At 43.2% G+C, this 57,671-nt stretch carries 53 protein-coding genes and 2 pseudogenes (2 of these 55 running past the window's edge); 21 read left to right on the forward strand and 34 right to left on the reverse strand.

Features of this window, described 5'->3' with window-relative positions:
• Positions 1-599, reverse strand: partial view of a hypothetical protein gene (locus OCV11_RS08765; RefSeq protein WP_261892269.1) — the 5' portion only. The gene continues 439 nt to the left of window position 1, outside the view; the window shows 599 of its 1,038 coding nt (coding positions 1-599); the start codon lies at positions 597-599; the stop codon falls past the left edge of the window.
• Between the two features lie 664 nt (positions 600-1,263).
• Positions 1,264-1,605, reverse strand: coding sequence for a hypothetical protein (locus tag OCV11_RS08770; protein ID WP_261892271.1), 342 nt, complete (start codon positions 1,603-1,605; stop codon positions 1,264-1,266).
• 636 nt (positions 1,606-2,241) lie between these two features.
• Between OCV11_RS08770 and OCV11_RS08775 the strand changes: the two genes are divergently transcribed.
• Positions 2,242-3,072, forward strand: coding sequence for a CPBP family intramembrane glutamic endopeptidase (locus tag OCV11_RS08775; protein WP_261892273.1), 831 nt, complete (start codon positions 2,242-2,244; stop codon positions 3,070-3,072).
• 106 nt (positions 3,073-3,178) lie between these two features.
• On the opposite strand, the gene OCV11_RS08780 is transcribed toward OCV11_RS08775, so the two are convergent.
• The 4 genes from OCV11_RS08780 to OCV11_RS08795 all read right to left on the reverse strand — a co-directional run bounded on the left by OCV11_RS08780 (position 3,179) and on the right by OCV11_RS08795 (position 7,231).
• A complete protein-coding gene (locus OCV11_RS08780) occupies positions 3,179-3,301 on the reverse strand; it encodes a YHYH domain-containing protein (protein WP_156430482.1) in 123 nt (40 codons plus the stop codon).
• A 547-nt stretch (positions 3,302-3,848) separates the two neighbouring features.
• Positions 3,849-4,637, reverse strand: coding sequence for an outer membrane protein (locus OCV11_RS08785; protein WP_261892276.1), 789 nt, complete (start codon positions 4,635-4,637; stop codon positions 3,849-3,851).
• A 301-nt stretch (positions 4,638-4,938) separates the two neighbouring features.
• Positions 4,939-6,024 (reverse strand): DUF2235 domain-containing protein, encoded by a 1,086-nt coding sequence (locus tag OCV11_RS08790; RefSeq protein WP_261892278.1) that lies wholly within the window; start codon positions 6,022-6,024, stop codon positions 4,939-4,941.
• Between the two features lie 94 nt (positions 6,025-6,118).
• A complete protein-coding gene (locus OCV11_RS08795; RefSeq protein ID WP_261892280.1) occupies positions 6,119-7,231 on the reverse strand; it encodes a glycosyl hydrolase family 18 protein in 1,113 nt (370 codons plus the stop codon).
• 518 nt (positions 7,232-7,749) lie between these two features.
• On the opposite strand from OCV11_RS08795, the gene OCV11_RS08800 reads away from it, so the two are divergent.
• Complete coding sequence (locus OCV11_RS08800) at positions 7,750-8,292, forward strand: fascin domain-containing protein (protein ID WP_261892282.1); 543 nt, start codon at positions 7,750-7,752, stop codon at positions 8,290-8,292.
• 324 nt (positions 8,293-8,616) lie between these two features.
• Here the strand turns inward: OCV11_RS08800 and OCV11_RS08805 are convergent, their stop codons facing one another.
• The 4 genes from OCV11_RS08805 to OCV11_RS08820 form a co-directional block, all read right to left on the reverse strand.
• Positions 8,617-9,747, reverse strand: a complete 1,131-nt coding sequence (locus OCV11_RS08805; RefSeq protein ID WP_261892284.1) for an NAD(P)/FAD-dependent oxidoreductase — start codon at positions 9,745-9,747, stop codon at positions 8,617-8,619.
• Between the two features lie 114 nt (positions 9,748-9,861).
• A complete protein-coding gene (locus OCV11_RS08810; RefSeq protein ID WP_261892286.1) occupies positions 9,862-11,256 on the reverse strand; it encodes an FAD/NAD(P)-dependent oxidoreductase in 1,395 nt (464 codons plus the stop codon).
• Positions 11,249-11,554: a (2Fe-2S)-binding protein gene (locus OCV11_RS08815; RefSeq protein ID WP_261892288.1), complete on the reverse strand. Its 306-nt coding sequence runs from the start codon at positions 11,552-11,554 to the stop codon at positions 11,249-11,251. Before OCV11_RS08815 ends, OCV11_RS08810 begins: the two co-directional genes overlap by 8 nt.
• Positions 11,555-11,596: 42 nt before the next feature.
• Complete coding sequence (locus OCV11_RS08820; RefSeq protein ID WP_261892291.1) at positions 11,597-11,998, reverse strand: Rid family hydrolase; 402 nt, start codon at positions 11,996-11,998, stop codon at positions 11,597-11,599.
• A 299-nt stretch (positions 11,999-12,297) separates the two neighbouring features.
• Between OCV11_RS08820 and OCV11_RS08825 the strand changes: the two genes are divergently transcribed.
• Positions 12,298-13,170, forward strand: a complete 873-nt coding sequence (locus tag OCV11_RS08825) for a dimethylarginine dimethylaminohydrolase family protein (RefSeq protein ID WP_261892293.1) — start codon at positions 12,298-12,300, stop codon at positions 13,168-13,170.
• Positions 13,171-13,276: 106 nt separating this feature from the next.
• On the opposite strand, the gene OCV11_RS08830 is transcribed toward OCV11_RS08825, so the two are convergent.
• Together OCV11_RS08830 and OCV11_RS08835 are read right to left on the reverse strand one after the other, a co-directional pair.
• A complete protein-coding gene (locus tag OCV11_RS08830; RefSeq protein WP_261892295.1) occupies positions 13,277-14,827 on the reverse strand; it encodes an amidase in 1,551 nt (516 codons plus the stop codon).
• 304 nt (positions 14,828-15,131) lie between these two features.
• Entirely contained in the window at positions 15,132-16,052 is a 921-nt protein-coding gene (locus OCV11_RS08835) for a 3-hydroxyacyl-CoA dehydrogenase NAD-binding domain-containing protein (protein WP_261892297.1), read from the reverse strand.
• Between the two features lie 616 nt (positions 16,053-16,668).
• Between OCV11_RS08835 and OCV11_RS08840 the strand changes: the two genes are divergently transcribed.
• The 6 genes from OCV11_RS08840 (at position 16,669) to OCV11_RS08865 (ending at position 23,418) form a co-directional block, all read left to right on the forward strand.
• On the forward strand, positions 16,669-18,066 hold the full coding sequence (locus OCV11_RS08840) for a hypothetical protein (RefSeq protein ID WP_261892299.1): 1,398 nt from the start codon (positions 16,669-16,671) through the stop codon (positions 18,064-18,066).
• Positions 18,067-18,392: 326 nt separating this feature from the next.
• On the forward strand, positions 18,393-18,635 hold the full coding sequence (locus OCV11_RS08845; RefSeq protein ID WP_261892301.1) for a hypothetical protein: 243 nt from the start codon (positions 18,393-18,395) through the stop codon (positions 18,633-18,635).
• A gap of 147 nt (positions 18,636-18,782) precedes the next feature.
• Positions 18,783-19,574, forward strand: a complete 792-nt coding sequence (locus OCV11_RS08850; RefSeq protein WP_261892303.1) for a CLCA_X family protein — start codon at positions 18,783-18,785, stop codon at positions 19,572-19,574.
• 185 nt (positions 19,575-19,759) lie between these two features.
• A complete protein-coding gene (locus OCV11_RS08855) occupies positions 19,760-20,734 on the forward strand; it encodes a DUF1852 domain-containing protein (RefSeq protein WP_261892305.1) in 975 nt (324 codons plus the stop codon).
• Positions 20,735-20,765: 31 nt separating this feature from the next.
• On the forward strand, positions 20,766-21,797 hold the full coding sequence (locus tag OCV11_RS08860) for a methionine synthase (protein ID WP_261892307.1): 1,032 nt from the start codon (positions 20,766-20,768) through the stop codon (positions 21,795-21,797).
• Positions 21,798-22,080: 283 nt separating this feature from the next.
• Positions 22,081-23,418 carry a hypothetical protein gene (locus OCV11_RS08865; RefSeq protein ID WP_261892309.1) on the forward strand — a complete coding sequence of 446 codons (1,338 nt, stop codon included), beginning with the start codon at positions 22,081-22,083 and terminating at the stop codon, positions 23,416-23,418.
• A 136-nt stretch (positions 23,419-23,554) separates the two neighbouring features.
• On the opposite strand, the gene OCV11_RS08870 is transcribed toward OCV11_RS08865, so the two are convergent.
• Together OCV11_RS08870 and OCV11_RS08875 are read right to left on the reverse strand one after the other, a co-directional pair.
• Positions 23,555-24,487, reverse strand: coding sequence for an FAD:protein FMN transferase (locus OCV11_RS08870; RefSeq protein ID WP_261892311.1), 933 nt, complete (start codon positions 24,485-24,487; stop codon positions 23,555-23,557).
• A 14-nt stretch (positions 24,488-24,501) separates the two neighbouring features.
• Positions 24,502-25,434: a LysR family transcriptional regulator gene (locus OCV11_RS08875; protein ID WP_261892313.1), complete on the reverse strand. Its 933-nt coding sequence runs from the start codon at positions 25,432-25,434 to the stop codon at positions 24,502-24,504.
• Between the two features lie 150 nt (positions 25,435-25,584).
• Between OCV11_RS08875 and OCV11_RS08880 the strand changes: the two genes are divergently transcribed.
• From OCV11_RS08880 to OCV11_RS08895, 4 genes are all read left to right on the forward strand, one after another.
• Positions 25,585-26,193 carry an NADPH-dependent FMN reductase gene (locus OCV11_RS08880; protein WP_261892315.1) on the forward strand — a complete coding sequence of 203 codons (609 nt, stop codon included), beginning with the start codon at positions 25,585-25,587 and terminating at the stop codon, positions 26,191-26,193.
• A 4-nt stretch (positions 26,194-26,197) separates the two neighbouring features.
• Positions 26,198-28,618, forward strand: coding sequence for a flavocytochrome c (locus OCV11_RS08885; protein ID WP_261892319.1), 2,421 nt, complete (start codon positions 26,198-26,200; stop codon positions 28,616-28,618).
• A gap of 540 nt (positions 28,619-29,158) precedes the next feature.
• The gene (locus OCV11_RS08890) at positions 29,159-29,371 is read left to right on the forward strand and encodes a cold-shock protein (protein ID WP_261892321.1); all 213 of its coding nucleotides are present in this window, start codon (positions 29,159-29,161) and stop codon (positions 29,369-29,371) included.
• A gap of 131 nt (positions 29,372-29,502) precedes the next feature.
• Positions 29,503-29,709, forward strand: coding sequence for a hypothetical protein (locus OCV11_RS08895; RefSeq protein WP_261892323.1), 207 nt, complete (start codon positions 29,503-29,505; stop codon positions 29,707-29,709).
• A 360-nt stretch (positions 29,710-30,069) separates the two neighbouring features.
• On the opposite strand, the gene OCV11_RS08900 is transcribed toward OCV11_RS08895, so the two are convergent.
• Entirely contained in the window at positions 30,070-31,908 is a 1,839-nt protein-coding gene (locus tag OCV11_RS08900; RefSeq protein ID WP_261892324.1) for an RICIN domain-containing protein, read from the reverse strand.
• Positions 31,909-32,449: 541 nt separating this feature from the next.
• On the opposite strand from OCV11_RS08900, the gene OCV11_RS08905 reads away from it, so the two are divergent.
• Positions 32,450-34,042 carry a methyl-accepting chemotaxis protein gene (locus OCV11_RS08905; protein ID WP_261892326.1) on the forward strand — a complete coding sequence of 531 codons (1,593 nt, stop codon included), beginning with the start codon at positions 32,450-32,452 and terminating at the stop codon, positions 34,040-34,042.
• A gap of 89 nt (positions 34,043-34,131) precedes the next feature.
• Here the strand turns inward: OCV11_RS08905 and OCV11_RS08910 are convergent, their stop codons facing one another.
• Positions 34,132-34,578: a hypothetical protein gene (locus OCV11_RS08910; protein ID WP_261892328.1), complete on the reverse strand. Its 447-nt coding sequence runs from the start codon at positions 34,576-34,578 to the stop codon at positions 34,132-34,134.
• Positions 34,579-34,717: 139 nt separating this feature from the next.
• Positions 34,718-35,587: an AraC family transcriptional regulator gene (locus OCV11_RS08915; protein WP_261892330.1), complete on the reverse strand. Its 870-nt coding sequence runs from the start codon at positions 35,585-35,587 to the stop codon at positions 34,718-34,720.
• A 112-nt stretch (positions 35,588-35,699) separates the two neighbouring features.
• Here OCV11_RS08915 and OCV11_RS08920 point away from each other — a divergent pair, with 112 nt between their 5' ends.
• Positions 35,700-36,899, forward strand: a complete 1,200-nt coding sequence (locus OCV11_RS08920) for an aminotransferase-like domain-containing protein (protein ID WP_261896263.1) — start codon at positions 35,700-35,702, stop codon at positions 36,897-36,899.
• A 91-nt stretch (positions 36,900-36,990) separates the two neighbouring features.
• Here the strand turns inward: OCV11_RS08920 and OCV11_RS08925 are convergent, their stop codons facing one another.
• A complete protein-coding gene (locus OCV11_RS08925; protein WP_261892331.1) occupies positions 36,991-37,320 on the reverse strand; it encodes a YggL 50S ribosome-binding family protein in 330 nt (109 codons plus the stop codon).
• Positions 37,313-37,501, reverse strand: a complete 189-nt coding sequence (locus OCV11_RS08930; RefSeq protein ID WP_261892333.1) for a hypothetical protein — start codon at positions 37,499-37,501, stop codon at positions 37,313-37,315. The genes OCV11_RS08925 and OCV11_RS08930 overlap by 8 nt, the downstream gene beginning before the upstream one ends.
• A gap of 586 nt (positions 37,502-38,087) precedes the next feature.
• On the opposite strand from OCV11_RS08930, the gene OCV11_RS08935 reads away from it, so the two are divergent.
• Complete coding sequence (locus OCV11_RS08935; RefSeq protein WP_261892334.1) at positions 38,088-39,968, forward strand: methyl-accepting chemotaxis protein; 1,881 nt, start codon at positions 38,088-38,090, stop codon at positions 39,966-39,968.
• Between the two features lie 569 nt (positions 39,969-40,537).
• Here OCV11_RS08935 and OCV11_RS08940 read toward each other — a convergent pair.
• The 6 genes and pseudogenes from OCV11_RS08940 to OCV11_RS08960 all read right to left on the reverse strand — a co-directional run bounded on the left by OCV11_RS08940 (position 40,538) and on the right by OCV11_RS08960 (position 46,759).
• On the reverse strand, positions 40,538-41,677 hold the full coding sequence (locus tag OCV11_RS08940) for a glycerate kinase (protein WP_261892335.1): 1,140 nt from the start codon (positions 41,675-41,677) through the stop codon (positions 40,538-40,540).
• A 12-nt stretch (positions 41,678-41,689) separates the two neighbouring features.
• On the reverse strand, positions 41,690-42,958 hold the full coding sequence (locus OCV11_RS08945) for a GntP family permease (RefSeq protein WP_261892336.1): 1,269 nt from the start codon (positions 42,956-42,958) through the stop codon (positions 41,690-41,692).
• 137 nt (positions 42,959-43,095) lie between these two features.
• Positions 43,096-43,848: a PucR family transcriptional regulator gene (locus OCV11_RS08950; RefSeq protein WP_373332823.1), complete on the reverse strand. Its 753-nt coding sequence runs from the start codon at positions 43,846-43,848 to the stop codon at positions 43,096-43,098.
• Positions 43,822-44,211 (reverse strand): annotated as a pseudogene (locus OCV11_RS25060) (sugar diacid recognition domain-containing protein); the annotation flags it as partial. The pseudogene OCV11_RS25060 and the gene OCV11_RS08950, both read right to left, overlap by 27 nt.
• A gap of 439 nt (positions 44,212-44,650) precedes the next feature.
• On the reverse strand, positions 44,651-45,631 hold the full coding sequence (trhO, locus tag OCV11_RS08955) for an oxygen-dependent tRNA uridine(34) hydroxylase TrhO (protein ID WP_261892339.1): 981 nt from the start codon (positions 45,629-45,631) through the stop codon (positions 44,651-44,653).
• 276 nt (positions 45,632-45,907) lie between these two features.
• Positions 45,908-46,759 carry a mechanosensitive ion channel family protein gene (locus OCV11_RS08960; protein ID WP_261892341.1) on the reverse strand — a complete coding sequence of 284 codons (852 nt, stop codon included), beginning with the start codon at positions 46,757-46,759 and terminating at the stop codon, positions 45,908-45,910.
• A gap of 363 nt (positions 46,760-47,122) precedes the next feature.
• Between OCV11_RS08960 and OCV11_RS08965 the strand changes: the two genes are divergently transcribed.
• Positions 47,123-48,100 carry an L-lactate dehydrogenase gene (locus OCV11_RS08965; protein WP_261892343.1) on the forward strand — a complete coding sequence of 326 codons (978 nt, stop codon included), beginning with the start codon at positions 47,123-47,125 and terminating at the stop codon, positions 48,098-48,100.
• Positions 48,101-48,275: 175 nt separating this feature from the next.
• Here the strand turns inward: OCV11_RS08965 and OCV11_RS08970 are convergent, their stop codons facing one another.
• Complete coding sequence (locus tag OCV11_RS08970; RefSeq protein ID WP_261892346.1) at positions 48,276-48,608, reverse strand: hypothetical protein; 333 nt, start codon at positions 48,606-48,608, stop codon at positions 48,276-48,278.
• 61 nt (positions 48,609-48,669) lie between these two features.
• Positions 48,670-49,776 carry an adenosylhomocysteinase gene (locus tag OCV11_RS08975; RefSeq protein WP_261892348.1) on the reverse strand — a complete coding sequence of 369 codons (1,107 nt, stop codon included), beginning with the start codon at positions 49,774-49,776 and terminating at the stop codon, positions 48,670-48,672.
• A 97-nt stretch (positions 49,777-49,873) separates the two neighbouring features.
• Here OCV11_RS08975 and OCV11_RS08980 point away from each other — a divergent pair, with 97 nt between their 5' ends.
• Positions 49,874-50,275, forward strand: coding sequence for a LysR substrate-binding domain-containing protein (locus OCV11_RS08980; protein ID WP_261892350.1), 402 nt, complete (start codon positions 49,874-49,876; stop codon positions 50,273-50,275).
• Positions 50,276-50,284: 9 nt separating this feature from the next.
• Here the strand turns inward: OCV11_RS08980 and OCV11_RS08985 are convergent, their stop codons facing one another.
• Positions 50,285-50,464 carry a hypothetical protein gene (locus tag OCV11_RS08985; protein WP_261892352.1) on the reverse strand — a complete coding sequence of 60 codons (180 nt, stop codon included), beginning with the start codon at positions 50,462-50,464 and terminating at the stop codon, positions 50,285-50,287.
• A gap of 603 nt (positions 50,465-51,067) precedes the next feature.
• Here OCV11_RS08985 and OCV11_RS08990 point away from each other — a divergent pair.
• Together OCV11_RS08990 and OCV11_RS08995 are read left to right on the forward strand one after the other, a co-directional pair.
• The gene (locus OCV11_RS08990; protein WP_261892354.1) at positions 51,068-51,283 is read left to right on the forward strand and encodes a CCE_0567 family metalloprotein; all 216 of its coding nucleotides are present in this window, start codon (positions 51,068-51,070) and stop codon (positions 51,281-51,283) included.
• Positions 51,244-51,495, forward strand: coding sequence for a hypothetical protein (locus OCV11_RS08995; RefSeq protein ID WP_261892356.1), 252 nt, complete (start codon positions 51,244-51,246; stop codon positions 51,493-51,495). The genes OCV11_RS08990 and OCV11_RS08995 overlap by 40 nt, the downstream gene beginning before the upstream one ends.
• A 123-nt stretch (positions 51,496-51,618) precedes the next feature.
• On the opposite strand, the gene OCV11_RS24985 is transcribed toward OCV11_RS08995, so the two are convergent.
• The 6 genes and pseudogenes from OCV11_RS24985 to OCV11_RS09035 form a co-directional block, all read right to left on the reverse strand.
• Positions 51,619-52,920 carry a methyl-accepting chemotaxis protein gene (locus OCV11_RS24985; protein WP_315972729.1) on the reverse strand — a complete coding sequence of 434 codons (1,302 nt, stop codon included), beginning with the start codon at positions 52,918-52,920 and terminating at the stop codon, positions 51,619-51,621.
• Positions 52,921-53,137: 217 nt separating this feature from the next.
• Positions 53,138-53,712 (reverse strand): annotated as a pseudogene (locus tag OCV11_RS09010) (hypothetical protein).
• 208 nt (positions 53,713-53,920) lie between these two features.
• A complete protein-coding gene (locus OCV11_RS09020; protein ID WP_261892385.1) occupies positions 53,921-55,336 on the reverse strand; it encodes a glycoside hydrolase family 1 protein in 1,416 nt (471 codons plus the stop codon).
• Positions 55,337-55,586: 250 nt separating this feature from the next.
• Positions 55,587-55,961: a hypothetical protein gene (locus OCV11_RS09025; protein ID WP_261892387.1), complete on the reverse strand. Its 375-nt coding sequence runs from the start codon at positions 55,959-55,961 to the stop codon at positions 55,587-55,589.
• Between the two features lie 243 nt (positions 55,962-56,204).
• A complete protein-coding gene (locus tag OCV11_RS09030; protein WP_261892389.1) occupies positions 56,205-56,531 on the reverse strand; it encodes a hypothetical protein in 327 nt (108 codons plus the stop codon).
• A gap of 35 nt (positions 56,532-56,566) precedes the next feature.
• Positions 56,567-57,370 (reverse strand): nucleotidyltransferase domain-containing protein, encoded by an 804-nt coding sequence (locus OCV11_RS09035; RefSeq protein WP_261892391.1) that lies wholly within the window; start codon positions 57,368-57,370, stop codon positions 56,567-56,569.
• A 126-nt stretch (positions 57,371-57,496) separates the two neighbouring features.
• Between OCV11_RS09035 and OCV11_RS09040 the strand changes: the two genes are divergently transcribed.
• Positions 57,497-57,671 carry the 5' portion of a hypothetical protein gene (locus OCV11_RS09040; RefSeq protein ID WP_261892393.1) on the forward strand. The gene runs 17 nt beyond the window's last position, so the window shows 175 of its 192 coding nt (coding positions 1-175); it begins with the start codon at positions 57,497-57,499; the stop codon falls past the right edge of the window.

A 57,671-nucleotide genomic window follows, 5' to 3' on the forward strand; every position in this document is an offset into this window, starting at 1 on the left:
TCTTTATCACTAGCGCTGAAAGCTACATTTTTTCCATAATATCCAACTAAGCGAGACCCAGTGTAATTACTGCCTGAATACTTACTGCCACTTACTCCGCTTTGGGCTACCCACCCGAAAAGTCCATCGTATTGTAAGCCCGATCTCTTGCCATTACTGAGCGTTCTTCTGCGGATCAATACTTCCCCATCTTGTTTGTAGGACGTACGAGTTGTAGTTCCATTATGGGTTTCGTACAATTTAAAGTCTGGTTTTCCATTAGGGTAGTACTCAACTGTAGATTTGTCTTTTACCCCTCGGGACATGCTTAAGAAATCTAGCGGTGTCAAATACGAAGTTTCTTTCTTAGTGTTGCCTGAGGGATACAACTCTTTTATTGATCTTATATCATCCCCATTATATTGGGTTATTTGGGTAAGTGCCCCATTTTCATCATACGCTTCCACTGTCCGGTGCAGTCCAATACTGGTGTATTTTTCCTTAATAATCCCCGACTCATAATAGTTAGTTCTGACTTCTTCTTTTAATCGGGGAGAGCTCTCGCAGCCCGTTAGTATCACTGCACCCAATATGCATATTGTTAATTTTTTTCTTTTCATTGAAATCTCTATAATACGTTGATCTCTATCATTTACTATTTGAACGATATAGTGAAATCGATAACAAATTAGAAGTTAGTTTAAATACTCTGTACAGTGAGTGGTCATCGATTAGCTCAGAGGTAATCTTCGGAATGTAGATCTGTCATTCGTCTAAGCACAACATTTCCTATATTTTTCTTATAATCAAATTGAAAATGTATCATATCTAAACATATAAACTTTGCAAATAATTACATTAGCTATGATTAGCGAAATAATAACGCACGCAACCATAATAGGTAGCCCACAGTGTCCTAGGCACTTTTAATAGGTCAATCAATGACAAGATTCACATGTCCTAAATTTGGTGCTGACAAACTGTGGAGCAATTCCTACGCGCGAACATCTCAAATTAAGCAGAAAACACACGTATAAAAGGTTGTTTATGACTAATTTAAAGATGTGTCTTTTCTTTGTCGTGTTTGTTAGCAGTGGTACGGATAGTCCATTTGCTTGGCAATCTTAATTCGCGCATCCTTTCCGGCTAGTCTTCAACCAGACTAACTCCCCTCTAGTTTGGCTACATCATCAAACAGGATTAGGCGCAGTTCCGGTATTCGTGTTAAAAATGGCAACGCTAAATACAAAAAAACTTCACCTGATAGCAGGTGGTGTAGCGTATTTATCTACAAGGCGGATATTTAGCCTGAATGAATTTCACCATCAGTATGCCCGCAGGGAAATCTTTGAACTTTTGTTGCGCCGGCTGACGTGCCCAATCGTACATTTCATCAAACTTTTGCCCCAAGTTCAGTTGGTTATATTGATCATGGCAGTATGACTCAATGGCTGCTGAGGACAACCCCGCTTCCACGCCCCAGAAAAATAGCCTGCCAGAATCGGGATCACCCTTGGAGAGATCCACCCACTGCCCGAATGTCACGCCTATCGCCGACGATGAAAATGATGCAGAACATAGTGATAGCAATAGAACAAACTTAACCAATTTTGAATAAATTTTCATAACAACCTTAACAAAACCTATTTAACTCACTTTTATATTTCAATTACCAGATGAGGAATTAGTATTAATATTCTTCAAGGTTATTAAAAGTAAACTAGTTGCATAGCAAGCGTCAATTACATAATTTAAATTCAATCAGTTAAATACAAGGCAAGCAGAAAACACACCAATATGATAAGGCTCTTCGACAGCCCATAAGCCCCCAAATAAATTACCTTCAGCGCCAATTCTTTAGCCTCCCCCCTCTAACTCCCCCCTGGTTTGGCTACATCGTCTAACGGGATTTTATTGCAGGGGGGAGAACGGGTTTTTCGCTTGGGTTGTAAACACCGAGAGTAAATCAGCAAGATAGACTGCGTAATCAAAAGTCAGGATAGGCACGTCATCATGGTGAAAGCCTACAGCTGGGCATTCGAACAACCGTTTCGAGAGCTCTATTACAACCTCACCATCGATTGTCAGGACAGACACCTCAATCAACGGTCAAAGACAACAGACACTAATTTATAAACTCGAAGCAAGATTTCCCTCTTCAAATCCAACCTTGCTGGCTTTTCTTACCAATCAGCGATTTATTTCTGGTTGGAAAAGGGTTATAGATTAAGCACATGAGATAGTTCACCAGCAAATTCGATTATGCCTTTAGATTATTCAGCTTCAATTTGGATTGCCCTCGCCTTGGCGGTCATTTCTGTTTTTGTTCGTAAAAATGGCGTCGCCTTGGGTTTACTGGGTGTTACGTTGGTTTTGGCTGTGATCTTTGAGCGCCTTACGCTATCAACGGGATTGGGGATTGGCGTCATGCTGTTAGGCGCATGGAAACTGGGACACTTCGCGCCGCGCTATGCAGTGCCCAGCGCTATTTTTGTGATTGTTTGCTGTCTCGCCCTGTTTACCCATCACGTTCCCGGATTTCATAACCTGCTTGTGCTCGATAAGGTGGTAACAGGGCCACAAAGCCGACCTTTCACCATGTATTTAAACCTCGATAAACCTTTGGCACTGTTTATTTTGCTATTGGCTTATCCCAAGATTCTTGGTCAACACGCAGCGCCTAACATCAGAGCTATCGCTATCACTGCCATTTCGCTCTTCTGTTTACTGCCGATTGCGGTATGGTTAGGCGCGCTTAAATTTGAATTGTCATTGCCAACGTGGTGGTGGCTCTTTGCCATCAATAACTTGCTGTTTACGTGCGTGGCTGAAGAAGCGTTGTTCCGCGGCTACCTGCAACAGCAACTTTGCAGAAAATTGGGTTTAGTCGCAGGCATTGGTATTGCCAGCATCCTATTTGGACTTGCCCACTTTGCCGGAGGACCACTATTTGTGGTATTCGCGGCCTTAGCCGGCCTCGGCTATGGCTTGATTTTCTATTGGTCACAACGCTTATGGGCAGCCACACTTGCGCACTTTGCTTTTAACTTTCTGCACTTAGTGTTTTTCACCTACCCGATAGCGATCGGTTAATGCGCCGTTTATGAGAAGAATTTGTGTATCACTGAATAATTGCGTTGTCGTTTTGGTCACAGAGCACTAGGGCTAGCGTTATCTGCTAGCCCTGTCGAATTGCAGTTTAATGACAATGATAAGGTTTAGAGCCAGCATGACATCCATTCTTGTCAGTGCCACCAGAATGAGCGATTGCTGGCGAAGACATGATTAAAGCGATAAAGAGTAAACCAAGTGACTTTTTCATAGAGATCCTTTTACCAATTAGTTGTTTGTAGGCGTTATTTTCATCAATAAAAATCCAGTTGCATATTAGCTATAGCGGCACTTGGAATGTATGCGCCAACTTCTTAATAACTTTATTGTCAGCATTGTGCATATAATCACCATTAATATGAAACCAATACAATCATTACTAATGATTATACATTTAACGTAAAACTCGATAGGTACATAACAGCGCGCAAATTCTTTGGCTTCCCCCCTCTGACTCCCCCCTGGTTTGGCTGCCTCGTCAAACGGAATTTTATTGCAGGAGGGAGAAAAGGTTTTTGCGATTGGGGGTATGTTTCGTTGACCAAATTGGCAGTAAAACACGCACTTTAATCTAATTTCTGTACGAACCAACACCCTATTAGCAGGACATACACCTCAAACAATCTGCAACTCAACATGATCTGCAATATCGGTATTTTGGCTAGCGAAATTATAAATACCTGTTGTGAAGCATCACTGCTGAAATACAGTTCAAACATTTAGTAATAAGTCGTGTTGTAAGTTAGTGCAGTGTTTCCTTAAAATCTCCTGACTAAGACTAATCTTACATTGTGACTTATGAAGTCTACTTTATGGTCAATAATTGCTGTATATGAACCATTAGCATTGAATTTCTGTGTTTTATCGACAACATTAGGATAGTAATTAAAAACATAATCGCCACGTAATGACCAATTATCATCAATCCTATACGATAAGCCAATATTGGAAGAAACCCCTAACTCAGTAGAATTATCCGTGTATTTTTCAGGTGATGTTACATGGGCTGACGACCCAGTTTCAGAATACGTCATGCTGTATTTAAATTTGCTCAGCGATGGTCCGACACCAACATTAACCATAAAATCATCAAAAACGTAACCCATTTGCAATCTAATACTGAAAGCATACATACTTTTCACTGTTGTTTTAAAATTATACTCAATTGAAGAAGCAGTATTATAACTAGTTGGACCTAATGTATTAGATTTATCGTAATCATAAATTGTTAAGTCAGCTTCGACACCATATAACCATTGTTCATGTTGCAAGTTATAACCAAGTATTAAAGAACCAGTAGCATCCAATTCATCAAGATTTTTTTGAAGACTTGGATTAACCTGTTGTGGGTCACCATCTGTGAAATAACTATTTGAGTCACCAACAACAATTTTATTTTTTGGGGATACTGCATTATATTGAGCACCTAAACCTACCCCACCGTATAGTCCTTCCCATTGACTGCTCTCTGCTGCATTTGTACAAATGCTAAAGAGTGTAACAGCAACAAAACAAGCCAATTTAGTATAATTTTTTTTCGTTTTCATTTGAGTGCACCTTAACCATAACTAAGTCTATAAAGTTTAGTCGACATTTTAATTTTATGAACGCTATAGCATATAGAATTTCCCCACTGGTTTGGCAGCCTCGTTAAACGGGATTTGGGCTTGAGGGATGTTCAGTTGACTGAATTTGGCAGTAAGTTCATTTGACGTTGGCGCTTCACGCATTGGTTTTGCTCGATAGAGATTGGCGTTTAAACCCAATCATTAATAGCGCTGCTTGGTGGTTAACTGCTGTGCCCTGCTCCATATGAGAGATGCCCTCTCATATGGAAGCGTCTTCAGTTTAGTTTTGCAGGATCTGCGGATAGTTTTCAAAGTTAACCGTCATTAACGGTTGTTCACTTTTGTCGACATACGTTGGATTGTCAGGGGCATACTTCAAACTCTGATCTTGTCGTCTTAATGCAACTGAACTATGAACGTATTGGTCGGTATAGTGCGGATCTAACATAGGGCGTAACACCGGAGTGCCATAGAGCTGCGGCAGCATGACTTCTTTCTTAAAGGCCGCGTAGGAATCGTGAAGCTCTGCGCTAAAGTCGTTTTCATCGATTTGAAAATCTTCGACAAACTCAAGACCAACACCTTGAGCTTTATCTATCATCCACTTCAACGGAATGCGCGATAGCTTGTCGTTATCGGGATATCCGCCGCCAATATCTTGGTGACAGCCAGCAAACCATATCTGTTCCATTTTGGTATTGGGTGAGTGCTTGGTCCAAAGAACGGGTTCAAATGCAAATCGATGTTCATCCACTGCCAGTGCATGGTAGGCATTTAGAACATTTTCATTGAGTTCGGTATCGAAGAATCGGTATATCTCTTTATCGAATTTCTCAGCATCTTTGTTTTCGAGCGGAAAACCAAGCGCTGCGACGGTGTCAAACACACCTAAAAATGTCACGCAGTGGCTGTTTTTCACTGTTTCTACCATCTCAAAGACTTTTTCGCCGACTTTCGATACTTTGTTTCGCTTGGTCAAATAGAAACCATAGGCGATTTCCGCCATTCTTCTGAGGCCGTCTTTGCCTGCTTTTTTGCGGTTAATGATACCGACATAGTTAATCAGAGAAGCTAAGGCTCGAGCCTCATACGCTCCGCGACTAAATCCGAAGATAAATATCTCATCTCCCTGATCATAAACTTCCGCAATCGAGGCATAAGCGTGCGTAATTTTGCTTGAGATATGCAGCCCTGTAGCGTCTTCTACGGCGTCTAAGAATTTGTCTGGATGTGTGGCAATTCCAGTGAAATAGGTAACAACCTGATTGTCATTGTGTTTAATAAGATTATTGAGTTTGTTGATATTGGTATTATTCGCCGGAACATTACTTGTGCCATCTAATAGAATCACTATCTTCTTGCTCATATTCATTCCTTTATTTTTGATGTCATGACACGAAGCCATACCAACATAATTCTGCTATTGGTATGGCAACAAATCATTGGCTCTAATTGACTCGCTACATCGTGCTGCGTTGTTGTTGGTCGCTTTCGATGACTTCATTAAAGCCATTAACTTGCTCACTCATAGTGAGACTTTCGCTGTTCGAACCCATCGCCCATAGGAATACGCCCCCAAAGCCATTCCTCGCTTCCCATTCAGTCCGTTTGATATTTTCTGCCTGTGACTGAACAAAACTACCCTCTGGGCTCCATTGTTTATTGTTGGTCAGTCCCAATACTATTTTGGATTTATCCCCTACTGCCGCAGCGTAATTATTGAGTGCAACGCAATAGTTGAAATTTTTCCCTGCGTCGTAGGCCATAACGTCAAAGAAATTAAATAGGTTTGCTGATTGCTTTAGTAAATCAGTGACTTCCCCATTGTGTTCGGAACGTCCCTCTTCTGTATAGGAACATCCATCGAAAACAGTGTTACTAGAGCACGCCACCGGGTCGGCACCAACATGATAGGTGGTTAAACTCAGCATGGTTTCTGGTGCAGTGAGTTCTCTAATGCGCTGCGTAAGTGCAAGTAAGTTGCTACTTTCTTCAGCGCTAATGCGGCTCGATTTTTCAAAATCAAAATCGAAACCATCGATCTTTACGTATCCCGCCAATTGATAGTTGGCAAAGTTACAACTGCCGTCGCTATTGGTATTTAGGCATTCTCCCGCCAATTCCTGTTGCGTTAGGCCCTTCTTATAAACAGGGAACGATTGAGCACTCAAAGCGACCAGATTTTTTGCCACGATTTCACGCTGTTCAGGGGTTTGAATTAAATCCCAAATCGCTTCATAGGTTTGACCGCCAAAGGCAATCATTACGTGCTTTTGCGGATTCGATAATTTCCATTGGGTCCAAGCCTGATAGCTTGGTGGCAACCAATAAGCATCATATTTGGGAATATCTGCAATAGCGTCGGATGTCACGATGTTGCCACTCGAATCCCACTTACCAAATGCCAATAGCATGACATCCGCTTTGGTCAGATTGATTGTCTCTGGCTCAGAGACTCCCCAAGATGTTAGGTATGTTACATATTTAGGTTCACTATCCGCTGCCGGTGCGAGAGCGCTTATCGATAAAAGTGATAATGCACCTAGATAACTTAATGTGCTTTTGATGTTCATATTTCCTCTGAATATAGCCGATGTTAAGTACCACCAATACAAAAGTAAAAACGACCCTGTAAGGATAGTCACAAATCACGGATCATGTACAACTATGTGCATATACACTTTCAATGTCGTATTATTTTTATCTAGCACAAGATAGTCTTATTCCAGCACCACCAAAAACTATGAAACAATGATTTTTTCAAAGTCACCTCATTGTTTTTCGGAAATTTTTGTTGCCATATTATTTTAATTAATTATCAGAAACACCTATTAATATTTGCAACATTAAAATTAGGACCATCACAGTGACTAGAACATACCTGAAATTGGGTAATTAATAGCTGGGACATAATATGTAACTAATAGAGACATAAGAAGTCCCATGACAAAAAATAAAAACACGAAGAAAAATTTCAATAAAAACATCTATCATTAAACACGCTATATGAATTATTCATATGACTATTTTTACGTGAAATATACCTTTTAAAGATAGTTTTTAATAATTATTGAAAATAAGGATGAGAAAAATGGCAAACATTCCAGTTTTTATTAAATCTAACCAGTTTCCAAAATGTTTAGTTAGAATGGCTAGTGAAGATAATCCAGTTACGAAAAGTAGTGGCTTGGGTACAGTAAACTGCCAAATGGATCAGAACAGCGTATCTAAAAATCCATGGGAAGTATTTAACTTGATTCAAAATGATGATGGTACATTCTCTTTTGAATCTAACCAATTTCCAGGTAACTACCTACGTATGCGTGGTTCTACAGAGCCTCAACAAACAGCACCCGGTTTTGGTACGGTGAACTGCCAAGGGAAAATAGGTAGTTATGAGAAATTTAAAATAGAATTAATTGATGAAACTGATACAGGTATATTAGTTTCAATTGAGTCTAATAAATTTCCAAGTAATTATCTTCGAATGGCTGGTGAAGATAATCCGACTCCAGTTGGATCTGGTTTTGGTACAGTTAACTGTCAAGCTTCAGTTGGACCATACGAAAAATTTTATTTAGTCCCAACAAAAACGGTTTCTGCAAGTGCCATTCTAAATTTAATTAAACAATAAAATTCATTTTATAAAGGATTACATTCTGTTTTTAGTGTAATCCTTTATTCATTAGTTGATTTTAAATACACTAACTATATGTTTTTATCTTAACAAAAACAAAATTAATAACATGCGTATTTAAAAAATAATACTTAATTATTAATTTACCCATTAATTTTTAACGGTTATTTGATTGTATTTAATAATATTATTGAGTTTGCTTATATGCTGGCAAAGCCTAATTGAGCAGATGCAAGGAGCAAAAGATAGAGGTGAGATGAAATGAAAAAGGTGAAGCAAAACTTCACCTTATGCAATGATTGGGGGTTTGATCGAACTCGCTTACACCGCTAACTCGGCAAAGCGTTCATAGCCCAGTTCGCTAATATCGATCGACGGGGTTTCGTCGTTGGCGAGTTCGGCTAATACAGTGCCGGCAGAAGGCGAAATACCAAAACCGTGACCAGTAAATCCACAGCCGAGAATTAGGCCCGGTAAATCATCGACTTTGCTGATGACAGGTACTTTGTCTTTGGAATAGTCGATAATCCCTACCCAACTGCGCACGACCTTGGCGTGTTTTAAGGCGGGAAGATAACCGAAGATCCCGCGACATGTTGCTGCGGTGGCTTCAATCGGTGTGTGATCAGAGGCTTTATTAACTAAGCTGGCATCCAAGGAAGAGCCGCCGCCAAAGATAAACGATCCGTGAGTGGTTTGATGCCCGTAGAAATCGGCCATTGCTGTGCCGAGCATTTGGTAGAACATTGGCGGCTGCGCGTCGGTGATCAACGTATCCAGTGCAACAGCAGAGATCGGTACATCAATGCCAACGGTTTGAATAATCGGGCGGCTTGCTAATCCAGCGGCGACGACAATTCGGTCGGCTTCAAATTCACCACTTTGCGTCACGACTTTTCGTACTTTGTCGCCAACCATCACCAGCTTTAACACGCTTTGTTCAGTGTAAAACTGAACACCACGTTGGCGCGCCGCATTATGAAAAGCGAGCGTGGTTTTGAGAGGATTGGCGTGACCATCGGAAGGACACCAACTTGCGCCAATCACTTCATCGGAAAGATGCGGACAAATTTCACGTACGTCAGCGCCGCTTACCATGGTCACATCAAGTCCCTGCCCGACCGCTGTGGCGGTTAACCCTTTTAAGATATTGATATGATCGTCGGTTTTGCCTAAACGCAAATTCCCTTGTTGGTAATACTCGACGTCGGTTCCGAGTTCTTCAGAGAGATGAGGCCAGAGATGTTTCACGCCGTACATAGCCAATGCCAATTCGCGTTTATCGCGCCCCGACTGGCGAACGCCACCACCATTGCGACCCGAACCACCGTAACCAATCACTTTTCCCTGTTCTAACACAATGACTGAGCGACCTTTTTTCGCCAGATAATAGGCGGTTGCACAGCCGATAACTCCTGCGCCAATAATGATGACATCTGCGTTTTTTTTCATTGTCGTTCTCTCTGCAATGCGGCGAAAACCATGCCTCGATCCCGCCATTCCTTATTGCGATTTCGTCCTTGGCAATTCAGCCTTCAGCAATACCATGCTGATACAACTAAACGATTAATTTTTTTCACTAAATTGCATGGTGGCGTACTGTTCGATACTCAATGGTTTGATTGGCGTACGAACGTGTAGCGTTCCGGCCTCTTTGATATCGATGTTGCAACTTGCCGCAATCATTTCTGTGAGCGTAGCACCACACATTCGGCCTTGGCATGGCCCCATTCCTGAGCGAGTTTTGCCTTTGATTTGCGCTGGATGACGAGCACCTTGGGCAATTGCCTCACGGATTTGTCCGGCAGTGATCTCTTCACAACGGCAGACTAAGACGTCATCCTCCACGGGATTCAGTGTCTGGCGATTGGGCGGGAAAACGTGGTCTAAAAATGGGCGAATCGAGCGATCCCGTTTGAGCTGTTTACGATGTTCAACCGCTAGGCTCTCGCGCTCTTGAGCGGTGATTTTGCCAAGTTGGTATGCCGTATTGATCGCCGCTAAATGCCCTGTCGATACAGCGATAGGACCGCCGCCAATACCTGAAGCGTCGCCAGCAATCGCCACCCCATCCACACTGGTTTGGCCCCATTCATCCAGTTTTGGTTTCCAGTAACGCTGCGGCTCATACCATTCATGTTCGCAATTAAGCGCTTGGCTCAAACGTAAATTGGGCACAACGCCTTCATGAAGCAGCACAGATTGAGCCGCAACTTCATGAGTTTTACCGCGACAGCTAAAACGAAAGCCTTCCGCCTGCTGATCGCCTATGACCTCAAGGTCGCGACAGCCGATATAAAGCGGAACACCTGCACGTTTGAGCTTTAGTCGCATCTGTAAGCCTTTGATAAGGTAATTAACTCGCGGCCAGGCTTGAGGAAGAAAAGGCGCTGCTTTGAGGTAGTCTTTAAAACTAGCAGTTTCGACCATGGCAGCAATATGCGCACCGTTATCAACAAGATGGCAAGCCGCAAGAAGCAACAGTGGCCCGCTACCTGCAATCACCACTGGACCTTCGGGAACCATATCCGCAGATTTAAATAGGATGTCGGCCGCCGCCGCGCCCATCACGCCGGGCAGCGTCCAGTTTTTCATCGGCACTGGGCGTTCAACCGCGCCAATGCTGACTATCATGCGCTTGCTACAAACTCTATGAGTAATCCCTTTACACAGCAAATCAAGTTCAAACTGATTGGCAATATTAAGCACTGTCGTGCTTGGCATATAAGTCGCGTTGGAAGAGCGAAACATCTCCACCAGCGGCTTTCCAGCAAAGTAGTCTTTACCTAATGTATCGATATTTTCTGCTCGGCTACGTTCCATCGAACGATAAATCTGCCCCCCCGGCTCTGGCTGTTCATCCACTACCAGTGTATCGAGGCCTAAGTTAGACGCAGTGACTGCCGCAGCCAGCCCGCCGGGGCCTGCACCAATAACGATAAGATCGTACATTTTATCCATTTGCGGCCACCTTTTTCCCAATCTGACGGTTCACCACCATGCCTTCGTGAACTAATGTGTTACACGCTTGCTGATTAGGAACGCCGTCGATTTCCATAAGGCATTCAAAGCAGACTCCCATCTGACAATAACCTGCACGATGCGCGCCGCTAATAGGCGAAGTTCGGTTATATCCCATTCCAGCAGCCATCACTGAGGCCAAAACGGTTTCACCTGCTGGGACTTGCAGCGCTTGACCTTCAAAGGTAATCGTCACGAGCTCTGCTTCAGGTCGATTTTCATGAATTCTTTTCAGCATACTCAACTCCTCAACGCTCCAGAAGAACCCTTACTTCTTGGACTATTCGCTACAAAGTTCGCAGCCGATCATCGCTTCAAGTTCAATTTCAACTAACTGACTAGGGCGATTAAGTTTGGGAGTTTCGACCATGGTAAACAGTGGGCGAACGTCTTTAAAAACCGCACTGTAAGCTTGCGCAACGTCTTTGCCCAAAGCCATATCAGTAATGTAAGCCTTTATTTTGTAGACATCTTTTGCTTCAGCGCCAGCGCGCGCTAGTAGCCCAATAAATTTTTCGAAGATAAATTGCGCTTGTTCAAACGCGGTAGAACCGGATACGGATCCATCTGGCAACACAGCGGTTGTGCCACCAATGTGGATTTGATTACCCACTTTGACCATACGCGAATAACCAGCTATCTCTTCTAACGGCGCACCAGATGAATAGTTAATACGTTGCATAATCTCTTCCCTTATTTGTGTACAGCTCATCCATGAGATTCAATCGACGCGCAAAACATCAGCGCACTCATGTCAAACACGTTCTTATTACCATCGATACTAGGGAGCCGGTTTATGCGTGTATTGTATTTTTGCGACATCTAAGGCTTGTGACGAATTCAAAATCTCCTGTTCGGGTTATCTCGCAATTTGAGCGATGAGCAACATCCTCTCAAACGAAATTAATCCATTTGCATATCCAAACTTAACAGCATAGAGTAAATTCAATGAGTTACATCAAAGAGACTAAGGAAGGAATAATGAGTGAATATGGATGCCAATTGATGGCCGAGCCAATGACCCGAGTATTAATGCGACGCCCGGGCAAAAGCCTCTTAGCTGCAGACAAAACGACTTGGCACTACAACGACTATTTCGATGCCGAAAAAGCCATTGTGCAATTTAATGAGTTTGCCAAGTTAATTGAAGCGACTGGCTGTGAGATTTTGTGGTTAGAAGATAACGATGATGGACTTGCCGATGCCATGTTTACCCGTGATTCGTCGCTAGTCACTAAGGCAGGTGCTATTGCACTACGTATGGGTAAAAAACTGCGTGCTCCAGAACCTCAAATGCACAAAGACTTTTACGAAACCGTGGGCATTCCAATGTTAGGTGAACTTACTGGTGAAGCGCGTATTGAAGGTGGTGACCTGATTTGGTTAAACGAAACGACACTGCTTGTAGGAATGGGGTTTCGTTCCAATGAAGAAGGAGTAAAACAGCTGAATGCTCTATTAAATCCCCATGGCATTCAAGCGTTAGGATTTGATATGCCTTATTGGACAGGCGAAGACGCCTGTTTGCATTTAATGTCGGTAATCTCTCCTTTAACCGAGACTAAATATCTTGTTCATCCTCCTCTGATACCAGCACGTCTGTGGCGTATGCTTCAAGAGCTTAATATTGAACTGGTTATCGCACCAGAAGAGGAATTTGCTGATTCTTTTGGCCTTAATCTGAATGTGCTTCCTACCTCACCCGATCACTGCATCATGATTGAGGGTTTTCCTAAAACTAAAGCGGTGATGGAAGCGCATGGAGTTACAGTAACCACCTTTGCCGGAGATGCCCTTTGTATGGCATGTGAAGGCGGTCCAACGTGTCTGACTAATCCGATTTTGCGTGGGTAATCAGCGAGTAATAAGAAGCTCCCCACATAACTTGGGGGGAGCATCGCTATCACACTGAGCATTTTTAAAATGCACTACACCGCTAATACCAGACGTAACCTTGGGATTAAATTTGAGGCAGTTTCTGATTATGTGTAGATTCTTCAAACGCTGCTGCTAAACCTAATAGTTTTCCATCATTAAAACGATCGCCCAAAAAGCTCAACCCAACGGGAAAGTGATTTGAAAATCCAGCAGGAACACTGACAACAGGTCTACCTGTATAATTTGCCCAACCACAATGCGTTCCAAGTTGTTTAGGATCGATTAATGTAGCTGGATCTTTTTCTACATCAGCTGGAGGTAAAGAAACCGTCGGATAAATCAGGGCATCCAAATGATACTGTTTGTAAAGTAGATCAACACCTTTTGCAAAAGTCTTACGACTCTCAACTGCCGCATTAAACGTTTTTGGATCGAGTGGTTTGTTGTCACTTGCCTGAATCCAATCTTTCGCTATTGAGTTCATGTGAGGACTCGCTGCAATAAGATCACCATAGTTAAGTACATCATATGGTTTTGTTTTTTCTTTGAGCCCAGTAGGAATAGTCGCTTGCGTTCGAGAGAAGTAGTCTTCTTTACCCGAATCGTCCCAATAATTTCCTGAACCATAGTCCGCCCACCAATCTGCTGGTATATGGATGGGCGTTATGATCGCGCCTTGTCCACGCAATTCATCTAGCGCTTTTTGCATTGTGGCAGATATTGCTGGCGTAATCGCGATATCAGTTTTCCACCCACCAAAAGGGGCGACTACATAACCCAACACCTTCCCTTTTAGGGACTTATTGTTTGTTAATGAGGTTAAAAGTGATTCATTGAGGTGATGCCCTTTAGTTAGATTATCTTGTGGATCTTCTCCCGCCATAACATCCACCACCATTGCAGCATCTACGACATTTTTTGCTAAGGGACCTATTGTATCTCCTAGGCGGTTATAATCGATTCCCGTTCTTGGTACTAAACCGGGTGATGGTCGATATCCTACTAGTGAAGTAAATGATGCAACATCCGTTATTGAGCCACAAGATTCTGTTCCTAAGGCAACCGGAGCATAACCCGCTACAACTGAAGCGGCAGAACCACCACTTGAACCATTAATATTCTTGGTCCGATCCTGCGGGTTATAAGTTCGACCACCTACACTGGACACTGTATCCCAAAACATAGCAAATTCAGGCATATTGGTTTTTCCCATCACCAATGCACCAGCCTTGATTAATCGATCAACCGCAACAGCATTATATTTGGGTTGATAGGTTTTTAAGGCTTCAACACCATGGCTAGTTGGCATAGCTGCTGTGTTTATATTGTCTTTTACAAAAATGGGAACACCAGCTAAAGCAAGCTTCGCTTTATCATTAATCGCATCTAAGGCTCTCGCTTCTTCTTCCACATTCGTATTACGCGTTAAAATGGCATTAAAACCTTGAGTCGAACCTTCAATGGTATCGATTCTATGTTGATAAGCTTTGACTAACGCTGTCGCTGTAACCTTGCCATGTTGAACGTCATTTACAATCTCTTGAACCGTGTAATGTTGTAAATCCTCAACTGCATAAGCATGTCCTCCGAAAAAAATCATACTAATCGCTAAACTAAGTGCTTCCTTTCTCATGTATTACTCCTTACGAATTGGAGTAATATCCACAGCAGTTTCCATGCCAACCTTAAAAGACACAAATTGTCGCCATAACAACAAAATTGACCATTAATCAATCACTTGATTGACCACTTCGGTGCAGATTGTTGTTTATAGTGCAAATCTGACTGCTTAAAGTGTTTGTATCTTATTCTTTTCGTTAATCGTTAGAACATACGAAATGTCATTGTGTTGCTTTGCACATCATTATCCAATTGAAAACAAAACAGCTCACCTTAGTCACAGCAAAATCTACAACATTCATATCAGCCATTTAAACTCAGTGCATTTTCTGATCTTCAATAATCACTTGCTGGCGGCGATCTCGTTCAGTGCAGTAGTGTTGTAATTCACTCTTTGGATATACCTTGTCGGCTTGCGCCCCAATGCGAGCGATCACCTCTTTAGTCAGCACATCGGGTTGGCCGATGGAGGTTGCCAAACTGACGCCGATATGTTCCAACAGATGGGTTAAACCACCTGCACCGCCACCTAAGTGAAACGCCAGTAATGGACCGACACTGGCCCAACGAATACCGAGGGAATGAGTGACAATATCATCAAGTTCTTTGATGCCAACAACGCCCTCTTCGACCAATTTAATTGCTTCCAGTACCAGTGCCATTTGCAGCCGATTGGCAACAAAAGCGGGCTTTTCATGGTTCAGTGGTACGGGGAATTTGCCTAGTGAACGATAAAACTCAGAGGCTCGTTGTATCAATCCTGCAGAGGTTGTCGGCGCGGCACAAATTTCAACTAACGGCAAGATATGCGGTGGATTAAATGGATGGCCGATAACAATGCGTTCGCCATGCTGCATTGTTGCGCCTTGCTCACTCGCCACAATGCCTGAACTGGACGAAAACAATAAAGTGTCGGTTGCTACATACTGCTCAACTTCAGCCCAAAGTGCTTGCTTAAACGCTAAGGATTCAGGACCGGATTCTTGTACATACTGAGCGTGAGTGGTCGCCTTTTGGAGATCGCGACAGGCACGAACACGATGCATCACAACATCGACATCCTCCGTGATATCGGGGATTTGACGCAAATACAGCGGCAAAGTGTGCGTGAGCTGCTCGTATAAATCCTCCCGAGGATCATACACTTGCACTTGATAACCTTTTGCAGCAAACAGCGCAGCCCAACATAAACCAATCACCCCAGCCCCAATCACGGCAACTTGTTTTGTGTTATCCATAAAATCCGTCCTTACGCAATCGCGAAATTTCGTGGCAATGACAAAAAATTAACCAAGTTCTGTGGCTAATAGCCTGCCCAGCCATGGTTATTTGCACTCTACCTCTGCGGCTTGATTGTGATGGTTTATAGGATCACAAATTTCAAATTTTACACAATAAACCTTTGTCTCGAATATCAAAGTTACATCATATAGTTACGAAGTATTAAACTTATTAAAATCACACCCTAACAACCATTCACTTTTTTATATTTCATCATAACTATCTTATTGTCTGTCTTAAATTTTACACATCATTGCTCTATTACAGCTAAACAAAACAATAGTTATCACATAACTTAAAAAGGCAACACCTTTAAACTTGAAAAGAACATCCATAGATTAAGATAAAAATAATAACCATACGAACAAAAATAGATAATAATGAATAATAAATAACCGATAATAAATATCATACTATGCAGTTTAAAAACATGAAATTTATGGTTATTTTAAACTCATAATGGAAACGTATGTATTTCTAATAAATCTGCTAATCAAGCAATAATAAATTGGCAACTATATGCTACCTTTCAATCCGAGATTAGAGTAAAAAACCTAATTGGAGGATTAAGCCATGAAATTTGGTCATAAATTAATATGCACGATAATTGGATGCTTGAGTCTCATTGGTTGTAATGGGTCGAGTTCCAGCACCGATAGTACGGCTCAAACAGGTACATTTATTGATTCTGCGGTTTCAAACATTGATTATAAGACAGCATCACACTCCGGTGTAACAGATACTAGCGGCAAGTTTACTTATGAATCTGGTGAATCTATAACATTCTCAATCGGTACAATCACTTTTCCACCAGTAACTGCAACTAATATCGTCACACCTTTAACTATTGCGCAAACAACGGATGTGAACGATGACACTGTTATTAATATTTCTCGATTCTTACAAACAATTGATAGCGATGGTGATCCAAGCAACGGCATAACCATCGCGGATGAACTTAAAGCAGCGAATAGTACAAATAGTGGGACTATTGATTTCACTGCGGATCCTGCTTCATTTGCAACAAATATCGTAGTAACAAACGTTATTACTGATGCAGGTGCTACTGAATTAGTTACGCGAAGCAATGCCTTAACTCACCTAGCTACCTCACTGGAAGAAGAAGGAGCAGATACATCAAGCATTTCGCCCTCAATACTGGGTACATGGCTAGCTGAAGGGTATGTTGATGAGGAAAACTACAGTTTCGTTGTTTTCATGTTTTTGGATAATGACAACTACTTTATGGCTCAATTGGACGTCGAAAGTGGCGCAGCGATTACAAGCACAAATCACAGTAGTGATAATGACGACAGCTGGAGTGGTTTTGAGTTTGCTAAATACAGTCTCGATAGCAGTAACGAGTTGTTAAAAACTGAAGACTCCACACTTTATGATGACAATGGTAGGTCCGGTTTAACATCTCTTGTTACACAAGAAATAATTGATACCTGCTCCGCTAATCCCACAGAGCAATGCAACGAATATGACCACGTAACTGTAAATTTTTCGTCACCTAATAAAATGACATTTAATGTGGATGAATTTGAAGATGGCGGCCTAGATTCATATTATGTTGAGTTTAAACGGCAAGTAAATACCAGTGAAAACCCTCTAATCGGTTCTTGGCTATATACTAGTGCAGATACGGAAAATGGAGTTTTACTTGCATTTGTATTTACTGATGATAATCACTACTTCCACATGGAGTACAACACAGATCCAGAAGTTAATAACAGCGAAGAACCTGCTGGATTAGAAGTCGGAACCTATACCCTTTCTAGTTGGACGACAACGACGGTTAACGGAAAAACTCAGCATTCCGCAACACTAACTCCAACGGTAATGATAGATTTAAATGGCGAATACGGATTAAGCGATACAGGTAGCGAATCCGCTTTAATTACCATTATTGGTGATACGATGACCCTAACTGTTGCTGATGGTGCCCCTGAATTTATTCGTCAATAAACTTAAACTATGCCCACTCAAATGTGGGCATACATATGCATGATTCAATCTGAGATTAATGATTATCCCTATATAAAAATCCATCAGATAAAGAATAAGTTAATAAGGATATTCATCTTATTCGTTATAACTCTAGATCGCTTATTAATTGAAATCTGGGCTTCATAGGAACACAAGTTAAACATTCATCGTGTCATCGAGATAAACCCGATGAAATCAAACTTAATATAAGCATATGTTTTATATTAATTTATCAGCAAATTTTGGAAATGAAAAATCTAGGATAGCATCTAGTTATACCCACTTAATTGATTGAGGCTATGACTATGACGACACCATTTGACGTGCAATATCCGAAAAAAGCACCGCTTTCTTTAGTGAAAAAGACACTCAAAGCGTTAAACAAAATAGGAACTGGGGCGGCGAGATTTCGCGTCACTAACCGATATGGTTACCAAACGCTGTCACTTGGCGGAGCAGACCGCTTGGTCAAACTAGGCGACACGATTGTCGTGTTTAATCGCCATAGCGATTACGAAACCTTTATTGATAATCCAAGAAGATGCTAATCGAGGCTAACCGTGGATAAGCAGCAATGATGCACAATTACGGCTCGATTCGTTTGGCATCATCGCCTAAACTAGTGGCTCATTTACTTGTACCGAGCGGCAGCTTATCTGCTCACGCTAAGGTTTCCATTTACGCTAAGGAATGCTTTGCAGTTATCCAGCTTTAAACACAAAACCCGCAAAGGCCCTGACTACCGTCTTGGTGAACAGATGTCGTTTATCGATATTCGTGACACCTTTGGTATCGGTAGCATCCGCGTGGGGAAATGGGTGAACAGTGAAGAGAAAGATCTCGCGGCGAATTTGATATTTGATTCATTGGCTGACCTTGCTTATCTGCTTGCCATTCCCCCAGCAGCGATAGGTTTGCGGGGCAATTTGAACCTCGCTTTTGGTACTGGTGGACGTAAAGGCGTACAAGCACACTATGCGCCGAATTTGCGTGAGCTCGCATTAGCAAAAAATGCCGGTGCAGGTGCCCTCGCCCATGAGTTTTGGCACGCATTTGATCATCACATCGCGGAAAAGGCGTTTGATATTGGTGATCGTTCTGGTCCGCAGCGGCAGATTCTGTTTGCCAGTGATTGTTGGCTGCACAATGCCAAACCTTTTGTGCATCCGCTTAACGAAAAGTTGTTTAAGATTTTTGATGTTGCTCTACTGAGCAGCGATGGACAAGAAGTGCACGACTATGTGGCACGCAGTGTCAAAGCCGATAAAGCCGCTGGTATTCAATACTTTTCTACACCCACAGAGATGATGGCGCGCGCCTTTGAAGCGGTCGTTGAGTCCTGTTCTGGTATTGAAAATCCTTATCTTGTCGCGGGAACCACCAAAGGCGATATGCTTCCTGTTTATCCCGACTTACACCACAGAACCCTTATCTATCAAGCGCTACAAGACTATTTTCGCCCTTTAGGTGAAGCGTTAAGTCGTTAGCCAATCACCTTTATTTCCCTATTTATTTTAATGTTTCTCTCCTTGATTATTGTGATCATGAATCTTTCTCATAGTGAACATTAAGTAATACCACTGTTAATCATGTAGCGCGCCAGTTATAAATTAGTCATAGATTTCACGATAGATGGCTTTGATTTCATCTAGGCAATTTGGACATAAGGCTCATGACTCAACAATTTACATTTACTATTAAAAGCACTTGTCTTGATGAAAATTATCATCCATCAGACAACACTCGTATCACAACGAACTTTGCGAACTTGGCTCGTGGCGAACACCGTCAACAGAACCTGCGCAACGCATTAAATATGATTGACAGCCGTTTCAACGAACTAGCGACTTGGGATAACCAAACCGGCGATCGTTACTCGGTGGAACTGGAAATCATCTCTGCTGATATTAAAGTGGAAGACGCAAGTGAAGCGATTCCATCAATTGAAGTGTTAAAAACCTATATTGTTGATCGCAAAACCAATCAACGCATTGAAGGCATCGTTGGCAACAACTTCTCTTCTTATGTACGTGACTATGACTTTAGCGTGCGTTTGCTTGATCACAACAAAGGCAAATCGTCTTTCTCGGTTCCTGAAGACTTCGGGATTTTGCACGGCAACATCTTCAAATCGTTCGTTAATTCAGAGACCTATGCACAAAACTTTGCGAAAAAGCCAGTGATTTGCTTGAGCGTTTCCGATAGCAAGGTATATCACCGCACCGAAAATGAGCACCCGATTCTGGGCTTTGAATACGAGCCAAATGAATCCTCATTAACCGAACAATACTTCCAGAAGATGGGCTTGCAAGTGCGCTACTTCATGCCGAAAAACAGCGTTGCACCATTTGCGTTCTTCTTCTTTGGCGACTTACTTAATGATTACACCAATTTGGAACTGATCAGCACCATCGCGACCATGGAAACGTTCCAAAAGATCTATCGTCCTGAAATCTATTTTGCGAATGCAGTAGCAGGCGATCACTATCAACCGAATCTAAAGAATGATGCGCATTCTTTAACCAACATTGTTTATGACCGTGAAGAGCGTACTCGACTTGCCATTGAACAAGGTAAATTTGCTGAAGAAGTCTTCATCAAACCTTACCAATCTGTTCTTGAGCAATGGTCTGCTCAATACGCTTAATCCTAAACAAGACAATTTAACGGTGACTACAATGACTAAATTATTCCCAACTTCGACCGCAGGCAGCTTGCCTAAACCCACTTGGCTAGCACAACCTGAAGTGCTTTGGTCTCCATGGAAATTGGAAGGACAAGAGCTGGTTGATGGCAAACACGACGCTTTGCGTATTGCCCTACAAGAACAGCTGATTGCTGGCACCGACATTGTGAGCGATGGCGAGCAAACTCGTCAGCACTTTGTGACCACTTTTATCGAACACTTAAACGGTGTTGATTTTGAAAACCGTCAAACGGTCAAAATCCGTGATCGCTACGATGCAAGCGTGCCAAGCGTGGTTGGCCCAGTGTCACGTCAAAAACCAGTGTTTGTTGAAGATGCCAAATTCTTACGTTCGCAAACCGATAAACCAATCAAATGGGCGCTGCCTGGGCCAATGACCATGGTCGATACCCTTTACGATGCGCACTACAAAAGCCGTAAAGAACTGGCGCTGGAATTTGCCAAAATCCTAAACCAAGAAGCAAAAGAGCTAGAAGCCGCAGGCGTCGATATAATCCAATTTGATGAACCCGCCTTTAACGTCTTCTTCGATGAAGTCAACGAATGGGGCATCGCTGCACTAGAAACAGCGATTGAAGGTTTGAAGTGCGAAACCGCGATTCACATCTGCTACGGCTACGGCATCAAAGCCAACACCGATTGGAAAAAGACATTAGGCAGCGAATGGCGTCAGTACGAAGAAGCGTTCCCTAAATTGCGTGAATCGAACATCAACATCATCTCTCTTGAGTGCCACAACTCAAAAGTACCAATGGAACTACTGGAATTGGTGCGCGGTAAGAAAGTGATGGTCGGCGCAATTGATGTGGCAACCAACAACATCGAAACTCCAGAAGAAGTGGCCGCTACTTTGCGCGAAGCATTAAAATACGTGGATGCCGACAAGCTTTACCCATGCACCAACTGTGGTATGGCACCGCTTTCCCGTGAAGTCGCTCGCGCGAAACTGCACGCGCTAAGCGCTGGTGCCGAGCTGGTACGTAATGAAATATTAGCTGGGTAATTTATCTACACCGAAAATAAGGAGAGCGTCTTCTATGGCACTCTCCTTTTTATTAGCCTTTACCATTATTTTCAACACGTCATAAGCAGTATCGATTCCCAGCGGTAACAACTTGTTTTTAGTTCAACATGGTTAAAGCCCACACTCAAATAGACACTCCTATCCCATCACCGCCTTTATAGAAAAGTAACAAAATATTAACACCAGAGAATTCTTAAGAGTCTCTTAAGATTCGCACCCTATTTTTGAGATACGTAATTGATGACAAAAATGGGATGTCGATATGCCTTTAGAACGCAATAAAACAGCTTGGTCTCTTTTTCTGATCTTGTTTTTAAGTGCCTGTGGCGGAGGTGGTAGCAGTGATGATAGTAGCGATAGTGACTCAGATGACAGTAATGGTTACAACGTAACTAGTGTTCAAACTGGTCAAGTGATTGATGCGCCTATCAGTAACTTGCACTATCGTACAGCCACTCGCAGCGGTGTGACCGATAGCAGTGGTCGCTTCACTTACCTTACTGGTGAAACCGTCACTTTTTCGATCGGCAATATTGATTTTCCCTCTGTTGCAGGCTCATCACTGTTAACCCCGTTAGACATGGTCGATAGTACTGATACTACCGATGAACATGTATCTAACATTATTCGTTTTCTGCAGTCGATTGATGAAGATGGCAATACTAGCAACGGTATTACCATACCAGAAGCCATGCATTCAGCTGCCACTACGAACATCGATTTTGAACGCTCTGAAGCCGCGTTTGAAACGGACACGGAAGTGACTTCGCTAATGAGTAGCTACAGCCACAATTTAGGAACGCTGATTAGCTCAGGCACCGCAAGAAGCCACTTTGAGGGCCAACTTGGCACCTACAGCATGCAGTTTGGTCCTGCAGTAGGTGCATGGACTGAAGACTCAAGCTCTGGGAACCCCAACGAGTTGTCAGTTTACCTATTTCTTCAAACAGGGCTTTATTTCCATGTTCAGATCGATAGCGATCAACCCTTACTCACCACTAACGGATTAGAATTTGGTCAATACGCGGCCGACAACACTAACTCTGTAGTGTATCAAACGCGCAATCTATACGATGAAAACAGCACGGCTGGTTTAACCAACAGTTTGACCTATGCGCAAGCTAATAGTACCGGTACTGGTAATTACATTACCTATGTGTCTCCAAGCAGTGATACGTTGATTCTCACCACCGATGTCTATTCCAACGGCGTGTCGACCAGCTCAAGTGCGGCCAGTTTTACTCGCATTACTTCCTTATCATCCACCATTGTGGGCGCTTGGGTTCAACACCGATTTAACAAAACAGGCATCACATCGCATACCGAAAATGACACTTACGCCTATGTATTTCTTGCCAATAATCAATACGTCAAAATTGATATTGATGATGACTCATATGATAACGATCTAGATGGCGTAGAATGGGGAGCCTACAGTTGGGATAGCACCAACCAGTTGATTACACTATCTGAGTTTAGCGGCTATAACACCGACGACGACAGTGATATTGAGACTTACACCATAACCATCGCCGATGACACACTAAGGCTAACCGAAGGTGATGGCGATGATGACGTCTCGGTGTTTATTCGCCAATAAACAAATTAAAAGGATAGAGATAGCACCTATAGCATGAGTTTTAATGAATCACTAAGACTCATGCTACACCAGTTATTAAGCTCGACTTGTTGCTTTTCAAGACCAGTATGGATTGTTCAATCGCATAACAGGCGACCTACGCCATCACCATCTTATGACGCAGACCCGTTGTCGTCGCCATTTGTCCCTCGGTGGTGATGACTATCGCTTCCATCCCTTCTATTTGATTGACCGTGTGCAAAATAGCGCGTGGTTCTAAGCCAAATAGCTTGGTGGTGTAGATATCACAATCTAATGATTTATCAGCAATAATAGTCAGTGAAGCAACACTGTTTTGTACCGGATAGCCAGTTTGGCTGTCAAAAATGTGGTGGTATTGCTGACCATTGTGGTTAAAGGTGCGCTCATAAATGCCGGAGGTCACCACCGATTGATTACTGATTTTCACCGAAGCGACACTATGACCTCGTGGCAAAAACGGATTTTGGATGCCCACATCCCAATCATGACTTTGCTTTGGCGATTCACCATACACCAGTAAGTTACCGCCGATATCGACCATCGCAGAAATAGGCGACTTTTGCTTAAAAAACGCCATGACTTTGTCACTAAAATAGCCTTTAGCAATCGCGCCTAAATCGATTTCAAGCCCCGGCTTGGTAAAAAATATTGAGTGCTCTTCATCGTTTAAAATGATGTCGGCCGGATTTAATCGCGCCAATACTGCATCGATTTCTTCTTGAGTGGGCACTCGCGCCTCTTTAAATCCCACGCGCCACAGTTTGATCAACGGCCCGATAGCAATATTCAAAAAGCTGTTAAGGTCTAGACTGTGCTGATGGCCAATTTTGATCAGTTCATACACATCGGCATCAACCACAACCGGATGGTTAGCCGCATTCATTTTCACATTGGCAAGCTGCGACGCCTCGCTATTAGCGCTAAATACCTGCTCATAACGCTTTAACATGGCACAGGCTTGTGCAACACATGGCTGGGCATTTTCTCCTTTGAAATGGAGACGAATTTTTGTGCCCATCGCCTCTATCACTTGGTGCGCTTCGGTCATAGTCTCATCCTGTGTTATTCGTATTGAGTAGCGTCTTTATAGCGCATAAATGAGTCCAGCAACCCTTTGTCCATCTCCGTCAAATCACGATTGTAATGATGGGCAATAAAATAATCCGCATTCAGTTGTTCAACGGGCAACATATAGGTATTAAATTGCTCTGGGCAAGGTTCAGTCACTAAACTTTCCGGCACAAACGTTACGCCTGCATCGGCCATGGCGAGATTTTTCACCGTCGCGATTTCGTAACTTTCCAGCACAATATCAGGTTTAATCTTGTAGATATCCAATAGATGGTCGATCTGGGTGCGTATTACCGACCCTTTCACCGTTAACACCAACTTTTGGCTCAATAATTCATCCATCGCAATGCTGCCTTGAGGAATCGCCGCGATATTTTCCTGATAAAGCACGCTGGATTTAGGAATAATGGCGTAGTAACGGTGCTTACCCCATGACGCCGCACTCAGATTAGGGTCGATATGCCGCGAGTTTTGCCCTATCCAAAAATCAATCTCGCTTTTTAGCAGCCTTTTCTCGTTGCTATCGGGCATATCTTCCACCAGCTCGACTTGACAGTTTGGATAAAGCGCTAAGAATTTGGGCAAAAATAGCGGTAACAGATAGGTGCCAATACTCGGCAATATGCCGATCTTAATCGTGGTTTTATCCATATCGGTAATAGCACTGATATGGCGGCGCATATTGGAATAGACCGTCTCTATCGAACCAAGGTAGTCATAGTAGATCTTCCCCTGCTCCGTTAAGCGATACGGTACTTCACTGCGATTGATGATTTGGCAGTTGAGTTCGTTTTCAATTCGTTTGATCACTTGCGTAAGATAAGGTTGCGAAATGTAAAGAGACTCAGCCGCTTTGCTGTAATTGCTGAATTTGAGTAACGCATCGATGTAATAGAGGGTGTTTTGACTGCGATATTTTGACATGAATCAACCTTAATATGCGCTGGATTGCATTTCTATAACAAATCACTTATAGCCCCCTATTTTATAGCTATTAGATAGCCATTGCATACTGTGATAAAACTGAACACAGAATTTAATTTATGGCTACGACAATTTAGGGAAACCTCTACTATGAACTACTTAGCAATTGTTGGCACCAACTCCAAGGTGTCAACAAATCGTATGTTACTGCAATTCATGAAAGAGCATTTTAAAGACGAAGCCCAGCTTGAACTCTTTGAAATTAAAGACCTACCTGCTTTCTACGAACCTGAAGATAACCAAGTACCCCAACAAGTTGCTGAACTATCAGCAAAAATTCTTGCTGCAGATGGCGTTATCATTGCCACGCCGGAGTATGACCACACCATCACTGCGTCACTAAAAAGTGCATTGGAATGGATAAGTTACACCAGTCAAGCGCTCACAGATAAACCGGTTTTGATCGTGGGTGCTTCTCACGGTGCTCTAGGTTCTTCTCGCGCCCAAGCTCACCTTCGCCAGATTCTTGACTCCCCTGAATTGGCTGCCCGCCTTATGCCTAGCAGCGAATTTCTCCTAGGAAAATCGCAAGCAGCCTTTAATGCGACAGGCGATTTGATCTATCCCGACAAGGTTACTGAACTCGATGAAATTTTTAGAGAATTCACACTGTTTACCGACCTTATTACAAAACTCTTATCAGAAAAAGCGGTGATCAGAAAAGGTAAGAAATTCGCTTGGCAAACTCAGAAGGCATAACAAAATGAAATTTGCAGCTATTGTCGGAACGACATCTCCAAAATCTTATAACCGTACTCTACTTCAATTTATGCAAACGTATTTTAAAGACAAAGCAGAGATTGAACTGTTAGAGATCAACGACGTTCCTATGTTTAACCAAGATTTGCCATCAAATAATCCGCAGCTCTTGGCCATCAACGAGAAAATCGTTGCCAGCGATGGGGTGATCATCGCCACTCCTGAATACAATCACTCCATCCCATCGAGCCTAAAAAGCGTATTGGAATGGTTAAGTTACGAGCTACATCCACTGGATGGCAAACCTGTGATGATCTTGGGTGCTTCTATTGATTCACAAGGTTCTTCACGCGCACAGCTACACCTTCGCCAAGTATTAGATGCCCCTGGCGTCAACGCTAACGTGATGCCAGGTTACGAATTCCTACTGGGTAATGCCAACAAAGCCTTTGATGAAAACGGCAAACTGAACAGCGAAGGCACTATAGACTTCTTGGAAAGATGTTTCTTACGCTTTATGCGTTTCGCCAAAATCTCTAACCAGCTCAATGAAGAAGAGGAATTTTCATTCACACCGGGCACGTATGACGTTCACGCCCTAGGTCACGGTGGAGCGCTACCGATGAAAGTGGCGTTCAGTGAAAAACGTATCGAAAGCATCGATATCGACACCGCTGGTGAAACCGAAGGTTTGGCAGACGTGGTTTTTGTGCGCATTCCAGACAAAATCATCGAAGGCCAAACCCTCAATGTGGATGCTCTATCTGGCGCATCTGAAACCAGTAACGCCGTGCTTGATGGCGTAGCCAAAGCAGTGAAACTGGCTGGCGTAAACCCAGATATCCTACGCAAACGTCCAAAACCAGCAAGTAGCCTAAATAAAGGCGATGAAGAATACACTTGTGACGTTGTGGTTATCGGTGGCGGCGGTGCCGGTCTAAGCGCAGCAGCAACCGTACTGCAACAAGGTAAGAGCGCTATCGTGCTGGAAAAATACCCTGCTGTGGGCGGTAATACCATTCGTACGGGTGGTCCAATCAACGCAGCTGATCCAGAATGGCAACGTACCTTTGATGAAAACCCAGGTGAACGTCATACCATTCAACATCTGCTCAGCATTGATGAAAGCAATATTCACCAAGAATACCGCGCGGACTTTCGTGCTCTAAAAGACGAATTTGCCACTTACGAAGCGCAGTTTGGTGAAGGACAAGGCCACCTATTTGATTCACCTCTACTACACCGTATGCAAACTTACTTCGGCGGTAAACGTACAGACCTGAAAGGTAACGACATCTACGGTCAATACGACTTAGTGAAAATCCTCACTGATCGCGCGCTAGAAAGTGTGAAATGGTTGGAAGATATCGGTGTGGAATACGACAAATCTATCGTGTTTGCACCTGTGGGCGCGCTATGGCGTCGTGGTCATAAACCTGTTAAGAAATACGGAACAGCATTCATTCTAGCGCTGACTGACTACATCAAGAAAATGAACGGCACTATCATCACTGATAGCCCTGCCAAAGAGTTCTTGATTGAAAACGGCGAAATCAAAGGCATGATCGCAACTGGCGTAAACGGTCAAAAAATCACGGTTCGCGCTAACGCTGTGGTACTGGCAAGTGGCGGTTTTGGTGCCAACACTAAGATGTTGCAACAATACAACACTTACTGGGAAAGCATCCCTGATGACGTGAAAACCACCAACTCTTACGCAATGACCGGGGATGGTATCGTTCTTGGTCAATCAGTTGGTGCAGGTCTAACCGGTATGGGCTTTACCCAAATGATGCCAGTGGCCGACCCAATTACCGGTGAGCTATTTAGTGGCCTACAAGTACCACCAGAAAACTTCGTGATTGTGAACAAACAAGGTAAACGTTTCATCAACGAATTCGCTGGTCGTGACGTGTTAACCAAAGCAGCATTGGCTGAAGGCGGCCTGTTCTATCTCATCGCCGATGATGAAATCAAGAAAACCGCAGCAAACACCAGCCAAGAGAAAATCGATCGCCAAGTAGCAGCTGGCACGCTATTTAAAGCCGATACCCTTGAAGAGTTGGCGCTAAAAGTCGGTATGGATCCTGCGACACTGGTCGATACTGTCGCCAAATACAATAGCTATGTTGAAGCGGGCGAAGATCCAGAGTTCCACAAAGATACCTTTAGTTTGAAAGTGGAAAAAGCGCCGTTCTACGCCACTCCACGTCAACCTGCGGTCCACCACACCATGGGTGGTTTAAAAATCGATACTGCATCTCGTGTTCTAGATGATAACAATCAACCAATCAAACACTTGTATGCAGCCGGTGAAGTTGCCGGTGGTATCCACGCAGGTAACCGCCTCGGTGGTAATGCGCTCGCTGATATCTTCACTTTTGGCCGTATCGCAGGTCAAACTGCTATGGCTGAAATGGACTAACATTATCTTTTAACTAAGCATAAGCGCCCCGTTATTTCACGGGGCGCTTTAATTTAAATCAACTCAATCATGCGATTAGGTTTTAATAAATCATCAATATAGACACCTTGCCATTGAAAATGATCCTAACTCAATGTCATCTAATTTTTAGTGTGCCATTTTAAAAATAACACTTAACAAGAAAATATCTCTCAGGTAACTATTTTTATTTATAAACGACATTCCCTTCCGACTCGTAAAGAACAAAAATACACTGCCACTTTTCAACGTTCTAAAACGGTAAAAACACCTAGGAAAAAATTATTTTATAAAAATTCAAAATAACCCTTTACATTGAGAAAGGATACGGTGATACTGAGCCTGCTCTGGTGTTCAGAGTTATTAAATGAAAAAATAAAGTTTCAAAGTTAAACCCTCAGAATTCCTTAACTGTTATCCTCAGAGTTTCCCTTCTCTAGCTTCATCAAGACATTAAATAATTCAAATTCTAGTGCTTCGCAAACTGTGCGATAAACTCTATTAATTTATAAGGGACAATCTATGTCTAACAAAAAAACTGGTTCTGTAAAGTGGTTTAACGAAACTAAAGGCTTCGGATTTTTAACACAAGATGACGGCGGCGCTGACGTGTTCGTTCACTTCAACTCTATCGTATCTGAAGGCTTTAAGACTTTGGCTGAAGGCCAAAAAGTTAGCTTCACAGTAGAACAAGGCAAAAAAGGCCTGCAAGCTGAAAACGTCACTACTGCATAAGTGACCAATAGAGGTGTTAGCAACACCTCTTTATTCTCTCAATATCTCATCTATTAAAACAACCCCAATACACTTAATAATTCTTGCTATCTATGCAAATTTATATGTATTACTCAAATTAAAGAAAAAATATGTCAACATTCCAAATAAAATATATTAATGAAACCAATAACACCTTGCGCTCAGAAACTGTTTTTATGCGTAGCTTAAAAGGTGCAAAAATATCAGCTTCTTCATGTGCTCCATTTTGTACTAATAGAATTGAACTTCGAAATATAATCGGCACATTACTCGCTTATAAAGAAAATGGCATTTGGGTAAACGATTCAGGTTTTTGATCTCACCTATTTCAATAATAAAAAAGACCAAGACATTCTAATTTCAGTTACTCACTTCTGCTTTAAAAGCCAATCAATATACTCTAAGCATCATAGAACTATCTCTGTGACCGAGTCACAAGCTTTCAACCCAATAACATTCGCTATAGAGCGTAGCTCCTTACCGTCACGAGTCATGTCAAAATCGATTACCACTAGCAAGACTTACAAGCGCTAACCGTTACATCAACAAGCAAATTGCAAAGCCAATTGAAGGTTATGACTCTAATTTAAAATAGTATTTCAACTTAGAGCCCAATGTGACAGCTACTCTTTATAGAGAAAATATCCGGATATCACTGATACCCGGATAAAGTTTATCTATTTTGATTCAAATGAACCGATATCCGGTGCATCGCCGTTGTAATCAAGACCCACATCCGTACCTGCATCAATCAATTCACTACCTGATTTCAGATGGAAGAAGTTAACAACAGGCAAGCTACCATCGCTTTGACGGTCAGCCAGTAAGTCATCAATATCGACACTGGAGTAATCAGACGATGAGAATGAAAGGCTATTTTGCCAGCTGTTGTTAGAAATGCTGGTTGAACTGCCGCCAAATTTATCGCTGTTATCCCCACCTAAAGAAACGCTGTTTTTGATAGTCAGTTTCTTCAATTGACGAGAGCTGCCATCACCCAAACCAAAGTTACGATCGTTATCGTAAGCAATCGCATTGTAAATGGTCACGGTGCCGCGGTTACTGTTTTGGTCATAACCATCAGCGGTGTTACCAGCTGAAATGGTATTGATATACAAGCCGTTATGGGCCAAATCTTTATCATCACTACCGCCGGTTTTAAACCCGTTACCATCGCCAGAGCCTTTTACCCCACTCTTCTGATAACCGTTTCTGATCATCCACGTATATTCTAAGGTGGTGGTGACGGTACTGCCGTTATCACGCAAATAGCCATCAAAACCATCATCTAGGTTGTTCCAAGCACGGCAGCCGTAGAAGTAGTTTCCGGTTCCGACGGTAAGCTTGGCAGCAAAGCCATCTGCGTTCTCTAGTGATGAGTCAGCGTTGTAGTAAGAATCGGAGTTTTTAATAAAGTTGTACGCTGCACCACTGCTCATTTGCAGACCCGTATCCGAGTTTTCATAGAACTTCATAAACTCAATGGTATTGTGTGAACCGGTTAGGTACATACCATTGTCACCCGCTTTAGTGATATCTAAGCCATAAATATGCCAGTAGTTACCGCTCACTTGGAAACCACGGTTAGAGCTGCTTTCTGACATTGCTTGGAAATTAAACACTGGGTGATCGTCACCAGGATAGGCACTGAGCACAATCGCTTTAGATGAAGTACCACTATTAGTGATCTCTATCGTATCGGAAGGATAGTAAGTCCCTTCACGAACATAAATTACATCACCTGCGCTTGCATCTTCGATAGCAGACAGTAAACCCGCGAGAGTCGATACCACTGTTGCGCTTGAATCGACCGTTTTGATAAACGATGGATAGCCGTTCGTGAGTGGTTCGCTGTTCGCACCAGCACTTTTGGCTGCCGTTGCCGTAGGCGCAGCTGCGGAACTTGAAATATCAGCGGTTGAAGAGTCGCTCGAATCCGAAGAGCTATCAGAATCTGAACTGGTCGAACTGCACGTTCTGGTCACAGGCTCAAGCCACCAACGTTGTGAGCTGCCACTGGCATCTGCATTTTGATAAATATCAGAACCTTCGGTTGAACCAGCAACGGTCATCAGTAAACTTGAGTTAGCGTTGATGATCTTATAAGTGCCCTTATAAGTACCTGATGTCACTTTAACCAATTGCCATTCTTGGCTTAGAGAGCTGCTATACGGCTTTTGTTGAACCGTTGCACCGTTACTTTTTGAACCACTTTCCACCGTGGCTGCATAATCGGTATCGGAAGCCTGAATCGCCCAATAACCATTACTCTGCTCGTTCAAATAGAAGCGTTGTGAGTCACTACCTGTGTTCTTTTGCGCTTCAACATTGGCTTTTTTGGCCGTTGATTCGGCGGCAACAAGCAGGTCGGCACCAGCGCTAATAATTTTGTAAACCACACCATCGACTGGCGCATCGGTACAGTAATCTGCGGCGTAAACTTGGCCGCTCATCAACATCGCGCTCATGACACTCGCCAGCGCAAAACGCTTGTTTCTAAGATTGCAAACTTTCACAGTAATCGTTCCTTCTCAGTTAACACATGATGTAAAGCCTTCGTTATATCCCGTAGTAACAATCACAGCACATCAGCTACGGACGCTGATTAATCTATCAAACTTATTGCTTATCAATAGAAGAAGTGTAGAAGAACTGGATGCAAAACAAAGAAATGAAATATCGTTTTATTTTTTGATTTAAAATACACAAAATGTCACATATTTATAATTTCTAATATGTTATTAAGGTGACTCGATTATAGGTAAATTTGCGGAGAATCTCACTTTTAGGTAATGAACTGGCGATGATAGAGTTCAAAAATAGTGAAAAATTAAACAGTACAGCGACCAATAAAATCTTATTTAAAAAACACAACCAAAAATCATAACTTATTGATACTTATCAATATAAACCAAAAGTTAGGACTTAATGCCATATTAAAACCCAAAGTCACCATTAGGTGTTTTAAAAATTTCAAAAAGAATAAAACAAACGATTATTTATTAGTGAATACCATCTGAATGAGTTAACGTATTTTTATAGAAAAGTGGAAACAAAATGAAGTTATCAAATCAGCTTTCTCTCATTGTAGGAATTGTTGCGGTAGGTTTTACCATCTTATGTATCGTCGCGCTAAACTCCCTCAAAACCAATTTGATTAATGGCTATCAACACGAAATTGAATCGGTATTAACTTATGCCAAAAATCAGTCGTTAATCTATATCGATCAAGAAGAAAAAGGGTTAATCAGCAGAGAAGACGCGGAAAAACGCGTGGTGGAAATGCTCGCGGGTGTGCGCTCTGGTCACTCTTATCTGTGGGCTAACGACAATAATGCAACCACTCGCGTGCATATAAAAAGCAAGACTCTTGGCACTTTTCAAAAGTCTTATGCTCCCGATTTAGCCCGTTTAGAAGCCTCTGCATCAGGCTTCGACTTTGACGTGAAGCTAAACGCCAAGCCAGGCCTAGACCATAAAGTGTATAAAATGAATGGTAAGACACTCATTCCTAAGTGGAATTGGGTGATAGGTATCGGCGTTTACCTGGATGACATTGATAATGCCTACTGGGATTTTGCCACCAAGTTTATTGCCATCGCGGCGACCATTTTGGCCGCAATTATCGGCATCAGTGTGTTTATGGTTCGCACCATACTGAATAAAGTGGGCGGTGAACTCAACTATGCGGTTGAAGTCACTCAGTCAATCGCAAAAGGCGACCTTGCTCAATCCATCGAAGGAAAATTTAAGCAAGACAGCCTGTTAGGTTCAATTGCCACCATGCAGACTTCGCTAAAACTGATGGTAGCCGATATTCATAGTGGCGCAAATCAATTAAGAACGGCCAGTAACGAGCTCAATCACCAATTTGAGAGCATTGCTAAAGATTCGAAAGCCTCTTCCGATGCTTCCATTTCAACTGCCGCAGCCATCACAGAGTTATCTAGCTGCATCAATGAAATTTCCCAAAACTCGGTTTTATCTGAGCAAAATTCAGAAAAATCTTCCCTGCTGTGTGTCAGTGGCGAAGAGTTGGTGCATAAGTCCAACGAAGTGACCAACGACATTTCAGGACAAATCACCACTTCCATCGATAACTTTAAAAAGCTCAAAGAAAAATCGAGCGCCATTGGTAACATCGTGAATGTGATTACCGAAATCGCCGAACAAACCAACCTATTAGCACTTAATGCCGCGATTGAAGCAGCGCGCGCTGGGGAACAAGGGCGAGGATTTGCGGTGGTGGCTGATGAGGTGCGCACCCTAGCCTCTCGCACTGCCCATGCAACTCGGGAGATCACATCAACCATTCAAGAGATGCAGGCAGAAACCCAATCTGTGGAAGGGTCGCTTGAATCGATTATCCCTAAAGTGGGCGAAAGTGTCGCCAATTCAGGCGAAGTAACCCACATGCTGATCGATATTCAGCAAAGCTCAGCCGACACATTAGGCTTAATTCGCGGCGTTGCCAGCTCAACATCCGAGCAGAAACAGGCCGCAGATGAACTCTCTGAACACGTGGAGAAGATTTCCAATATGGTGAAAAACACCGCGGATTCAATTTCCAGCTGTAAAGAGACCGTCGCTTATCTTGATACACTGTCGAAGAAACTAACCCACAACGTCAGCTATTTTTCACTGCACTAGTCTGTGGTTGGATAAGAATCGATAACGGCCGCCATGCTTTTCATAAGTAACGCGGCCTTCTTTATTGATACGGAAGGCGATTCATTACCCTACTCGATGTCAACCACGGTTCGGCCATCTGTTAAACGCTCTTCAATACCAGCACCTTTGAGTTGCATGCCTAGTGGCGATTGGGGCGTGACCACCACCAGCTTGCCATCGTTTAGTTTGGTGCCGCCGCAATCGGGCAACAGCCAATAGATGGAGTTGTCATCGAGGGTAATAATTGCTCCAACGGCAATTTCATCTTCTTCGGTAAAATCACGTAATACCAATGACTTGATACGCGCGATGATCGCATCGCAATCAGCGACCCGCTGCGACTGCCCATGGGCAAGATACGCCGCTTCTAAACCTACGGTATCGTATTGCGTTTCAGGTTTACTTTGCTCGTGAGTGGCTAAATCATGGGCACTGCTTGCTGCATCAAAGGCAATTTGGCGCTGCGCCGTGAGAAGTTCGAGAAGTTGCTGACGTAACAAAGTTTTATCTATCATGATGCTGTCGTATTACCCATTGAAAAATCGCGAAGAAGTCTACCATAGTTCGCCAAACTGACGCGAATGCCAAGCTCCATAAATACTAACACCCTCAGCATCTCAGCCCTCAGACCTCAGACCTCAGCCGACTCTCCTTTCAAAAGAACCCAATCGGCAAATAAAAGTCGAGTTCAAACTGCTCATTTTCATCCAGAAAGTGATTCTTATGATACTGCACATAAGCGGGGGTCGAGCGTAACTTAAAACCAGATTTGGGTAACCAATCTTCAAGTATGGCGCTCAGTTGTGGTAAAAGCTCACCATAAATGCCGTGCAGTCGAAATACCGCGTGTAACCCACCGGGGATAACAAATTGGTTCACCACTCCACGCACCGAAATGGGTTTATCAATTTCGATACAAGCGACATAACGGCAGTTGTCCAACGCAACCCAAGCGGGATTGGAATGGTGCAGCCCATATTGAATGGAAAAATCACGCCCTTCACTCTTAGCCCATGCCTTCAGTAACAACCATGCATTGGCAATGGAACGGTTATAGCCCGTGTGGCGAACATACGCCGAGGTACGACTTGGCACTTCCACAATTTTGGGATTAGGCAGGAGACGATTTGCGACGCGTTGATATCCATTGGCAATCTCTGGGTCTTTTAGATAAGGCTTTTCACCCATCTGTAAATCGTGTTTACGCCAATCGCGCGGTGACATCGCAAACACACTTTTAAACGCGCGATTAAATGAGGAGGCAGAGCTACATCCGCACTTATTGACGATATCAATCACGGGGGTATGCGGGTCAAACATCAACTGGTTCGCTGCATATTCCATCCGAATGCGCCGAATGTATTGATTAACCGATTCGCCAACGACTTGTTGAAAAGTGCGATGAAAATGCTGCTCTGAATAAGAGGCAACATTAGCTAGCACGCGCGCCGTTAAGTCTCGACTGATGTCTTGATGGATATAGAACAGCACATCGTTTATCCGTGACTGTTGGAGCTTGTTCATTATTCACACCAAATAGCATAAATGGACATGTTAGTGAGCATATATGGACCGACTTGGTTTGCCAATAGTCATTACTATGGCAAAACCATCCACTTCACCATTTGAGAGTTTTATGGAAATTGCACAAGCGGTTCAACAGATACAGCCCTCTTATATAAGAGAAATCCTCGCAGCTGCCAGCGATAAAAAAGTGATTTCATTGGCAGGCGGATTACCCGACGAACAGACTTTCCCCCTTCATCTAATGCAGCCCACCATTGAATCGTTAACTACCCTGCGCGATGTGTTTCAATATGGGCCAACTGCGGGCTATCCGCCACTCATCGAGTACTTAACTGCAGCGTATCAGCTGCCAGGCACACATCAAGTAATCACCTGTACCGGTTCGCAGCAAGGATTAGATCTCATCGCGCGCGCTTACGTTAATCCCAACGATACCGTTGCCATGGAAGAGCCGTGCTATCTAGGAGCAATGCAAGTATTTGGCCTAGCCCAAGCCAATTTGGTTACGGTATCTCAAGACAGATGGGGTCCTAACATTGAGGAGTTAGAGCGCTGTTTTAAAACCACAGCACCAAAGATGTTCTATGCGGTGCCTGATTTTCACAACCCAACAGGGGTAAGTTGGTCGCTGGAAAGACGCCAGCAAGTGGCAAAGCTGTGTAACCAATATCGGGTGGTGTTCATTGAAGATGCCCCTTATCGAGAGCTACGTTTTTCTGGCACACCTCTTCCTTTAGTTTCTGATTTTTGTCCAGAATTCTCGATTGTCTTACGTTCCATGTCGAAAGTCGCTTCACCTGGCCTGCGCTTTGGCACAGTCAGTGGTAAACGCAGTGACATCGCGCCATTGATTAAAGTAAAACAAGGGGCTGATCTGCACTCTAGCCTGCCAGTGCAAGCCATCATTTTGGGGTTATTACAACACCCAGAATTTGCCGATCATATTGGCAACATTCGCGAGCTATACCGTTCTCGCTATGAAACGCTGTTTGAGGCGCTGCAAACGTATTTACCATCAGGATGCCACGTTAACGCGACAGAAGGCGGCATGTTTGTGTGGGTAACCCTACCGCAATGCGATACTTTTGCCTTGGCAAAAACGTTACTCGCGAATCAAGTGGCCGTCGTACCGAGCCCGGTGTTTTATCCACCATCCAGTCAAGCACCATCGGCGCTGCGCCTTAATTTTACCAATGCCAATCCAGAGGAGCTGGTCACCGCAGTACAGCGGATTGCAAAAGTGTTGAATGAGACTTATAGAGTCAATCAACCACATGAAATCAAAGCAGAATTTTCGCAATCAAAATAAGGTTACCTATTTAAATTTTATAGTAAAAATGGCAATAAAAAAGGCGAAGCCCATGCTTCGCCTTTACTGAATCTCACGAGTTAACGCGTGATTAAGCGTCTAGGTTAACGTCAACCAATTCGCCTACTTCAACATTGCTGCATTTACCGTTATTAGCAAACCATTGAGACACTGCGCTGCGGTCTTCTTCGCTTGGTGATTGGTAACGGCCTTGAGCAACAACGAAACAATCGAAACGGTTGTGACTTGCACCGCCGCCAATCATAAGGTCACGAGCTTCAACGAAATCAAGAAACTCATCGATAAAAGCATTGTAGTCAGCCGTGTTATCAATGCTCAATTCACAAGTAATGGCGAAGCCATATACGGCAAACTCTTCTAGGTAGAGTTTCTTTTTCAATCTGCGACTTCTGTTACTCACTTGTTTTCTCCTCGCCAACTGGCGTAAACATAAATGGGATAACCCCATCTATTTGTTGTAAAGAGCGGTTTGGCACTGCATAGATGCATCGACAAGCCAACTCTTTGTCGGAGGTACGTGCTATGTGTACCTCACCTATTTTAAAAAACGCGCCTATGTTAACCGTAATCGCTTCATTCATAAATCGATTCCTGCACTCTTTTCATAAGCTTTGCAACGCAAACGTTTCCATAAGAAAAAGGTCGCGAAGAACGATGAAAAAGCCACCAATCAACAAACCATTGATGGCTAGAAATATCCGCCATTATGAACACTCTTTCTGATATAAATTGTCACCACACATTGGGTAATATCTCCCTAAAAAGAAGTGCATTTTTTGCTCATTATTCCTACAGAGTTTCGATTATCGTTCCGTTTCAGTTATTGATTTTTGCCCAATTTTGGTGATCAAAATGGCTGAAAAATAACACATTAGCCATTGCTTATATTTATCCAAACCAATAAGAAATTTTAATGGATAGATAATGACTATATCTTCACTGCATATATCATGGGATTCTATATTATCGATTTAAAATAGCCGTTTTTATGTAAATTTTCTTTATTTACTAACTAATTATCTTGATTGAAGTCTCAATGTTGCATACATTATTGTCTCACATTTAAGCTCCATAATTATTGCCCACTGTCGTGTATTTATAAGAACAGAGAGTTATGTTTTGTTGTGGATTTCATTACCAAAAAGTCTTTTCTGAAATAGGAAAATCATGAGTGCTAAGAATAAAATCTTGTTGACAATTGGCGGGCTATTTATGCTCGTTATTTTATTTGTTGTAGGCTTTAGCTATCTCTCTTTTAGCAGTGCCTCAGAACAAAATTACACCGACAAGTTGAAACAAGAAGCGTCGCTTATTGCCTCTGGCGTTGAGCAAAAAATGTTGCGTAACTTTGATGTGCTAGACATGGCATCTCACGATATTGAGATCGATTCAAACGGCCAAGTTAATGTCGATAAACTATTGTCAACATTAAACTTTATGCAAGATAATTTTGCCATTGAAAGTTCTTTCTATGGTGATGTTAATGGTGATACTTACCGTATTCATGGCAAAATAGCAGGCTTTAATGCTAAAGATTCCGGACGTGAGTGGTACACTCGTATCATCGCAGGAGAAACCAAAGTTCTCACCACGCCATATAAAGCCACCTCCGGTAAATTAGTTATGTCACTCGTTGAACCCGTTAAACGAAATGGCAAAATTGCGGGTATTATTGGCCTTAATATTGACCTAGATGAAGTCACCTCTTACATCAATTCTCTTTCTGAAAAAGGCCAATTATTTGTTAACCGTAAAGACGGCTACATTATTTCTTCCCGTAATCCAGAAAATATCGGTAAAAATCTTTTTGAAATTCGCCCTAGTTACGCACAATATCGTAATCAAAGTGGCAGCAGTCTTAGTTACCAACAAGGTGGAAAACCCTATTTTGTGGTAAATGCTATTTCAAATGAATTAGGTTGGACGGTATGGAGTTGGGAAAGCCAAAATAATATTATGGCCGCTTCAAGCAGTAACTTAAAAATAAGCATTATGCTTGGATTGGTTGCTCTGTTGGTTTCCCTTGGCGTGGTATATGTGACGGTGATTCGTCTGATGTATCGTCCAATCGGTGGTGAACCGACCGCGATTGAAGAAATGGTGAAAAATACCGCAAAAGGTGATTTGAGTGTGTCTATCACAACTCATGGTCGTGAAGTCGGTATTCTTGCTGCCATGTTAGTGATGATTTCTAATTTGAAAGAGACCATCCAACACATTAAACAGTCTGCTAATACATTGGAAAACGCTTCGACTAAGATGTCGGATATTTCATCTCAGGTGAAAAGCAGCTCTGAATCGCAAATGGTTCAACTAGAACAAACAGCGACCGCGATGAATGAGATGTCGGTGTCTATTAATGAAGTGGCGCGTAATGCACTCACCGCTTCCGACTCAGCAAAAGAAGCCAATGCTTATTCTGAAACTGGCTTGAAAATCGTAAACGACATGAACCGCAGTATCGTTTCTTTGGTAGGCAACATTGAAGAAGTGGTTAAAGCGAACATTTCTCTTGAAGAATCAACCCAAAGTATCGGTAAAGTCTTAGAGATCATCGACGGTTTGTCAGAACAAACGAACCTACTTGCTCTTAATGCGGCCATTGAAGCAGCGCGTGCTGGTGAACATGGTCGTGGTTTTGCTGTCGTGGCAGACGAAGTGCGTAACTTGGCGAACAAAACCAAAGAAAGCACGACGATGATCAACGAAACGATCCAGCAACTGCAAAAAGAAGCGAGCCACTCTGTTGCGATGATGCGTGACAATATGAATGAAGCCCAAGTGACTTCGCAAAAATCACAACAAGCGAACGATGCTTTGGGTCAAATTCAAACTGCAGTGGCACATATCCTTGATATGAATACACAAATTGCAACAGCAGTTGAAGAGCAAAGTCATGTTGCAGCCGAAATCGGTACCAACATCGAAGAGATCAATGAGTTTGCTCGTTCAACTGTTCATATCTCTGATGACAACCACCGTCGCGCTGAAGAACTGACTGACATCGCAAGTGGTTTAACCAAATCGATTCAAATCTTCCGTTGGTAGAATTTCAATATCTAACAAATTGATTTAATTAGATTACGTACCAAAAGCCGTCACTCTCTATTAGAGGTGGCGGTTTTTTATTGGCAATGGCGACAGAAGATGACTTAAATATTGCTTGTTGCGCCATGTTCAATTTCCCAACCTCTCCCCTAGCCTTCCATTCTCCAGCCATATTCCATGTTTCGGTAATCATCTTGCCAATGCTGACTAGATAAATGTCGCACCCATTAACAGTAGACTTTATTCATAACTATCATAAGGTTAAGTGGAAAAATTTAATCTCCATACGAAAACAATACGTCTAACGAAGTGAAATACCCAAGCAATATAGAGTTGAGACACTAGTGGTTACTATCAAACCAGATGGAAGATAACCGTTGGATTAGTCACTAGATGGGATTGGCGAGCAACGCGAGTCATTCGAAGTTGGAATACTTAAGCGAGAATTGAGCTTACTAAAGCGTTAAATACATTTAACTTATTGAAATTAATGATGGGAAAATAAGATGGGCCTACAAAGGGTAGGCCCGAAGTGTCAACAAAATAAAATGTGGATCGTGTGGCTTTGTTTATTGCTTATTAAACATCACTAATAGCGCTGCCACATTGCGCGCCGTCAGTTCAAGGTTACTCGACGCATTTTCCAATGCGCTTTGTAAATCGGTCGCTCCTGGTACAACGTCGAAAACGGCATCGATACCGTAATCATGGACAACGGCACAGTCAGGAGACAAGCAGCCCGCAATACCAATCACTGGAATGTTGGCGGCTTTACATACTTTCGCGACACCACTTGGTGTTTTGCCATGAATCGTTTGGCTATCAATACGACCTTCACCCGTGATCACCACGTCAGCACCTTGAATCGCTTGTTCTAATTGAGTTGCCTCAATCACGATATCAATGCCCGGTTTCATGGTCGCGTTTAGCAAACCGTAAAGTGCTGCGCCAAGGCCGCCCGCCGCGCCTGCGCCTGGGATATTTTTCACATCAACGCCCAGTTGCTCTAATACCACATCGGCAAAGTGTGCAAGGTTAGCATCGAGACGAGTGATCATCTCTGGCGTCGCTCCTTTTTGTGGGCCAAACACATGGGAAGCCCCAGTTGGGCCACAAAGCGGGTTGGTAACATCACATGCAACTTCTAAAGTCACATTGGCTAAACGTGGATCGAGATTGGTGAGATCAATCTTGGCAAGTTTATCTAGCTCACCGCCGCCGTAACCTAATGAGTTACCCTCTTCATCAAGAAATTGGATACCTAATGCTTGGCACATGCCCATACCAGCATCATTGGTCGCACTGCCACCGATACCGAGAATCAGGTGATTCACTTTCAAATCCAACGCAGCTTTAATCAGCTGGCCGGTACCGAAGGTGGTGGTAATCAATGGATTACGATTTTCTGGCTCAGCAAGATGGATACCAGACGCAGATGCCATTTCAATCACAGCCGTGTGTGAATTTCCCATCAAACCAAAGTGCGCTTGAACCTGATTGCCCATAGGACCAATCACTTTGGCTTTCACGATAGAGCCTTGGCTTGAATCAATCAGAGATTGAACCGTACCTTCACCGCCATCGGCCATCGGAACTTTAACGATCTCGGCATTAGGTATGACTTTGCGAATTCCTCGCTCAATGCTGGCTGCCACTTCAAGGGCGGTTAAGCTCTCTTTAAATGAATCTGGTGCGATAACAATTTTCATCTTTTACTCCAACTACAGGCCAAACACGTTGAATACGCCAAACAGCAATACCGATACAAAGCTGATCATCAAACCGACCAGTGATTCATAAGGGACAAGTTTCAAACGTTGACCAATACTCATGTTCACTGCACCGCCTGTTGCATGGAAGAAGCTACCGTGAGGCATGTGATCCAATACTGTCGCGCCTGCATGAATCATCGCTGCGCCAGCCAATGCTGGTACACCCAATTCAAGAATAGTCGAACTAAATACGTTTGAAGCCACTGCCGTACCCGCGGTGGTCGATGCGGTAGCCAGTGACATCAATGCGCCTGAGAATGGTGCCAATAGGTAACTTGGTAAACCTAGGCCGCTTAACGTCGTGATAAGACCTGCTTTCAAGCCAGAGTTGGCAATAATGCCTGCCAGAGTACCTGTACCAAGCAGCATAATCGCTACTGGAGCCATGCGTGATAGTCCAGACACAGCAAACGCGTTGATCTCTTTGGTACGTTTCATTGCTAGTGCGCCTACGATGCCGCCTAAAGGTAAGGCAATCATAGGGTCGATATTAATGCCCGCGAGCGGACGTAGAGCCAAAGTGACAATCGCAACAATCGGAGCAAGAATTGCGCAGGCAAAATGAGGTAGAGAACCACGACTGTGATTGATAACTTCATGCTCTTGAACTTTATCGCCTTTGTTGACCAGTTTTCTGGCTAGCCAATACGCGAAGACCAGACCACACAGGCCAGGAATGATACCCGCCATCATCACTGAGGTCAGTGGTACATGAAACGCATCTGAAGCGGCAATCGCGTTTGGGTTAGGTGACATGACGTTACCCGCTTTACCACCACCAATCATCGCAAGCAAAATGGCGGTTTTGGACAAATCCGCACGACGACCAATCGCCAGAGCGATAGGCGCTACTGTGATAACAGCTACGTCAACAAATACGCCAACCGCTGTCAAAATCATAGTTGCGATTGCAAGCGCCAATAATGCGCGTGTTTCACCGACTTTGTTCACGATGGTTTCTGCAATCGAGGTAGCGGCGCCTGATTCAATCAATACACCTGCTAGCACGCCTGCAGCAAGGATACGCAATACGGCGGTAACAATACCTTGCGCACCATGAATCATGAGTTGCACAGTATCAACCAGTGAAACGCCACCGACTAAGCCACCGATAAGCGCACCAACAATCATGCCGTAGGCAGGTGGTACCTTTTTCAATATCAAAACAATGGCAACGATAAGGGCCGTGAAAGCACCTAATGTTGATACTTCTATCATGGTTATTCCTTCAATGGTGTAGGGTTTTATGCGATGCATGATATTGGCGGAGCATAAGAGTGCTCAATGTTCAAAGTGACATACAGTGGCACCCAAATGGATAGGACTTTTGTGTCATTGCACAATTAAGCTTGTGCTTATGCATAATAGTTAACGGCTGCGTACATCTTAAATAGATCATTTAACTTATTGAAATCTAAAGATGTTATCTCACCAATTCGAGTTAACCGATAACGAAGTGTATTTCGGTGAATACCCAACTTCTTGCATGTTTGTTGTTGATCACAATTCTGAATTAAGTATGTCTTGATTGTGAGAACTAAGCCTAAGGTTGGATCGGCCTCTTCTAAAGCGGTCAAAGGCGTGCGCAGCTGCTGTTTAATCCAAGGCGTATTCTCTAACGTTCCAAATTGATACTTGACGATATCGTCGCTGTAACACACCACTTTTTTGCGCGCATCCATACGGTTTTCGAGCGCTAAACGTGCCGTCTGATATGAGAGTGGAATCCCATCCAATTCTGGAAACTCACCGCCCAATGAGGCACGAATGGTGAGTCCTTTATGGCTTTCCATATAACGCACCAGTTCTTTAATCCATTGACTATTATTTTTATCACTATTTTTGAGCACCACAATTTCTCGTTTGAACATAGAAAATGTGCTCACTAATAGCCCTTTATCGTACATATATATTTCATCAATCAGCTCCTGAAATAATGTTGCTGTCATCATTTCTACGTTGCTAATTTTAATAATGGCGACCACTTTCCGCCCGGTTAAATCGTATTTGATAAATTGGGATAGATTATCAACGTAATCATTATCAGGATGATTGGGCTTGATCAGCAGTTCCAGCAGATCCTCTTTGTGTTTGCGATCAGTATGCAATTTAGACATTAGCTCGAGATTTTCCAAAATGAGCTCGGTTGCCATATTGACTAATTGGGCTAACTCTTCCACAACTTGTATTGGCCCACTGACACCAATGACGCCAATTATTTTGCTCTGGAAAATGATGGGAATATTGATGCCTTCTTTGGCACCTTTAATTCGCTCTGCGCCAAGCTTATCCAACTTAACCGCATTGCCGGTGCGCAATACTTCTACCGCCCCATCATGCACGGTATTAATGCGACTAGGGTCAGAAGATGCAACGATAATTCCTTTATCATTCATTACGTTAATCGGAAAACCAACGATAGCGTAAGAACGTTCAACAATTTTGCCAGCCGTGTATTCATTAAGCTGCATACCCACCTCTCATACTTGCTAAAACTGAATTTGGATACCCTAAAAACAGCGTGGATATCGTTCGATACCAAGCTTTAGATTCAAGCTTGATTTTTGCGGGGGTGGATAATAAACATTTATATCAATGACACCAACTTTATTTACACTTATTCGCAAATATATGGCGTGGTTTCGATCCACATCGAGAGAAGTGGGGCAAATATTTGTACTAATAGCGCTCAATGAGACACTGTATTCGATTATCCAAGATATTTACTCTAAATAGAGTAATACTTGTTCTAAATAAGCCCCACTATTAATATTTGTATTTATAAATATTAATAGTCATACATTTCTAGTGAAATTTATGTATGCCTGCTATTCCTATTCAGCGGTTACGTAATAAAAAATCCCCTCACATTACTGTAAGAGGATTTTTAAACTAGCTCAATTTAAGCGATTATTTGGCTTTACGCTGCTGCTCTTTACGTGCCAATTTTTCTTGGCGACGCTGCAAAATCACATCGTCGGCGGCTCCGCCTACATGTACTTCACCGCGCTGAGTAGCCAATTGCACTTGCTTTTCCCGTTCACGAAAACGCGCCTTTTGCTCGTCACTGTGTTTATCAAAACAGTGTGGGCAGCTCACCCCTTTTTCGTATTTTGGTGACAGCGTATCTTCATGCGTAATCGGTAAACGACAGGCATTACACATATCGTAAGCGCTTTTCTCAAGCTGGTGATTAACAGCGACACGGCCATCAAACACGTAGCAATCACCCTGCCATAGGCTCTCTTCTTGCGGTACTTCTTCAAGATACTTAAGAATCCCGCCTTCTAAGTGATACACCTCGTCAAAGCCCTGCTCTTTAAGAAAAGCCGTGGATTTTTCGCAGCGGATGCCACCAGTACAGAACATCGCGACTTTTTTGTGTTTGCTCGGATCCATATGTTCAGCAACATACTGAGGAAACTCACGAAACGATTCTGTTTTAGGGTTCACTGCGTTTTGGAACGTGCCAATCGCAATTTCATAGTCGTTACGCGTATCGACCACAAACACTTCTGGATCAGAGATCAACTGGTTCCACTCTTGTGGTTTTACGTAGGTGCCCACCACATGGCGTGGGTCAATGCCCTCGACACCTAAGGTAACGATCTCTTTTTTCAGTTTTACTTTAGTGCGATTGAACGGCTGTTCGCTATCAAACGACTCTTTGTAAACGATGTCAGCCAAACGAGCATCGGCTTTAAACCATGCCAGCAAAGCATCAATACCTTCGCGGCTTGATGCGACTGTGCCGTTAACGCCTTCATTCGCCAGCAGCAAAGTGCCGCGGATTTGATGCTCTTCCATCAATTTTTTCAGTGGCTCACGAAGTTCAACATAATCTTCAAGGCGTACAAACTTGTACAGCGCGCACACTACGTAATCAGTCATTTTCTTACCTATTGGCGCACAGGAATCGGCTCCCGTGCTCTTTACTTCATTGTGGCGAAGTATAGCTTAGCGCCGCAGCGACAAACACGGACAGTTGTTACGGTTAAAGGCTAATTTCGGTTAAAAATGGAGATAAAAGTAAAATATTTTAATAAGTTAGGTAGAAAGGCGTGATAACAAAATCCTTGTAACTGGATTACATCAGCACTGCGTGACAGAGGAAAAGACGTTCGACCGAGAGAAAAAAGCCGCTCTCGATGAGAGCGGCTGATGATTTTAATTCAGAGTAATGCCTTCTTTACTCTCTTTATTGGTGACGGTTAGGTGCACATCACGTTGTGGGAATGGGATAGACAGACCCGCCTCTTCAATTTTTGGCTTAATCTGGCGTTGAATACTCCAATAAGTATCCCAGTATGTGTCCACGGTACACCAAGCGCGAAGCTGTAGGTTCACGGAGCTGTCGGCCAACATCTGCACCATCACTTTAGGTGCTGGATCTTGCAGTACAGCTTCATGGCTAAGAGCAAGTTCTTTAAGTACATTTAAACCCGTTTCGATGGAATCTTCATAAGAGATACCAACGGTAATATCCATACGACGGCGGCTATTACGAGTATAGTTTTTAATGGTTGCGCCCCAAACAATGCGGTTTGGACTCGAAATATATAGGCCATCACCGGTTTCCAAGATAGTGGTAAATAGCCCAATATCACGCACGCTACCGGAAAAGCCAGCAAACTCGACAAACTCACTTTTCTTAATTGGCTTAAGAATCAGGATCATAATCCCTGCCGCGATATTACTTAACGTATCTTTAAGCGCTAAACCAATGGCTAAACCAGTGGCACCCACTAACGCCACCAAACTGGTGGTGTTCACGCCAAACAGGTCAAGAATAATCACTAAGGCAAGGAGATAAATCGCATACGACGACACTTGGGAAAACAGTCGTGAGACGATTTCGTCGCCGTTACTGATTTTCATAAAACTCGCCATAACCGCTTTACGGATTAACTTAGACATGACAACGGCGACAAACAGTATCACCACCGCAAGAACTAAGTTTTTCAGCGTTTCAAGAATGACCAGCTGATGATTGGTATAAAAATTAATGATTGCGTCCATAGTTTCTCCAGAAATCTTTAAGACAGTACGAAGCATTATTGTCGTTTCTCTCGCGCTTCGTTAATGATTCAACAACACAATATTAAGCATATCTGATATAGCTAAGGATAAACACCATGGCTTTCACGCGGTTATCCCCTCCCTTCAAATGAGTTGCACCTTTACTCATTCCCTTCGGACTCTTTGAGCGTTCGATGTACTTAAGAGTTTACACCTACTTGTCGGCACAAAATTCACGACAGCGCTGCGCTTTGATGTGATTCAGTTAACATAACAGCCGTCTGGGCACGCCGATGCCCATCGCAAAGGAATGAACCTAGTGGCTAAGTGCCGCTCGGTTGCAAAAGAATTACAGGAGCAAAAATGAGCTTAAGTCAAAGTAAATTGGCCATCATAGGTATGGGCAATGTTGGCTGCGCCTTGGCACACCACCTTACGATTGGCAATCTATGTGATGAGTTGGTACTTATCGATCGCCTCCAACAAAAAGCATGGGCAGAAGCTGAGGATTTAAAACATTCACTCGGTTTTTCTGAAAACCGCATGAGTATCTACGCTGGTGATTACAGCGACTGCAAAGATGCCGATATTGTGGTGCTCTCTGTTGCCGCACCGTATGTTGATGGTAATACCCGCCTCGATATGCTTGATAAAGCCACCCGTATCGTCCAAGACATTGTGCCGCAAGTGATGCAAAGTGGTTTTGCCGGAATCTTTATTGTCATTACCAATCCCGTCGATGCCCTCACCTATTTGGTACATAAGCTTTCAGGCCTTCCTGCCCATCGAGTGATTGGCACGGGGACATCATTAGATTCTGCGCGCTTGCGCCATTTTCTTGCTGATACTATGGGCGTTGACCCACGTAGCGTTGAAGCCATGTGCCTCGGCGAACACGGGGATTCACAAATGATTCCTTGGAGCCAAGTGACTGTCGGCGCTAAAAAATTCAGCCAGATACTGCACGATAACCCAGAACGCTTGAAAGGAATTGATATCCACAAGGTACAACAAGAGATTAGCCAAATTGCTTACCAAATTGTTCGCTCTAAAGGCGCGACCAATTTTGGGATTTCAGCGGTAGCAGCAAGAATGGTGAAAGCGATTGTGCGCGATGGCAATATCGTGATGCCTGCATCGGTGATGCTGAATGGTGAATATGGTGAGTCAGACGTCTATGCGGGCGTCCCTGCAGTGATCACCTGTAATGGGATTAAAGAGCTAGTCACTTACCATCTTGATGAGCATGAATTAGCAGAATTTAAGCAATCGCTCGCGCTACTAAAACGAGTTAACCAACAGATGATGGCCTCATTGAATCAAGAAGAAGCCTGCCAATAGCGTACTTGCCAAGATCGGTAGAGACTGATCTTGGCTAATATATCTTCACTAACATCGACAATAGGTTCTGCTTTGCCTTAGTGAGTCAGTTTAATGAGTAGCTGACTTATCATCGTCACGAGAAAAAACTGTCGAGAATAAAAATGCCAGTCAGGCTCACTGGCTGGTATTTTTCTTATAATTCAATAGTCAACAAGCAAAACAGCGCCGCAGGGATACTGGATAAAAACAGTTTCAGGCAGACATTTAGTTTGCTGGCTTGCTGCTGATCATCCACTCTTTGTAAGTTTTTCTCACCCACCACTTGAATGGTCGAACCGCTACCGGGTTGTGCCAGATAAATAAGCGTGGTTAGCAGCCAAAACCAAACCATGAGAACAAACGAATAATCCGCAGCACCATTTAAGGTGAACAAATGGGTGTAATGAGTCACCGTGACCAACGCCAATAAAGAAAGCACATTGGCGACACAGATGAACAGCATTACCTTAACCGCGGTATTTTTCATGTTACTTATCCACTCTCATGGTTCTATTTATTGACAACAAGCTTCTTAATCGTCGCTTTGCTTACAGCACGGGCATCCAAGCCGACTCAGGTAAAAGATAAACACCGGCTTCATGATCTGCGCCCGCCCCCACGATATGGCCGATTCCTGATGCCATGACAGCCAAAGTAACATCAAAGGCATTGAGGCTGTCGCCAAAACCAGCGGTTAAGTTAAACATCGAGCCATCGGCAAGTAAGTAAACCGTCTTGCCATTGAGTTGATAAGCATCGATGTAAGGCATAGGTTCACTGTGCTCAGCATGAGATTTAAGGTAAGCCACATCAATCTCTTTCGCAACATGGCCCACATTGAGAATAAAGACGCCATCTTGCATCGCTTCAAGATGCTGAGCGGCTATCACATCGTGCGCGCCAGTTGCGGTGGCAAAGACATCACCGTATTGCGCTGCATCACTCATCGCAACGACTGGCCACCCATCGTATTTTGCTTGTAGAGCGCGGGCTGGATTGGTTTCTACAATCTGCACTTGACCACCATAAGCTTTCGCCGCTGCGGCAGTGCCCTGACCAACCAAGCCATAGCCAATCACAATCACCACTTTTTCATGCAACGTGAGATGAGTGGTTTGGAAGAAAGTATGCCAAGCCGTCAATCCCACCATATGGCGATTATGTAACCCCTCTTTGACTGGCAAATCATCCCAGTTAAAGATAGGGTAACGCGGTGCGACATTACCTAAACGGCTGATGCCGGAACCAGTAGCTTCCAAACCAGCGATGATAGCGGGACCATGGTCTTTTTCATGCAATCGAGTGGTTAAGTCAGCCCCCATTTCACACAAGTGAGTTGGCTGCCATTCAAGCGCAAGATCAAAGGATTTGGACCACTCTTCATCGCTCATATTGCGCCATGCATGCCCTTGAGCACCTTTTGCTTTGAGGTATTCCACTACTTCATCTTGTACTGTGGTTGGATTACATGTGGTGAGATAAATGCTCGCCCCTTTGTTAAGCAAACCTTCCACCAGCGGAATCATTTTTAAATCCAAGTGCATATTACAAGCGAGGCGAACCCCTGAAAGATCAGGTAACGCATCAACAGTATGTCGAGTACGGGTCATATGCAGTGCGGTCCAATTCAGTTCCGCTGCGAAATCCTTATACATGGGGGCTCCAATCAAATGACATTCAAAATGGCTTTCAAATCAATTGATTGCATAATACCGCAAATTTGCGCGTTAAGCAGCATGTGCGAAGGGGAATGTGGTCGTAAAAAGGGTAAAAGTTCAGGTCACTTCGGTTCAACAAACCATCTTCATTCACAACACAAAATCGCTGGAGTTCATTCGGCCAGACGAGGAATGGAACTATTGGTTGGAACATCAAAGCGACTATTTACTTAAAGATATCGATGTACTCCAAAACAATTACATTATTAATCATTGCGATATGACCATGTGTGCCGCAGAAGCAGATATGGGAATGACGATGGCTCGCTATACTTTAGTCAAAGAAATACTCAATGAGGGAACGCTAATTGCCCCATTTGAACGGGTAAAATCCCGACGAGGTTATGATTTGATTTGTCCGTTGGAACATGAATCACGCCCGAAAACTCGTGCGTTTATTGAGTGGTTAAATGACCACGTCAAAAAAGAACAGTAAGAAGAGTTCTTACCATTGGGAAACGACACCATCATTGTTATCGATATCGTCCAAGCTTTCAGTCGGATCTTCGAGTTGTTCTAGCTCTTCCCGTGAAAGCGAAAAGTATGCAAAAGTTTGTTCGATAAAACGTTGTTTATCAACATTCATATTGTCAATTTCGTTGTTTGAAAATAAAACCATGCCCATATACTCCTTTAGTCAAATAGTTTCGTGGGTCAACCAATACTCCTTTTCAAAAATATTTTCGTTGAACACCGCTTATTATACAGATTTGGAGTTTTTTTGCCAGTAAAAATAACTTTCTCAGTAAAACCTTATGAAAATCATTGTTAATTTTATATCATAACTTACTGATATTAATGAATTAAAAATTACATCATTTTTTATACACTCAGTACTTTAATTAATAAAAACATAATTTATCACTGTGAGATCTTTTGTTTATTATTACTTTTAATTGACGATTAAATGACATTTTAGTCTGTTATGAAAGCCGCTATTTTTTTCAATAAATGAGGCAATTTTAAACTACTTGTTGAATATTAAGGGGGCTTTTCCCTCGCCAACAGTATCCCCCTTTAGAGTTAAGTGATAGGCAATTGATGGTTTATGCACATTGTTCATCCCAAACTTTATTCAACAAACAAATCAACCTCACGCACCTGTCATAAAGCAGACAACCGATGAAAATTGATATTGATAACTCATTGAAATTAAAAGGTATCTACTCTGGCATAAAAGATGATGCAACTCTTATTTGTCAGTGTCACATTACAAAAGGAAACCAGAATGTTAGAACCAACCACGGAGCAGGAGAAACAAGAGCTCACCCAAGCACTCAAGCGTGCTAAACGGATAGCCTCTGAACGAGCGGGTGAATTACATGATTTAGTTGAAGAGCGCCTCCCCGAACACTATGAGGAGATCCCTATCCTTGCCAAAGCCTGCTATGAGGCATGCTTAGAATGGGCAAAACTGAAAGAGCAGTTAGCCAAACAAGTTTAAACACGTCGTTCGACGATGATCAATGGGAACTCTTTGATACCCAAGCTGATTACGCAGAAGCGCATAACGTCGCTAAGCAATACCCAGAAAAATTAAAAGAATTGCAGGCGCTCTGGTGGAAAGAGGCCAATCACCTCAGCGATCCCGCCGTGATTAAACCTGGGGAAATGCTCTACAAGTTCAACCGTATGGATGACGGTTTGAACGATTAAAAAAGTAAAGGTTCCCCTGTCATGGGTAACCTTTACGCATCGACTCATCGATCATTATGATTAAGTTGCAAAGACAGCATCTCTCTTATACGTGACAATGAATGGCGGCTAACGAGGCTGCGATTAAGAGCGTAAACGCTCAACGATTTCCACGAACCGCGATACGCCCGCACTGACGTCTTCCAACCCGTGCGACACAGAGTGAATACTGTCTTCCCCTTGCAGAGCAACATTGTTCACCGAATCAAGGTGACCATCCATTTCCCCAATCAAGCGGGTGTTTTCCGCCACCACACTGGTGATTTCATCGGTTGCAGCCGAAGTACGTGAAGCCAATTTTCGCACTTCATCAGCCACCACAGCAAAACCACGTCCTGTTTCTCCGGCACGAGCGGCTTCAATCGCGGCGTTTAATGCCAGCAAGTTGGTTTGATTGGCAATACCGTTAATGGTGGTGACAATTTCATTGATGTTTTTCGACTGATTCATCAATTCTGTACCAAGCACACTGGCCCCTTTGACTTTGGCAGCAACTTTATGTGATGTTGCCACCGCATCATTGAGCACTTGGATGGCAGAATCGGTAATGCGCGATGTCTGCTCTGAGATCGCCGCTGCCATCTCGACGGCCTGCATCGCAAGGTTCACTCTCTCGGTAATATTGGAAGCAAATTTGATCACTTTATACACCTGACCTTTGCTATCCAAGATAGGGTTATACGTCGCTTCTAACCAAATCGTGTGGTCATGCGCATCTTTACGTTGAAAGCGCCCAGTAAAGTGTTCCCCACGTTGTAAGCGGCGCCAAAAATCAGGGTTTTCTTTATAGAAATCAGGAAAGCAAAACATCTTATGATGCTTACCAACGATCTGATTCATCGCATATCCCATGGTATGCAGAAAGTTCTTATTGGCCGTTAAAATCGTACCATCAGGCGTAAATTCAATTACAGCTTGCGAGCGGTCTAATGCCTCTAAAATGGCATTTTTACTGTTAAGTTGCAGCGAATCAGCCGTCACGTCGGTGCATATTTTGACCACTTCAACAACTCGCCCAGATCGATCTTTTACTGGGAAATAGTTTGCGGACAGAAAAAGGACATCGCCATTTTTTTTATGACGCTGGAAGATACCACAATGACCTTTACCATTGGCCAAATCACTCCAAAACTCGCGGTATTGTGCTGAGTTCACTAGGTTAGTGTCACAAAAAATTCGGTGATGCTGTCCCACTACTTCTGACAGCGAATAACCCACCGCGGAAAGGAACAGCGGATTAGCATTTAATATAATGCCATCCGGTCTAAAGGTGATGTAGGCGGTGTGCTGTTTGATCGACTCCAATTCAAGCAGGCTTTGCTCTTGGCCCTGTTGAACAGCACGAGTTTGGCTATCCGCTCTTTCTTTTTGATGTTGAAACCACATGTGACGATCCTTTTCTTAACAGTGACACCCGAGTGAAACAGACTGCTTCACTTGTCATTTACACCCCTTCAAGGTAGAGATACAAATCGACTTGCCTCTATTAAATATACATGCAGTTTTATAATGCGCAGGAAATTTTTATCTTGTTGTCAATAAGATACAAAGCCCACTCACTCTTAAGTTGTAGGCTCTATAAGCACTTAAACAAACATCTCGATCAGTGCACTTCTTTATCCCAGCTGATCACGCCAGTGTAAGTATCACAATCTTTTACCGAACCATCAGCATTGCTAAGATAAACCTGTTGTGTTGCTGAAACTGGATAAGATAGGTATTGCGAGCACTGCGCACTTTGGCCGTTGCCCACGACAATTTTGGCACCGGGTTTTATCGTGCAGCGCACCAGTTTATCCAATGGTGACCACTGATAGCAGATTTGATTGTTCTTACGATACAAGGCAATAGGACCAGAGGGTTCGCTAAATGACCACCACTGACCCAGCTTACTGTTTGGATTGGTACTGTTCCAAGCACGATAGATCACCACTTGGGTTTTCGGTTTGGCTTGATAAACGGCCCCTTGGCATAATTTGCCCTGATCAGGAGCGCCCTTCGATTCTGCGAGCAACGCTGGATCGGTCACTTGATAAACTGATTTGCCAAACGAGGAGGAAGGGTCGTATTCCCCAAACACTGCTGCGTAACTTCCGCCGTAGCTTGTTGCTCTTCACTGGCAAATTGACTACATCCTGCCAGAAAAATCACACCACTTAGCCAGAATATCCTTTTCATCCTTACCTCCACCACAATGACGTTTTCGAGCATACGCTCTTTGTTTAATATAAAAGTATAGAATGAGTTACTGTCAGTTTGCTATCAGTATTGCATTCCCTGGTTGATATCCATTCCATAGTGGAAAAGTACTTTAGCTGCTACGCAAAGCAAAAAAGAAGGCGACCCCGTTACCAGTGTCGCCTTAGCGTTATAACTCAAACCGTCACTATTTTTGTGTTAAGCCGTTATTGCGAATCAGCTCTTCATACCAGAAAGAACTTTTCTTACGTAGACGACCAAGATCTTTGAGATCAAACTCATCGCGGTTCACGTAAATGAACCCGTAACGTTTACGACAGCCTTGGTGAGTCGAAATGAGGTCAATCGCAGACCAAGGTGTGTAACCAAATAGCTGCACTCCATCGGTGATCGCAAGTTGCATTTGTTCAATGTGTGCATGTAGGTATTCGATACGATAGTCATCGTTCACGTTACCTTCTGCATCCACTTCATCAAAAGCACCTAGACCGTTTTCAGTGATCATCAGTGGCAAGTGGTAGCGGTCATTAATTTCACGCAATGTGCTGCGCAAACCAATTGGGTCAATTTCCCAGCCAAACTCATTGGTTGGTAAGAATGGGTTGTGATAGCCGCGATAGACGCCGCGTTCACCAATCGTAATATGTTGGTCTTTACCGCTGCGTGGCACCGCATCGCTAGCGTCGTTATGGCTCGCTTCTACGGTTTGTGAGGTGTAGTAGTTGAAAGCGATGAAGTCAGGTTTCGCGCTCGCTAACACCTCAATGTCACCCTCTTTGATCTCAGGTAACCAGCCCTTTTCTTCCATAAATGACCACGCCACATCGTTGTAGCGACCGCGCACCGCAGCATCAAGATAGAGCCAGTTACGGATCGCGTTATAGTTAAACGCGGCCATAACATCTTCAGGTTTAGAGCTTGCAGGATAGATCAACGCAATATTTGGCGCAGGACCAATTTTGTTCTCAGGTTGCATTTCATGAGAGATCGCCATCGCTTTAGCTTGCGCGACCAACATATGGTGGTTTTGTTGATAAAGGTCTTTTTGACCACCATTTTTATCGTTAGTACCAATAGCACTTCCGTGCAAAATCATCATGTTCTGTTCATTGATGGTCAGCCAATATTTCACTTTGTGGCCATACTCTTTAAACAGCAGTTGCGCGTAATCAGCAAACCATTGGATAGAATCACGATTACTCCACCCCCCCATTTCAGCCAATGCTTGAGGCAAGTCGAAATGGTACATAGTGACAATCGGCGTAATGCCTGCTTCGAGCAGTTCATCAATTAAACGGTGGTAAAAATCAATGCCTTTAGGATTCACTTCACCGATGCCGTTTGGCATCACACGGCTCCAAGAGATTGAAAAACGGTAAGATTTGAAGCCGATTTCTTTAAATAGTGCCACATCTTCCTTGTAACGATGATAATGATCACTCGCGACTTTAAAATCTGTTGTGCCTTCAGGGTATTGATCGCGAACGTCGATAACCGACGGTCCTTTGCCATCTTCGTTCCAAGCACCTTCGACTTGATACGCTGAAGTAGCAGCGCCCCAAAGAAAATCGTCAGGAAAAGGTTTCAGTGTTTTATGCAGCATATGAGCTCCTTTGTTCTTAATTTTGTTTCACTGGAGTCACCCTATGATGGAACCGGTTCCATTACAAGTAAGAAAGTGGTCAATCCACAAATATCTGAAAGAGATCAAATAATGCCCTTAGGTTTTTAATAGGTTAATCAATAGGAAATAGATAGAAAACAAAAGCCACTTGAGTTAAGTGGCTTTGTGAAGAATGTCGGTGCCTTACGCTAATCGCGACATCAGCAGATGTTTGCGATGACGGCTTGAACTAGTTACCACTTGAGATATCTTCATCAACGGAAGGTAACTGAATACCTAGCGCACTGAATACACAACCGTAAAGCAAGTTAATCGATGGAGTGGTGTCCTCTTCTTGCTCAGCAATTTCCGCTGCACAAGGGATAGCCACAGCCATACACTGCTCTGGGGTAATGGTTTGTCCGCCAGTGACGGTTTTGTTTTCCCAAATCGTGGTGTTATTACAAAAAGGTTCTAAATCTTCTTGAGTTAAATCTGCTGCTGAAGCTGATGGCAAGGTATAAAACAGTGCTGCCAACAGAATACATGAAAGTGCTTTTACTTCACGTAAACATAAAACGAGCTTCAGCGAAAAATGAGTTAGCGATGACTTAATTCGCTGCATACTACTGCCTCCGGATTGACCGTACTTTAGCGCACAATATGTGCATAATTTGGGTAAATAGTAGTCAATGGATTATTTACTCTGTCAATTGTCTGACAAATCTATTAACAAAAGGCCGTATGCATCACAGAATCTGGATCAATATCAAGTTATGGCTCAAAGTTCCTACTTTACTCTCCATGAACCACGGTAAAAGTCCATTTTGCTTGGTGCAAAATGACTCATACGTGACATTGTCACTTATTAATCAAAGCAAAACTCATCATTAGCAAGTTTGACAATATTGACCATAGGTTCTTCCCAACCAAGCACGGCTTTAAGTGCTTTGACGGTTAGCTCGACTTGGTGTTGCTCAACATTAATTTCGATCTTTAACAAAGGATAGTGTTCCACTTCGCCTTTACCACCAAAAACCGGATTCGCCCCTTCTAAGGCACGATGAGAACCTTCATAGGTGGTGATTGCCCAGCAGTGATCGTAATGACCAATGCGATCAACGCCCAGCTCATGCAAAGTACTCAATACCGATTCTTGTTGTTCTGGCTTACAAAAAATGCTCAATAGATACACACTAACCTTCTTTTATTTTTTAAATTTTCAATATGTTATAACGAACGAAAGGGGACGAAAACATCAGCAACCCACTCAACAATCGGTAACGCATCACACTTAATCACTTGAGCAACACGCTCCTGGGTTGGTTGTCCTGTTTGCCAAAAACCCACGATAGCTTCTATTTCAGGCGCGCATGGAAGTGAGCAAGTTCGAATCGCTACGATAATGTCATCCAGCGAGACATACCAACTGCCGTGCTCAACCGCGATAATCGTGTACACTGTGCGTAATATTTTTTTGACTACTTCTCGCCCAACACGCGCAGCGTTATCGTGGTTAAGCATGACTAGCCGCTGCTGCAGGAAATCCGGCAAATCCCCATTAAGGGCATAAGCGATCGCCAAAGAGGGTTTTTGCCATGCAAAGCGTAACGAGAGATCCTCGCCATAAATGCAACAGCAGCAGTGCTTGAGCCAAAAGTGCCAACGATACTCCTCTTCCGCCAAAAGTACTTGAGGAAGGACGCCGGGGTCAAAGTCAATTTTAGTCACAAAATCAAAGCATTGAAGAGTGTTATGTTGAATATCCTCTAACATATGCAACTCGGAGTCGGTCAACGGATGATGAAAGATTAAGGAAAGATCCAAATCAGAGTGATACTGGCGTGCCTCTCCTCTTGCCACACTGCCGTACAGATAAACACTGTGTAAGTTGTCCCCTAGCTGGGTTTGCAACTGGTTCAACAGCGCATCCAGTAATTTGCGATATGCTGGAGCAATCTGTTCCACTTGGCAGGGATTGACGATAAAGCCGTTAGCATCGAGGCCATTTGGAGCACGTTGTGATTGGGTCATAGATCACCGTTTGACATAAATTCCGCCAATGAGATGTGATAACTCATCGATATTTGTGTTTATCCATTCGCCAACTCGAGCCAAACTTTGCATGATGAAAGTCATTCTCTGCGAAAGGAATAGACAATGAGTATTGATAACAATGCGCAAAAACCGCTTACCAATCAAGCTACATGGGCTCGACAAGCAATACAAAACTTTGCCTTCGCTGTTTTGCTTTGGCTAGGCCGTTCTGGTCAAGCGATTCACCCTTATCAAGGCTCAACTCGGCTCCTGAAGAAATTCTGCGTAGAGCCCACCG

Source organism: Vibrio porteresiae DSM 19223 (assembly GCF_024347055.1).
In the GTDB taxonomy this organism is placed as follows: Bacteria; Pseudomonadota; Gammaproteobacteria; order Enterobacterales; family Vibrionaceae; genus Vibrio; species Vibrio porteresiae.

Excerpts from the sequence above, each read along its gene's own strand:
- OCV11_RS08770 (WP_261892271.1), bottom strand. The coding sequence starts at position 1,605 with ATGAAAATTTATTCAAAATTGGTTAAGTTTGTTCTATTGCTATCACTA.
- OCV11_RS08775 (WP_261892273.1), top strand. The coding sequence starts at position 2,242 with ATGCCTTTAGATTATTCAGCTTCAATTTGGATTGCCCTCGCCTTGGCG.
- OCV11_RS08780 (WP_156430482.1), bottom strand. The coding sequence starts at position 3,301 with ATGAAAAAGTCACTTGGTTTACTCTTTATCGCTTTAATCATGTCTTCG.
- OCV11_RS08785 (WP_261892276.1), bottom strand. The coding sequence starts at position 4,637 with ATGAAAACGAAAAAAAATTATACTAAATTGGCTTGTTTTGTTGCTGTT.
- OCV11_RS08790 (WP_261892278.1), bottom strand. The coding sequence starts at position 6,024 with ATGAGCAAGAAGATAGTGATTCTATTAGATGGCACAAGTAATGTTCCG.
- OCV11_RS08795 (WP_261892280.1), bottom strand. The coding sequence starts at position 7,231 with ATGAACATCAAAAGCACATTAAGTTATCTAGGTGCATTATCACTTTTA.
- OCV11_RS08800 (WP_261892282.1), top strand. The coding sequence starts at position 7,750 with ATGGCAAACATTCCAGTTTTTATTAAATCTAACCAGTTTCCAAAATGT.
- OCV11_RS08805 (WP_261892284.1), bottom strand. The coding sequence starts at position 9,747 with ATGAAAAAAAACGCAGATGTCATCATTATTGGCGCAGGAGTTATCGGC.
- OCV11_RS08810 (WP_261892286.1), bottom strand. The coding sequence starts at position 11,256 with ATGGATAAAATGTACGATCTTATCGTTATTGGTGCAGGCCCCGGCGGG.
- OCV11_RS08815 (WP_261892288.1), bottom strand. The coding sequence starts at position 11,554 with ATGCTGAAAAGAATTCATGAAAATCGACCTGAAGCAGAGCTCGTGACG.
- OCV11_RS08820 (WP_261892291.1), bottom strand. The coding sequence starts at position 11,998 with ATGCAACGTATTAACTATTCATCTGGTGCGCCGTTAGAAGAGATAGCT.
- OCV11_RS08825 (WP_261892293.1), top strand. The coding sequence starts at position 12,298 with ATGAGTGAATATGGATGCCAATTGATGGCCGAGCCAATGACCCGAGTA.
- OCV11_RS08830 (WP_261892295.1), bottom strand. The coding sequence starts at position 14,827 with ATGAGAAAGGAAGCACTTAGTTTAGCGATTAGTATGATTTTTTTCGGA.
- OCV11_RS08835 (WP_261892297.1), bottom strand. The coding sequence starts at position 16,052 with ATGGATAACACAAAACAAGTTGCCGTGATTGGGGCTGGGGTGATTGGT.
- OCV11_RS08840 (WP_261892299.1), top strand. The coding sequence starts at position 16,669 with ATGAAATTTGGTCATAAATTAATATGCACGATAATTGGATGCTTGAGT.
- OCV11_RS08845 (WP_261892301.1), top strand. The coding sequence starts at position 18,393 with ATGACGACACCATTTGACGTGCAATATCCGAAAAAAGCACCGCTTTCT.
- OCV11_RS08855 (WP_261892305.1), top strand. The coding sequence starts at position 19,760 with ATGACTCAACAATTTACATTTACTATTAAAAGCACTTGTCTTGATGAA.
- OCV11_RS08860 (WP_261892307.1), top strand. The coding sequence starts at position 20,766 with ATGACTAAATTATTCCCAACTTCGACCGCAGGCAGCTTGCCTAAACCC.
- OCV11_RS08865 (WP_261892309.1), top strand. The coding sequence starts at position 22,081 with ATGCCTTTAGAACGCAATAAAACAGCTTGGTCTCTTTTTCTGATCTTG.
- OCV11_RS08870 (WP_261892311.1), bottom strand. The coding sequence starts at position 24,487 with ATGACCGAAGCGCACCAAGTGATAGAGGCGATGGGCACAAAAATTCGT.
- OCV11_RS08875 (WP_261892313.1), bottom strand. The coding sequence starts at position 25,434 with ATGTCAAAATATCGCAGTCAAAACACCCTCTATTACATCGATGCGTTA.
- OCV11_RS08880 (WP_261892315.1), top strand. The coding sequence starts at position 25,585 with ATGAACTACTTAGCAATTGTTGGCACCAACTCCAAGGTGTCAACAAAT.
- OCV11_RS08885 (WP_261892319.1), top strand. The coding sequence starts at position 26,198 with ATGAAATTTGCAGCTATTGTCGGAACGACATCTCCAAAATCTTATAAC.
- OCV11_RS08890 (WP_261892321.1), top strand. The coding sequence starts at position 29,159 with ATGTCTAACAAAAAAACTGGTTCTGTAAAGTGGTTTAACGAAACTAAA.
- OCV11_RS08895 (WP_261892323.1), top strand. The coding sequence starts at position 29,503 with ATGTCAACATTCCAAATAAAATATATTAATGAAACCAATAACACCTTG.
- OCV11_RS08905 (WP_261892326.1), top strand. The coding sequence starts at position 32,450 with ATGAAGTTATCAAATCAGCTTTCTCTCATTGTAGGAATTGTTGCGGTA.
- OCV11_RS08910 (WP_261892328.1), bottom strand. The coding sequence starts at position 34,578 with ATGATAGATAAAACTTTGTTACGTCAGCAACTTCTCGAACTTCTCACG.
- OCV11_RS08915 (WP_261892330.1), bottom strand. The coding sequence starts at position 35,587 with ATGAACAAGCTCCAACAGTCACGGATAAACGATGTGCTGTTCTATATC.
- OCV11_RS08920 (WP_261896263.1), top strand. The coding sequence starts at position 35,700 with ATGGAAATTGCACAAGCGGTTCAACAGATACAGCCCTCTTATATAAGA.
- OCV11_RS08930 (WP_261892333.1), bottom strand. The coding sequence starts at position 37,501 with ATGAATGAAGCGATTACGGTTAACATAGGCGCGTTTTTTAAAATAGGT.
- OCV11_RS08935 (WP_261892334.1), top strand. The coding sequence starts at position 38,088 with ATGAGTGCTAAGAATAAAATCTTGTTGACAATTGGCGGGCTATTTATG.
- OCV11_RS08940 (WP_261892335.1), bottom strand. The coding sequence starts at position 41,677 with ATGAAAATTGTTATCGCACCAGATTCATTTAAAGAGAGCTTAACCGCC.
- OCV11_RS08945 (WP_261892336.1), bottom strand. The coding sequence starts at position 42,958 with ATGATAGAAGTATCAACATTAGGTGCTTTCACGGCCCTTATCGTTGCC.
- trhO (WP_261892339.1), bottom strand. The coding sequence starts at position 45,631 with ATGACTGATTACGTAGTGTGCGCGCTGTACAAGTTTGTACGCCTTGAA.
- OCV11_RS08960 (WP_261892341.1), bottom strand. The coding sequence starts at position 46,759 with ATGGACGCAATCATTAATTTTTATACCAATCATCAGCTGGTCATTCTT.
- OCV11_RS08965 (WP_261892343.1), top strand. The coding sequence starts at position 47,123 with ATGAGCTTAAGTCAAAGTAAATTGGCCATCATAGGTATGGGCAATGTT.
- OCV11_RS08970 (WP_261892346.1), bottom strand. The coding sequence starts at position 48,608 with ATGAAAAATACCGCGGTTAAGGTAATGCTGTTCATCTGTGTCGCCAAT.
- OCV11_RS08975 (WP_261892348.1), bottom strand. The coding sequence starts at position 49,776 with ATGTATAAGGATTTCGCAGCGGAACTGAATTGGACCGCACTGCATATG.
- OCV11_RS08985 (WP_261892352.1), bottom strand. The coding sequence starts at position 50,464 with ATGGGCATGGTTTTATTTTCAAACAACGAAATTGACAATATGAATGTT.
- OCV11_RS08990 (WP_261892354.1), top strand. The coding sequence starts at position 51,068 with ATGTTAGAACCAACCACGGAGCAGGAGAAACAAGAGCTCACCCAAGCA.
- OCV11_RS08995 (WP_261892356.1), top strand. The coding sequence starts at position 51,244 with ATGGGCAAAACTGAAAGAGCAGTTAGCCAAACAAGTTTAAACACGTCG.
- OCV11_RS24985 (WP_315972729.1), bottom strand. The coding sequence starts at position 52,920 with ATGTGGTTTCAACATCAAAAAGAAAGAGCGGATAGCCAAACTCGTGCT.
- OCV11_RS09020 (WP_261892385.1), bottom strand. The coding sequence starts at position 55,336 with ATGCTGCATAAAACACTGAAACCTTTTCCTGACGATTTTCTTTGGGGC.
- OCV11_RS09025 (WP_261892387.1), bottom strand. The coding sequence starts at position 55,961 with ATGCAGCGAATTAAGTCATCGCTAACTCATTTTTCGCTGAAGCTCGTT.
- OCV11_RS09035 (WP_261892391.1), bottom strand. The coding sequence starts at position 57,370 with ATGACCCAATCACAACGTGCTCCAAATGGCCTCGATGCTAACGGCTTT.